At 59.3% G+C, this 54,450-nt stretch carries 67 protein-coding genes (2 of these 67 running past the window's edge); 49 read left to right on the top strand and 18 right to left on the bottom strand.

The annotated features are described in order from the left end of the window. The 12 genes from ffh to Q0955_RS15085 all read left to right on the top strand — a co-directional run. Positions 1-894: the 3' portion of a signal recognition particle protein gene (gene ffh / locus Q0955_RS15030; RefSeq protein WP_299425560.1), read on the top strand. 630 nt of this gene lie to the left of the window's left edge; the window shows 894 of its 1,524 coding nt (coding positions 631-1,524); its start codon lies beyond the left edge, outside the window; the stop codon is at positions 892-894. Continuing rightward, on the top strand, positions 894-1,229 hold the full coding sequence (locus Q0955_RS15035) for an NIPSNAP family protein (RefSeq protein ID WP_299425563.1): 336 nt from the start codon (positions 894-896) through the stop codon (positions 1,227-1,229). The genes ffh and Q0955_RS15035 overlap by 1 nt, the downstream gene beginning before the upstream one ends. Next, on the top strand, positions 1,229-1,816 hold the full coding sequence (locus Q0955_RS15040) for a GNAT family N-acetyltransferase (RefSeq protein ID WP_299425566.1): 588 nt from the start codon (positions 1,229-1,231) through the stop codon (positions 1,814-1,816). The genes Q0955_RS15035 and Q0955_RS15040 overlap by 1 nt, the downstream gene beginning before the upstream one ends. After that, the gene (locus tag Q0955_RS15045; RefSeq protein WP_299425569.1) at positions 1,816-2,361 is read left to right on the top strand and encodes a GNAT family N-acetyltransferase; all 546 of its coding nucleotides are present in this window, start codon (positions 1,816-1,818) and stop codon (positions 2,359-2,361) included. Before Q0955_RS15040 ends, Q0955_RS15045 begins: the two co-directional genes overlap by 1 nt. Further along, on the top strand, positions 2,358-2,879 hold the full coding sequence (locus tag Q0955_RS15050) for a GNAT family N-acetyltransferase (protein WP_299425572.1): 522 nt from the start codon (positions 2,358-2,360) through the stop codon (positions 2,877-2,879). Before Q0955_RS15045 ends, Q0955_RS15050 begins: the two co-directional genes overlap by 4 nt. Next, positions 2,879-3,484 carry a GNAT family N-acetyltransferase gene (locus Q0955_RS15055; RefSeq protein WP_299425575.1) on the top strand — a complete coding sequence of 202 codons (606 nt, stop codon included), beginning with the start codon at positions 2,879-2,881 and terminating at the stop codon, positions 3,482-3,484. Before Q0955_RS15050 ends, Q0955_RS15055 begins: the two co-directional genes overlap by 1 nt. Further along, on the top strand, positions 3,477-3,773 hold the full coding sequence (locus Q0955_RS15060; RefSeq protein ID WP_299425578.1) for a chorismate mutase: 297 nt from the start codon (positions 3,477-3,479) through the stop codon (positions 3,771-3,773). The genes Q0955_RS15055 and Q0955_RS15060 overlap by 8 nt, the downstream gene beginning before the upstream one ends. A gap of 104 nt (positions 3,774-3,877) precedes the next feature. Beyond that, positions 3,878-4,231, top strand: coding sequence for a 30S ribosomal protein S16 (gene rpsP / locus Q0955_RS15065; RefSeq protein ID WP_299425581.1), 354 nt, complete (start codon positions 3,878-3,880; stop codon positions 4,229-4,231). Positions 4,232-4,247: 16 nt separating this feature from the next. Next, complete coding sequence (gene bluB, locus Q0955_RS15070) at positions 4,248-4,877, top strand: 5,6-dimethylbenzimidazole synthase (protein WP_299425584.1); 630 nt, start codon at positions 4,248-4,250, stop codon at positions 4,875-4,877. Between the two features lie 148 nt (positions 4,878-5,025). Next, a complete protein-coding gene (rimM, locus tag Q0955_RS15075; RefSeq protein ID WP_299425586.1) occupies positions 5,026-5,544 on the top strand; it encodes a ribosome maturation factor RimM in 519 nt (172 codons plus the stop codon). Next, positions 5,544-6,347 (top strand): tRNA (guanosine(37)-N1)-methyltransferase TrmD, encoded by an 804-nt coding sequence (trmD, locus tag Q0955_RS15080; protein WP_299425588.1) that lies wholly within the window; start codon positions 5,544-5,546, stop codon positions 6,345-6,347. The genes rimM and trmD overlap by 1 nt, the downstream gene beginning before the upstream one ends. A 72-nt stretch (positions 6,348-6,419) precedes the next feature. Then, positions 6,420-6,755: a YegP family protein gene (locus tag Q0955_RS15085; RefSeq protein WP_299425590.1), complete on the top strand. Its 336-nt coding sequence runs from the start codon at positions 6,420-6,422 to the stop codon at positions 6,753-6,755. Positions 6,756-6,776: 21 nt separating this feature from the next. On the opposite strand, the gene Q0955_RS15090 is transcribed toward Q0955_RS15085, so the two are convergent. The 3 genes from Q0955_RS15090 to Q0955_RS15100 form a co-directional block, all read right to left on the bottom strand. Next, on the bottom strand, positions 6,777-7,604 hold the full coding sequence (locus Q0955_RS15090) for a GH25 family lysozyme (protein ID WP_299425593.1): 828 nt from the start codon (positions 7,602-7,604) through the stop codon (positions 6,777-6,779). A gap of 92 nt (positions 7,605-7,696) precedes the next feature. After that, entirely contained in the window at positions 7,697-8,086 is a 390-nt protein-coding gene (locus tag Q0955_RS15095; protein WP_299425596.1) for a hypothetical protein, read from the bottom strand. An 81-nt stretch (positions 8,087-8,167) separates the two neighbouring features. After that, a complete protein-coding gene (locus tag Q0955_RS15100; RefSeq protein ID WP_299425599.1) occupies positions 8,168-8,563 on the bottom strand; it encodes a MarR family transcriptional regulator in 396 nt (131 codons plus the stop codon). Between the two features lie 310 nt (positions 8,564-8,873). Between Q0955_RS15100 and rplS the strand changes: the two genes are divergently transcribed. From rplS to Q0955_RS15120, 4 genes are all read left to right on the top strand, one after another. Beyond that, on the top strand, positions 8,874-9,248 hold the full coding sequence (gene rplS, locus Q0955_RS15105) for a 50S ribosomal protein L19 (RefSeq protein WP_299425601.1): 375 nt from the start codon (positions 8,874-8,876) through the stop codon (positions 9,246-9,248). A gap of 11 nt (positions 9,249-9,259) precedes the next feature. Continuing rightward, positions 9,260-9,481: a 50S ribosomal protein L31 gene (rpmE, locus tag Q0955_RS15110; protein ID WP_093090590.1), complete on the top strand. Its 222-nt coding sequence runs from the start codon at positions 9,260-9,262 to the stop codon at positions 9,479-9,481. A gap of 267 nt (positions 9,482-9,748) precedes the next feature. Next, positions 9,749-10,612: a hypothetical protein gene (locus tag Q0955_RS15115; protein ID WP_299425604.1), complete on the top strand. Its 864-nt coding sequence runs from the start codon at positions 9,749-9,751 to the stop codon at positions 10,610-10,612. Between the two features lie 302 nt (positions 10,613-10,914). Further along, positions 10,915-12,192 carry a tetratricopeptide repeat protein gene (locus tag Q0955_RS15120; protein ID WP_299425607.1) on the top strand — a complete coding sequence of 426 codons (1,278 nt, stop codon included), beginning with the start codon at positions 10,915-10,917 and terminating at the stop codon, positions 12,190-12,192. Here Q0955_RS15120 and Q0955_RS15125 read toward each other — a convergent pair. After that, the gene (locus tag Q0955_RS15125; RefSeq protein ID WP_299425609.1) at positions 12,182-13,393 is read right to left on the bottom strand and encodes an MFS transporter; all 1,212 of its coding nucleotides are present in this window, start codon (positions 13,391-13,393) and stop codon (positions 12,182-12,184) included. The genes Q0955_RS15120 and Q0955_RS15125 overlap by 11 nt on opposite strands. 134 nt (positions 13,394-13,527) lie before the next feature. Between Q0955_RS15125 and Q0955_RS15130 the strand changes: the two genes are divergently transcribed. Then, complete coding sequence (locus Q0955_RS15130) at positions 13,528-13,902, top strand: DUF4345 domain-containing protein (RefSeq protein ID WP_299425612.1); 375 nt, start codon at positions 13,528-13,530, stop codon at positions 13,900-13,902. A gap of 5 nt (positions 13,903-13,907) precedes the next feature. On the opposite strand, the gene Q0955_RS15135 is transcribed toward Q0955_RS15130, so the two are convergent. The 5 genes from Q0955_RS15135 to Q0955_RS15155 form a co-directional block, all read right to left on the bottom strand. After that, positions 13,908-14,324, bottom strand: a complete 417-nt coding sequence (locus tag Q0955_RS15135; protein WP_299425615.1) for a VOC family protein — start codon at positions 14,322-14,324, stop codon at positions 13,908-13,910. A 56-nt stretch (positions 14,325-14,380) separates the two neighbouring features. Then, positions 14,381-14,989, bottom strand: coding sequence for a TetR/AcrR family transcriptional regulator (locus tag Q0955_RS15140; protein WP_299425618.1), 609 nt, complete (start codon positions 14,987-14,989; stop codon positions 14,381-14,383). Positions 14,990-15,022: 33 nt separating this feature from the next. Next, complete coding sequence (locus tag Q0955_RS15145; RefSeq protein WP_299425620.1) at positions 15,023-15,547, bottom strand: SRPBCC family protein; 525 nt, start codon at positions 15,545-15,547, stop codon at positions 15,023-15,025. Between the two features lie 174 nt (positions 15,548-15,721). Continuing rightward, positions 15,722-16,204 (bottom strand): hypothetical protein, encoded by a 483-nt coding sequence (locus Q0955_RS15150; protein WP_299425623.1) that lies wholly within the window; start codon positions 16,202-16,204, stop codon positions 15,722-15,724. A gap of 196 nt (positions 16,205-16,400) precedes the next feature. Further along, the gene (locus Q0955_RS15155) at positions 16,401-17,543 is read right to left on the bottom strand and encodes a PLP-dependent aspartate aminotransferase family protein (RefSeq protein WP_299425624.1); all 1,143 of its coding nucleotides are present in this window, start codon (positions 17,541-17,543) and stop codon (positions 16,401-16,403) included. A gap of 84 nt (positions 17,544-17,627) precedes the next feature. Here Q0955_RS15155 and Q0955_RS15160 point away from each other — a divergent pair, with 84 nt between their 5' ends. The 3 genes from Q0955_RS15160 (at position 17,628) to xrtE (ending at position 20,683) form a co-directional block, all read left to right on the top strand. Beyond that, the gene (locus Q0955_RS15160) at positions 17,628-18,176 is read left to right on the top strand and encodes a pseudouridine synthase (protein ID WP_299425627.1); all 549 of its coding nucleotides are present in this window, start codon (positions 17,628-17,630) and stop codon (positions 18,174-18,176) included. A gap of 103 nt (positions 18,177-18,279) precedes the next feature. Next, positions 18,280-19,089: a division plane positioning ATPase MipZ gene (locus tag Q0955_RS15165; protein WP_299425629.1), complete on the top strand. Its 810-nt coding sequence runs from the start codon at positions 18,280-18,282 to the stop codon at positions 19,087-19,089. A gap of 4 nt (positions 19,090-19,093) precedes the next feature. Further along, positions 19,094-20,683: an exosortase E/protease, VPEID-CTERM system gene (gene xrtE / locus Q0955_RS15170; RefSeq protein ID WP_299425632.1), complete on the top strand. Its 1,590-nt coding sequence runs from the start codon at positions 19,094-19,096 to the stop codon at positions 20,681-20,683. A 37-nt stretch (positions 20,684-20,720) separates the two neighbouring features. Here the strand turns inward: xrtE and Q0955_RS15175 are convergent, their stop codons facing one another. Both Q0955_RS15175 and Q0955_RS15180 read right to left on the bottom strand, forming a co-directional pair. Further along, positions 20,721-20,990, bottom strand: a complete 270-nt coding sequence (locus tag Q0955_RS15175; protein WP_299425634.1) for a VPEID-CTERM sorting domain-containing protein — start codon at positions 20,988-20,990, stop codon at positions 20,721-20,723. Between the two features lie 202 nt (positions 20,991-21,192). After that, positions 21,193-21,633, bottom strand: coding sequence for a MarR family transcriptional regulator (locus Q0955_RS15180; RefSeq protein WP_299425636.1), 441 nt, complete (start codon positions 21,631-21,633; stop codon positions 21,193-21,195). 79 nt (positions 21,634-21,712) lie between these two features. Here Q0955_RS15180 and hmgA point away from each other — a divergent pair, with 79 nt between their 5' ends. From hmgA to maiA, 9 genes are all read left to right on the top strand, one after another. Next, positions 21,713-23,068, top strand: a complete 1,356-nt coding sequence (gene hmgA, locus Q0955_RS15185) for a homogentisate 1,2-dioxygenase (protein WP_299425639.1) — start codon at positions 21,713-21,715, stop codon at positions 23,066-23,068. Positions 23,069-23,177: 109 nt separating this feature from the next. Beyond that, complete coding sequence (locus tag Q0955_RS15190; RefSeq protein ID WP_299425641.1) at positions 23,178-24,035, top strand: MBL fold metallo-hydrolase; 858 nt, start codon at positions 23,178-23,180, stop codon at positions 24,033-24,035. 22 nt (positions 24,036-24,057) lie between these two features. After that, complete coding sequence (fahA, locus tag Q0955_RS15195; protein ID WP_299425644.1) at positions 24,058-25,323, top strand: fumarylacetoacetase; 1,266 nt, start codon at positions 24,058-24,060, stop codon at positions 25,321-25,323. Between the two features lie 5 nt (positions 25,324-25,328). Beyond that, positions 25,329-25,880 (top strand): dihydrofolate reductase family protein, encoded by a 552-nt coding sequence (locus Q0955_RS15200; protein WP_299425646.1) that lies wholly within the window; start codon positions 25,329-25,331, stop codon positions 25,878-25,880. Between the two features lie 49 nt (positions 25,881-25,929). Next, positions 25,930-26,415, top strand: coding sequence for a hypothetical protein (locus Q0955_RS15205; protein ID WP_299425649.1), 486 nt, complete (start codon positions 25,930-25,932; stop codon positions 26,413-26,415). A gap of 2 nt (positions 26,416-26,417) precedes the next feature. Continuing rightward, complete coding sequence (locus Q0955_RS15210) at positions 26,418-27,368, top strand: MBL fold metallo-hydrolase (protein ID WP_299425652.1); 951 nt, start codon at positions 26,418-26,420, stop codon at positions 27,366-27,368. 99 nt (positions 27,369-27,467) lie between these two features. Continuing rightward, positions 27,468-29,078 (top strand): FAD-dependent oxidoreductase, encoded by a 1,611-nt coding sequence (locus tag Q0955_RS15215; RefSeq protein ID WP_299425655.1) that lies wholly within the window; start codon positions 27,468-27,470, stop codon positions 29,076-29,078. 4 nt (positions 29,079-29,082) lie between these two features. Continuing rightward, positions 29,083-29,289, top strand: a complete 207-nt coding sequence (locus tag Q0955_RS15220; protein WP_299425657.1) for a DUF2783 domain-containing protein — start codon at positions 29,083-29,085, stop codon at positions 29,287-29,289. 10 nt (positions 29,290-29,299) lie between these two features. Further along, a complete protein-coding gene (gene maiA / locus Q0955_RS15225; RefSeq protein ID WP_299425660.1) occupies positions 29,300-29,935 on the top strand; it encodes a maleylacetoacetate isomerase in 636 nt (211 codons plus the stop codon). Positions 29,936-29,938: 3 nt separating this feature from the next. Here the strand turns inward: maiA and hpaR are convergent, their stop codons facing one another. Continuing rightward, on the bottom strand, positions 29,939-30,379 hold the full coding sequence (gene hpaR, locus Q0955_RS15230) for a homoprotocatechuate degradation operon regulator HpaR (protein WP_299425662.1): 441 nt from the start codon (positions 30,377-30,379) through the stop codon (positions 29,939-29,941). A 9-nt stretch (positions 30,380-30,388) separates the two neighbouring features. Between hpaR and Q0955_RS15235 the strand changes: the two genes are divergently transcribed. From Q0955_RS15235 to speB, 13 genes are all read left to right on the top strand, one after another. Then, the gene (locus Q0955_RS15235; protein WP_299425664.1) at positions 30,389-30,595 is read left to right on the top strand and encodes a hypothetical protein; all 207 of its coding nucleotides are present in this window, start codon (positions 30,389-30,391) and stop codon (positions 30,593-30,595) included. An 18-nt stretch (positions 30,596-30,613) separates the two neighbouring features. Next, a complete protein-coding gene (locus Q0955_RS15240; protein ID WP_299425667.1) occupies positions 30,614-31,786 on the top strand; it encodes a substrate-binding domain-containing protein in 1,173 nt (390 codons plus the stop codon). Positions 31,787-31,865: 79 nt separating this feature from the next. Further along, a complete protein-coding gene (locus Q0955_RS15245; RefSeq protein WP_299425669.1) occupies positions 31,866-32,642 on the top strand; it encodes an ABC transporter ATP-binding protein in 777 nt (258 codons plus the stop codon). Continuing rightward, complete coding sequence (locus tag Q0955_RS15250) at positions 32,635-33,357, top strand: ABC transporter ATP-binding protein (RefSeq protein ID WP_299425672.1); 723 nt, start codon at positions 32,635-32,637, stop codon at positions 33,355-33,357. The genes Q0955_RS15245 and Q0955_RS15250 overlap by 8 nt, the downstream gene beginning before the upstream one ends. Before the next feature lie 34 nt (positions 33,358-33,391). After that, positions 33,392-34,423, top strand: a complete 1,032-nt coding sequence (locus Q0955_RS15255; RefSeq protein ID WP_299425675.1) for a branched-chain amino acid ABC transporter permease — start codon at positions 33,392-33,394, stop codon at positions 34,421-34,423. Between the two features lie 2 nt (positions 34,424-34,425). Beyond that, a complete protein-coding gene (locus Q0955_RS15260; RefSeq protein WP_299425678.1) occupies positions 34,426-35,481 on the top strand; it encodes a branched-chain amino acid ABC transporter permease in 1,056 nt (351 codons plus the stop codon). A gap of 66 nt (positions 35,482-35,547) precedes the next feature. Next, positions 35,548-36,720, top strand: a complete 1,173-nt coding sequence (locus Q0955_RS15265; RefSeq protein WP_299425681.1) for an MFS transporter — start codon at positions 35,548-35,550, stop codon at positions 36,718-36,720. 131 nt (positions 36,721-36,851) lie between these two features. Continuing rightward, complete coding sequence (locus tag Q0955_RS15270) at positions 36,852-37,874, top strand: aspartate-semialdehyde dehydrogenase (RefSeq protein ID WP_299425684.1); 1,023 nt, start codon at positions 36,852-36,854, stop codon at positions 37,872-37,874. 208 nt (positions 37,875-38,082) lie between these two features. Then, on the top strand, positions 38,083-39,681 hold the full coding sequence (locus Q0955_RS15275; protein ID WP_299425686.1) for a DUF4139 domain-containing protein: 1,599 nt from the start codon (positions 38,083-38,085) through the stop codon (positions 39,679-39,681). 349 nt (positions 39,682-40,030) lie between these two features. Then, on the top strand, positions 40,031-40,387 hold the full coding sequence (locus Q0955_RS15280; RefSeq protein ID WP_299425689.1) for a hypothetical protein: 357 nt from the start codon (positions 40,031-40,033) through the stop codon (positions 40,385-40,387). Positions 40,388-40,471: 84 nt separating this feature from the next. Then, complete coding sequence (locus Q0955_RS15285) at positions 40,472-41,863, top strand: M17 family metallopeptidase (RefSeq protein ID WP_299425691.1); 1,392 nt, start codon at positions 40,472-40,474, stop codon at positions 41,861-41,863. Further along, positions 41,863-42,726: an NlpC/P60 family protein gene (locus Q0955_RS15290; RefSeq protein WP_299425693.1), complete on the top strand. Its 864-nt coding sequence runs from the start codon at positions 41,863-41,865 to the stop codon at positions 42,724-42,726. The genes Q0955_RS15285 and Q0955_RS15290 overlap by 1 nt, the downstream gene beginning before the upstream one ends. Continuing rightward, the gene (gene speB / locus Q0955_RS15295) at positions 42,723-43,688 is read left to right on the top strand and encodes an agmatinase (RefSeq protein WP_299425696.1); all 966 of its coding nucleotides are present in this window, start codon (positions 42,723-42,725) and stop codon (positions 43,686-43,688) included. Before Q0955_RS15290 ends, speB begins: the two co-directional genes overlap by 4 nt. Positions 43,689-43,769: 81 nt before the next feature. Here speB and Q0955_RS15300 read toward each other — a convergent pair whose 3' ends face one another. The 3 genes from Q0955_RS15300 to Q0955_RS15310 all read right to left on the bottom strand — a co-directional run bounded on the left by Q0955_RS15300 (position 43,770) and on the right by Q0955_RS15310 (position 46,933). Beyond that, positions 43,770-44,621, bottom strand: a complete 852-nt coding sequence (locus Q0955_RS15300; RefSeq protein ID WP_299425699.1) for a GNAT family N-acetyltransferase — start codon at positions 44,619-44,621, stop codon at positions 43,770-43,772. Between the two features lie 4 nt (positions 44,622-44,625). After that, positions 44,626-44,973, bottom strand: coding sequence for a DUF2794 domain-containing protein (locus Q0955_RS15305; RefSeq protein WP_168591579.1), 348 nt, complete (start codon positions 44,971-44,973; stop codon positions 44,626-44,628). A gap of 286 nt (positions 44,974-45,259) precedes the next feature. Beyond that, complete coding sequence (locus Q0955_RS15310; protein WP_299425702.1) at positions 45,260-46,933, bottom strand: DUF6504 family protein; 1,674 nt, start codon at positions 46,931-46,933, stop codon at positions 45,260-45,262. A gap of 114 nt (positions 46,934-47,047) precedes the next feature. Here Q0955_RS15310 and Q0955_RS15315 point away from each other — a divergent pair, with 114 nt between their 5' ends. Then, positions 47,048-47,485: a cytochrome c gene (locus Q0955_RS15315; RefSeq protein ID WP_299425705.1), complete on the top strand. Its 438-nt coding sequence runs from the start codon at positions 47,048-47,050 to the stop codon at positions 47,483-47,485. Between the two features lie 42 nt (positions 47,486-47,527). On the opposite strand, the gene Q0955_RS15320 is transcribed toward Q0955_RS15315, so the two are convergent. Beyond that, complete coding sequence (locus tag Q0955_RS15320) at positions 47,528-47,809, bottom strand: I78 family peptidase inhibitor (protein WP_299425707.1); 282 nt, start codon at positions 47,807-47,809, stop codon at positions 47,528-47,530. Between the two features lie 145 nt (positions 47,810-47,954). Between Q0955_RS15320 and Q0955_RS15325 the strand changes: the two genes are divergently transcribed. From Q0955_RS15325 to Q0955_RS15335, 3 genes are all read left to right on the top strand, one after another. Then, positions 47,955-49,088: an S-(hydroxymethyl)glutathione dehydrogenase/class III alcohol dehydrogenase gene (locus Q0955_RS15325; protein WP_299425795.1), complete on the top strand. Its 1,134-nt coding sequence runs from the start codon at positions 47,955-47,957 to the stop codon at positions 49,086-49,088. An 80-nt stretch (positions 49,089-49,168) separates the two neighbouring features. Continuing rightward, on the top strand, positions 49,169-49,897 hold the full coding sequence (locus Q0955_RS15330) for an NYN domain-containing protein (RefSeq protein ID WP_299425710.1): 729 nt from the start codon (positions 49,169-49,171) through the stop codon (positions 49,895-49,897). 87 nt (positions 49,898-49,984) lie between these two features. After that, on the top strand, positions 49,985-51,097 hold the full coding sequence (locus Q0955_RS15335; protein ID WP_299425713.1) for a hypothetical protein: 1,113 nt from the start codon (positions 49,985-49,987) through the stop codon (positions 51,095-51,097). A 6-nt stretch (positions 51,098-51,103) separates the two neighbouring features. Here the strand turns inward: Q0955_RS15335 and Q0955_RS15340 are convergent, their stop codons facing one another. After that, complete coding sequence (locus tag Q0955_RS15340) at positions 51,104-51,520, bottom strand: helix-turn-helix domain-containing protein (protein WP_299425715.1); 417 nt, start codon at positions 51,518-51,520, stop codon at positions 51,104-51,106. An 82-nt stretch (positions 51,521-51,602) separates the two neighbouring features. On the opposite strand from Q0955_RS15340, the gene Q0955_RS15345 reads away from it, so the two are divergent. Beyond that, positions 51,603-52,358 (top strand): transglutaminase family protein, encoded by a 756-nt coding sequence (locus Q0955_RS15345; RefSeq protein WP_299425718.1) that lies wholly within the window; start codon positions 51,603-51,605, stop codon positions 52,356-52,358. 13 nt (positions 52,359-52,371) lie between these two features. Here the strand turns inward: Q0955_RS15345 and Q0955_RS15350 are convergent, their stop codons facing one another. After that, a complete protein-coding gene (locus Q0955_RS15350) occupies positions 52,372-52,995 on the bottom strand; it encodes a TetR/AcrR family transcriptional regulator (RefSeq protein WP_299425721.1) in 624 nt (207 codons plus the stop codon). 134 nt (positions 52,996-53,129) lie between these two features. On the opposite strand from Q0955_RS15350, the gene mbfA reads away from it, so the two are divergent. Together mbfA and Q0955_RS15360 are read left to right on the top strand one after the other, a co-directional pair. After that, complete coding sequence (gene mbfA, locus Q0955_RS15355; RefSeq protein WP_299425724.1) at positions 53,130-54,104, top strand: iron exporter MbfA; 975 nt, start codon at positions 53,130-53,132, stop codon at positions 54,102-54,104. A 120-nt stretch (positions 54,105-54,224) separates the two neighbouring features. Then, positions 54,225-54,450 carry the beginning of an AEC family transporter gene (locus Q0955_RS15360; protein WP_299425727.1) on the top strand. Its footprint extends 704 nt past the window's final position, so the window shows 226 of its 930 coding nt (coding positions 1-226); the start codon lies at positions 54,225-54,227; its stop codon lies off the right edge, out of view.

Here is a 54,450-nt window from a genome sequence, read left to right on the forward strand (position 1 = left end):
GTGCGCGACGTGGTCAACCCACGCGAAACACTCCTCGTGGTCGATGGCCTCACCGGTCAGGTCGCCGTGGAAGTGGCCGAAGAGTTTGACGGCAAAATTGGCATCTCCGGTGTGGTCCTCACCCGGATGGACGGTGATGGCCGTGGCGGCGCAGCGCTCTCGATGCGCGCAGTGACCGGCAAACCGATCAAATTTGTCGGCCTCGGCGAAAAGATGGACGCGCTCGAAACCTTCGAGGCGGACCGGATCGCAGGCCGTATTCTGGGCATGGGCGACATCGTTGCCCTTGTTGAGAAAGCCCAGGAAACCATCGAGGCTGAGCAAGCCGAAAAAATGATGAAGCGCTTCCAAAAAGGTCGCTTCAACATGAACGACATGAAAATGCAGCTTGAGCAGATGCAGAAAATGGGCGGCATGGAAGGCATGATGGGCATGCTTCCCGGCATGGCCAAAATGGCCAAAGGCGTTCAGGACGCCGGCTTTGACGACAAGATGATCCTGCGCCAGATCGCCATGATCCAGTCCATGACCAAAATGGAACGCGCCAACCCGCAGCTGCTGCAAGCCTCGCGCAAAAAGCGAATTGCCAAGGGCTCCGGCATGGAGGTTTCTGACCTCAACAAACTTCTGAAGATGCAGCGCCAGATGGGCGACATGATGAAGAAGATGGGCAAAATGGGCAAAGGCGGCATGCTGAAGCAGGCCATGAAAGGCATGGTTGGCAAAGGTGGCGCGGACATGGCCAACATGGACCCGTCCCAGATGGACCCGAAACAACTTGAAGCCGCCGCCAAAGCGCTTGGTGGCAAAGGCGGCCTGCCAGGCGGTCTTGGTGGATTGGGTGGCGGCATGGGCCTGCCCCCTGGCCTGTCGGGCTTCGGGAAGAAAAAGTAATGATCACCTGCACCCTCACATATGAGATCGACCCAAATCAGGTCGCGGCCTTTGAGGCCTACGCCAAGGTTTGGATTGGTCTGGTCAACCGGATGGGCGGCACCCATCACGGCTATTGGCTGCCATCTGAGGGGGCCAATGACGTGGCCTATGCGATGTTCTCTTATCCGTCTCTGGCGGCCTATGAAGCGTATCGCGCCGCGTCGATGGAAGACGAAGAGTGCCAGAAAGCCTTTGCTTTCGCACAGAAAACCGGCTGCATCCGCCGCTACGACCGCACATTCACACGCCCGGTGCTCGACGCTGCGCCAATCGAGGCTTTGGACGCGTTCTGATGACCTTGCACACCACATACCCTTGGGAGGCTCCCGCCTCCGGAGCTGCCGCCGCACTGGCGACGCAGGTGGAAATGTGTGTGCCCACGCTTGAGACTCCACGTCTGTCTTTGCGCCCGATGCGCCTGACAGATTTCTCCACCTTTCACGCCATTCTCTCCAGCGACCGTACGGTCTTTATGGACGGCCCGTTTGACCGAGACGAAGCCTGGGCCGAGTTCACCCAATGTGTAAGCGGCTGGATGCTGCGCGGCGTCGGCTATTTTACCATCCTGAAACGCGACACCGGAGCCATTTTGGGCTTTGTTGGTTTGGGCATGGAATTTGGCGACCAGGAACATGAGCTGGGCTACTTCCTCACCAAGGACGCCGAGGGTTTTGGCTATGCCACCGAAGCCGCCGAAGCCGTGCGCGACTTTGGTTTGGGCCAGATGGAACTGCCGTCTTTGGTCAGCTACATCGACCTGCCCAACACGCAATCTGCCGCCGTCGCATCGCGCCTCGGTGCCAAACGCGATGCGCAGGCCGAGGCGATGTTTTCCGAGCCGGTTCAGGTCTGGCGTCACCAGCTGGAGGCCTACGCGTGATGCGCATTGAGATCCCCCAGCTTGAAACCGACCGTCTGATCCTGCGCGGCCCGCAGTTGTCTGACTTTGACGCTATTGCGGCGTTCTTTGCCTCTGACCGCTCCAAATTTGTCGGCGGCCCAATGTCGGCCGAACAAGCCTGGCGCACCTTGGCATTGGAAGCCGGCCATTGGACCCTGCGCGGCTACGGCCGCTGGATTGTAGCGGAGCGCGACACCAACGCGCCGGTCGGCAATATTGGCCTGTGGTTCCCGCACGGCTGGCCAGAGCCAGAAATCGGTTGGGACCTGTTTGAAGGGTTCGAAGGCAAAGGCTACGCCACCGAGGCCGCCACAGCAGCCCGCAGCTACGCCTACGACGTACTCGGCTGGGACACAGCCATCAGTTTGGTGGACCCCAAAAACACCGCCTCTCGCAAGCTGGCGCAACGCATGGGCGCACGTCACGACGGCGACTTCACGCATGAGCGCTTCGGCACCGTGCAAATCTGGCGTCACTTGCCTCCGGGCGAACTCGTCAATGGTGGAATGGAGGCCTACGCATGAGCCTCAACATAAACATCCCCGTGATCGAAACTGAGCGTCTGCGCCTGCGCGCGCCACAGCTTTCCGATCTCGAAGCCATGACCAAGTTCTTCGCGTCTGACCGCAGCCAATTTGTCGGCGGCCCGCGTGACGAAGCCACAACCTTCATGAGCCTGACCAGCCGCATTGGCCACTGGGTTGTGCGCGGACATGGCCTTTGGCATTTCGAAGAAAAAGAAACCGGCACCTTTATGGGCTGGACCGGCGTGATCAACGCCCCCGGCTGGCATGAGCCTGAACTGGGCTGGAGCGTGATGGAAGCTGGCGAAGGCAAAGGCTACGCCTCCGAGGCGGCGATTGCTGCGCGCACTTACGCGGCCACACACTTCGGCATGCCCCAGCTGATGAGCTACTTGGCGCCAGCCAACGCCCGATCCATCGCCATGGCCAAACGGCTTGGCGCCACCTATGAGCGCGAACATCAGCTGCATGGCAAACTTTGCCATGTGTACCGCCACCCCAAAGTGGAGGCCGCATGATGCCCACCAAGACCATACCAATCCTTGAAACCAAACGTCTGGTCCTGCGCGGTCCGGAACCTGAGGATTACCCAAACTTCAAGGCCACTTTCGCGTCCTATCGCTCCCGCTTCATGGGCGGACCTTTGAACGCCTACGAAACCTGGATGCTCTATGCGGCTGAAATCGGTCACTGGAATATCCGTGGCTATGGCATGTGGATGATCCACGACAAAGAGACCGACGAAACGCTGGGCATGGCTGGTGGCTGGTTCCCCGCCAAATGGCCGGAGCGCGAAATCGCCTGGATCATCTGGCCCGACAAAGCTGGTCACGGCTACGCGCTGGAATCCACCCACGCCGTGCGCCGCTATTTCTACAACGAGCTGGGCTGGGACGGGGCTGTGTCCTATATCGACCCGAAAAACCTCGACTCGATCCGCCTCGCAGAGCGCCTTGGCGCCGTGAAAGACAAATCCGCCCCGTCGGTGGATGGCCACGACGTGGTGTACCGCCACCCCTCGCCTGACGCGCTGGCCTCCTCTCAGATTGGCGACGCCATCGAGATGGAAATCAGCCACTACGCCGACCCGATGTTCAAACCGAAAGGCTACGCACTTGACTGACGACACCCAACGCGCCGCCGAATTGCTGAAAGGCTACCGCGACAGCATCGACCGCCTCGACGCGATCCTCGTCTACACTTTGGGCGAGCGGTTCAAGGCCACGCAGGCTGTTGGCAAGCTCAAAGCCGAACACGACCTTCCCCCGTCCGATCCGGATCGCGAAGCGAACCAGATCGCACGTCTTGAAGATCTTGCGAAGAAGGCCGATCTGGACCCTGAATTCGCCAAGAATTTCCTGAATTTCATCATCGCTGAGGTCATTCAGCACCACAAGAAACATCAGGAATAACAAACCGTTGAGCAGGGCTGCCTCTGTTCTTCGACACCAACCCGCACCGCACTGGTGCAACACTCATGCACCCCGGTGCACACGCCATTATAGGAGATACACCCATGGCTATGAAAATTCGTCTCGCCCGCGGCGGTTCCAAAAAGCGCCCATTCTACCGTGTTGTAGCAGCGGACTCCCGCATGCCACGTGACGGCCGCTTCATCGAGAAGCTCGGCACCTACAACCCACTGCTGCCAAAAGACAGCGAAGAGCGCGTTAAGCTGGACATGGAGCGTGTTCAGTACTGGTTGAACGAAGGCGCACAGCCAACTGACCGTGTGTCCCGCTTCCTGGAAGCTGCCGGTGTTGTTGCCAAAAAAGAGCGCTCCAACCCTAAGAAAGCTGAGCCTGGCCAGAAAGCCAAGGACCGCGCGGAAGAGAAAGCTGCAAAAGCAGCTGATGCTTCTGAAGAGTAAGACGGACTGTCCCGGGATGACCGAATTCACTTCTGCCTTCCGGGACGATCTGCAACGGCTCATGCGGTGGCGGCGCGACGTGCGCCGCTTCCGTACCGATCCGGTGGACGAGGCACTTCTTCGGGAGTGCCTCGACACGTTTCTGCTGGCACCGTCTGTGGGCCTGTCAGAGCCCTGGCGCGTGATCCGCGTGGACAGCGACCAAGCCCGCGCCGCTGCGCTCAAGAATTATGAAGCCGCCAACGCTGAAGCCCTCACAGGCTATGACGGCGACCGCGCAGCGCTTTATGCAAATCTCAAACTCTCCGGCATGCGGGAATCGCCTGTGCAACTGGCGATCTACTGCGATGACGCCACCGCCAAAGGCCAAGGCCTTGGCGCCGCCACCATGCCCGAAATGCGCCGCTACTCCGTTGTTGGCGCGATCACCCAATTCTGGCTCACCGCCCGCAGCTTTGGCCTGGGGGTTGGCTGGGTGTCCATTCTGGACCCGGATCAACTCAACCGCGACCTGGATGTGCCTACCGATTGGTCACTTGTCGCCTACCTCTGTGTCGGTTGGCCAGAAGAGCTGTCTGACACACCCGAGCTGGCCAAGGTTGGCTGGGAAGACCGCGACAAAACGCTCCCCATCCAGTCTCGCTGATTTTGGACTGGCCCACGCCCGACCCTCCCCATAGGAGGGCACTTTCAGCACCCATCCAGGGTCAGTTGCGGCCCTCGCCAAGTTCCACTCCCTTGCACCTCAGCCCGCAATCGGAGAAAACAGGCGCAAGCAAAGCAAAGGCCGTCCCATGAGCGACACCCCATCTGATCTCATCTGCGTTGGTGCCATTGGCGGCGCTTACGGCGTACACGGCGACGTCCGCCTCAAAAGCTTCACCGCCGAAGCGGACGCGCTGGAGGACTACGCGCCTCTGCTGACCGAAGACGGCGCCTTTGAGTTTGACATCGCCATTACCCGATCCATCAAAAACGGCCTCGCCGCGCGGCTCTCTGGCATCGAAACCAAAGAGCAAGCTGACGCGCTCAAGGGCGTGAAGCTCTTTGTTCCACGGGACCGCCTGCCGGAAACCGAGGACGATGAGTATTACTACACCGACCTTGTGGGCCTTGAAGTGCGCGACACCGGCGGCAACGTGCTTGGCAAAGTCAAAAACGTCCTCAACCACGGCGCCGCTGACCTGTTGGAAGTCCTGCCGCCAAAATCTTCCGAAACCGTATTTCTGCCTTTCACCATGGTCAATGTCCCCACCGTGGACATGGCTGCCGGCCGCATCATCGCCGATCCCCCTGAAGGCTTGTTTGACTGATGACTGACGCCTCCAAACCCAAATCCCATGGCCGCCTGTCCATCTCTGCCTCGCTCAAACCGCGCGAGCTGGTCACCCACAATCCGCGCCTGGCCAAAGTCTGGTCCGCTCGGATCATCACTTTGTTCCCCGATGCCTTCCCCGGTGTTTTGGGCGAAAGCCTCACTGGCAAGGCGCTCAAAGATGGAAAGTGGCAAATCGAAACCACCAACCTGCGCGACTTCGGCCTGACCAAACACCGCAACGTGGATGACACCCCCGCCGGCGGTGGCGCCGGCATGGTGCTGCGTCCTGACGTTCTTGGCCCCGCGATCGAGCACACCATGCGCGGCGCCCGTGGCAACTGGCCGCTGGTCTATCTCTCCCCCCGTGGCCGCCGCTTTGATCAAAAAATGGCCCGCGCCTGGTCTCAGGCAGACGGCGTGACCATGCTCTGCGGTCGTTTTGAAGGCGTGGATCAACGCGTTTTGGATCACTACAACATCCAAGAAGTCAGCCTTGGCGACTTTGTCCTCACTGGCGGAGAAATCGCCGCCCAAGCGATGATCGACGCCACCGTACGCCTGCTGCCGTCTGTGCTGGGCAACGCTGACAGTATTGAGGACGAAAGCCACTCCAACGGCTTGCTGGAGCACCCGCAATACACCAAGCCCGCCGAGTGGAACGGGCACAAAATTCCCGACATTCTGATGTCCGGCCACCACGCCAACATCGAGAAATGGCGTCATCAAATGGCCGAAGACATCACCAAGACCCGCCGCCCGGACATGTGGGCCGCCTATGAGGCCGACGAGGACAGTTAACCAAGTCCTTGCGCCTGCGCCCCTGTCCATGTTTTTGTTCCCGCATCACAATTCTGAACAGGGACCACAGACATGGCCGCCAAATTCGAGCTCTACACCGACAAAGCTGGTGAATTCCGTTTCCGCCTGAAAGCAGGCAACGGCGAGAACATCCTTGCCTCCGAAGGCTACAAGCAGAAAGCTAGCTGCGAAAACGGCATCGCGTCGGTGCAGAAAAACGCCGCGGATGACGCGCGTTACGAGCGCAAAGAAACCGCGTCCGGCAAATTCATGTTCAACCTGAAAGCCACCAACGGTCAGGTCATCGGCACCTCGCAGAGCTACACCAGTGCCTCCGGCCGCGACAATGGCATCGAAAGTGTCATGCGCAACGCACCAGAAGCCTCTGTGGTCGAACTCGACGACTAAGCTAAAATGACGGCGAGCGGGTCAACGGCCCTCTCGCCACCGCACCCAGGCTTCCGGACTGCCGCGAAACACGTTGATGTCCACCTTGCCTGCAATGCCGGGCACCAGCCCCGTCCCCGTATATTGCCAGAACGTCCAGCGCGCGCCGGGGTATATCTGTTGCGGGTGTCCCGCCACCGTACGCAGCCAGAACTCCGTGCCGCCCAAGGTGCCTATGCCTGTGTCGTGGAAGAAATCAACCGTGGTATAGACAATTGGCCGCCGCCCGTAATGCGCTTCCAAAATCGACAGGAACTTGCGCGCCTCACTGCGCACCTTGCTGCCGCTGGGCCGCAATCGGCATGTGCGTGATTGCGGTGTCCATTCCATGTCCAACACATGTGGCAACGGCGCCCCGCGCGGCACGTTCTTGATGAACCAGGCCGCCTGCTCCTCAGCCGGACGACAGAAATAGTAGTAATGATAGCCGCCCCAAGGAATGCCCGCGTTCGCCGCCCCGGCCCTATGAGTATCAAACAGCGGGTCCGCGAGATCCCCGCCCTCGGTGGCTTTGAGAAATGCAAAACTGACCCCAGACCGCCGCGCTTCCTGCCAATTGATGCTGGTCTGCCAGCGCGACACATCGATACCATGCACCGGATAACTCTCAGGCGGCCTACGGTCCCACTCATGTGGATCTGCATCGCCATATTTGGGATAGGTCACTATTTGTGATGCCAGGCTCTGCACCCGCGCCGCCTCAACCGCCGCAGCCTGCTGCGCTGCCTGAGCCGCCGGATCATCCGGCACCGAACGGCCGCAACTCGCCACCACGAGTAGAGCCAACAGACTTATCTTCAATACTCGCATATCACACCTAAACCAAACCGTTGCGCCCCCTCAGTAAACCGAGAGAGCGCATCTCTATGCAAGCAAAGCTTTTTTGAATGGCAAAGCCTCGCCTAAGCGGCTTTCTTCGCCGCCAAAAACGCTTCTTTGGCCTGATGGCCTTTCAAGGCTGGCAAGCCAATCGCATGTACGGTCAACACACCCAGCTTGTTCAGCGCCGCAAACACCAGCGCATCCATGAACCATGCCAGAGGCGTGCCCAGACTGCCCCAGAACGCGGGCAAGTCTGCAAAACCCGCAAACAGATATGTCCCAGTGGCCGCATGCACCGCCAATCCAATCCAGAACCCCGCGCAATACGGGCAGCGCCACTGCTCGTACAGCGACTGCACCGACTGCGGCAGCAACTTAAGTCCCCGCGTGAACCACGTGCCCCAGTGCGGCAGATGCTCCCAAAACAGCTGGTGGATTGCGATCCCCAACAAAAGATTTTCTATCGCCATGACAGTTTCCTTTCCTCATTTACTTAGTTAGACTAACTTACTAAATGACTCAAATTTCCAACCAACAACCACCACACACAGCTACAGGCTTGCCACGTCCCCAAGATCCTTTTCGAACTGGGTCGCAATCTGCTCATAAACTCGTGCGCCACGGGCCAGCTTCATCTGCCCTTCCGGTGTCAGCACAATGTGCTGCGCCCGCGCATCCATCATACATTGAAAGCGCGACACCAAATTCCGCGCCTCAAGCTTGGAGATCATCGTGCTGGCACTGGCCTTGGTCACGCCCAAAGCCTCCACAATATCCTGCAAATGCTGGCCGTGTTTGTCTTCATAGCGCTGCAAATCCGCCTGTTCTTGCACCGCGCTCAAATACTCAAACTCGCTGAAACTCAAATCGAGGTCCTGCCCCGCTTTGGTCCAGGCCCGATGGCAAGACTGATGCACTTTCTGCAGTTTTTTGGCGAGGTCAGACATGTAAGGCCTTTATAGTTCGCCAAACTAACTACTTGAGTCGCGATACACTGTCAAACCCCTTGCACGTATGGCCCATCTGCCCTAAACACCGGCTGTCCGCGTCTCGCATGAGTCGTTCGGGCCTGCTGTGCATTGCAATGATCTCCGGTTTCTTCGTCGGAGTTGGCAAAAAAAGCAGCAGAGGAAGACAAGAAAAGACGACCTGACCCTCTGGCGGGCGCTCAACGCGGACCCGGAAGAAGACCAAGAGTTCTGAGGTGCATCAAACCTTTGTGGATATAACCACAAGCAACATTTAGGAGATGATCCAATGGATCTGATCGCACAGCTCGAAGCGGAGCAGATTGCTGCGCTGGGGAAAGACATCCCCGATTTCAAAGCCGGTGACACCATCCGTGTTGGCTTTAAAGTGACCGAAGGTTCGCGCACCCGTGTGCAGAACTACGAAGGTGTTTGCATCAGCCGTAAAAACGGCCACGGCATCGCTGGCTCGTTCACTGTTCGCAAGATTTCCTTTGGCGAAGGTGTGGAGCGTGTGTTCCCACTGTTCTCGACCAACATCGACAGCATCACTGTTGTGCGTCGTGGTCGTGTACGTCGCGCCAAACTGTACTATCTGCGCTCCCGTCGTGGTAAATCCGCGCGTATCGCAGAAGACACCACCTACAAAGCCAAAAAAGCGTAAGGAGCGGTATCATGAAAAAAGACACTCATCCCGACTACCACTTCATCGACGTGAAAATGACCGACGGCACCATCATCAAGATGCGTTCCACCTACGGCAACGAAGGCGACACTCTGGCGCTCGACGTGGACCCATCCGTGCACCCAGCATGGAACGGTGGCTCCACCCGCCTGATGGACGCCGGTGGCCGCGTGTCCAAGTTCAAAAAGAAATACGAAGGCCTGGGCTTCTAAGAACCCCTCCCTTTGTTACAGAAACGCCGCCTCCCTCGGGGCGGCGTTTTTTTTGTTGGGGAAGACTATTTTTGCGCCTCCGGCGCTCAACCCGCCCCCATCGAGCTCAAAAGGCGCGGAAACATAGTGTTTCCGACCCCGAAATAGCTTTTTCTCGAAAACTCCGCCCATTTATGACACCTTCCCTCCAATTCCTAAAGTGCAACAGAAAACGCCACTGCCGTTTTGGGGTCGTGGTCAGTTCAATAATTAGGGGGAGGCATTGCCATGCCAATTGCAACCAAAGTGTTTACTTACGAGTTGGACGGATTGGCTTACACCGTCATGGTTTACGAAGAAGACGGGTCCATTTTTGCCGACATTACTGTCGATGAAGGCGCTATGGACGTAAATGCCGTCTACTTTGGCGATGACGATTATTCCGGTGACAGCGAATCCCTCTCTGGTCCCCTCAACATGAACGGCGTGCGCTTGGATGGCGAACGCGTTCAATGGGACGAGGCAGCTCAACTCAGCGATCCAGGTCTGGGTCCCGAAGGTGAAGACAAAGAAACATATCTGACCGAAGGCGACTCGCTCACAATTGAGCTAAACGCCGACAGCCTGGACGACATCGACATCTTTGGCATTCGGGCCACCTCAACAACCACTGACTCTGGATCAATCAAGGCTGTTTCTGATGATCCGGAAGAACCGGAAGAACCAGAAGAGCCCCTCATCGAAAAGGTCGGCTTTGGATATGAACTCAACGAAGATGGCGTCATCACTGACGGATACTACTTCGGTGCAGATGACTTGCCCGAGGGCAGCGAGCCAACCTTCGCAAACTACCTCAGTCACTTTGAGAACGGTGTCGGCGGTGATATCACGTCGCTAGAAGCCGTAGCGTTTTTTGAATTCCATGAAGATGGGTATCCGGTCGAACTGTTCCGTATCGAAGCTCCAGAAGGCGGCTTCACGGATTCCGATGAAATTCTGACCGCTTATGACGAGGCCGTCGAAAACGGTGCATTTGGCGATGCTGGCACAGAGGATGACCCCTTGGCACTGCTGGCCACTCTGGAACCTGAAGACCTGGAACCCGAAGGCACCGAAGAGGCCGACGACGACGTGGAAGATGTTTTGGCCTAGTGATCATTGCCGAATTTGGACACCGGGCGGAGCGAAAGCTTCGCCCTTAAAGCTTCTCACTTTAGACCGCCACCTCCCTGGGGTGCTTTTTGTCAGCAGCGCTGAGGTCCCGGACTTCCGCGCTCACCGGCCAACTCGCAGCCCCCAGCACCGCAAACCAATCAATATCGAACCGGACGCAAATCCCCGGCGTTTATTCTGCACCCACCGTGCACGCGAAGCATCACCTGCAATGCTTGCTTTGTGTTTCTGCCATCACGTGCCAAACTGTGATCTTTCAGAGCGTACCGCCGGAGGCCCGCATGCTCAAAGATCATTACGGAAACCCAATTTCGACATCCTCTCCAAAAGCGCAATCCAACTATGACCGCGCCGTACACCTTTTCCTGGGGGGCAACTACGGTGCTGTTGATGCCTTCTCCGACGCCGCCATGGAGGACCCGGACTTTGCCCTTGCCCACGCAGGGAAAGCCCGCGCGCTGATGATGACCGGCGATATGCCAGCCGCCAAAGCTGCCCTAACACAGGCCCAATCTCGGGCAAGCCAATCCTCACACCGTGAAAAAGCGCACATCAATCTGTTTGCCTTGATGCTATCTGGCAAAGCCGTCGAAGCCCGTAGCGCTGTCTGGGAGCACGTTCGAGACTACCCGCGCGACGCTCTGGCGGCACAGCTGTGTTCCAACGTCTTTGGCCTCATCGGGTTTTCAGGCAAGGTTGGACGCGAAGCTGAATTGCTGGCCTACACGACATCTCTGTTGCCTCATTACGGCGACGATTGGTGGATGATGTCGATGCATGCGCTGTCGCTTTGCGAAACGGGTCAAACAGATGCGTCTCTCACACTGATGGAAGCCTCCCTCACGCTCAATAGCCGCAATGCCAACGCCTCCCACTTCAAAGCCCATGCGCAATATGAAGCGGGCGCAACCAAAGAGGGTCGGGCCTACCTCTCCACCTGGCTCAAAGATTACGACGCCCGTGGCGTTCTGCACGGACATCTCAGTTGGCATGTCGCACTTTGGGCACTGCATCAGGGAGACGAAGCCGCGATGTGGGGGGCTGTGGAATCGCGCGTTGGCCCAGGCGGTGCCAAAGGCTTGCCGATCAATGTGCTGACCGACACTGCCGCAATTCTGTATCGCGCCGAACTGGCCGGAGTTGAAGTCGCCGCAACACGTTGGAAATCCCTCAGCGACTACGCGTCACAACGTTTCCCTGAAACCGGTCAAAGCTTTGCCGATCTCCATGCCGCCCTCAGCCACGCCATGGCTGGCGAAGGCGATCGCCTCGCCTACCTTACAGACACCGCCAAAGGCTATGCTGCGGATCTGATCAAACCCATGGCCGCCGCTTGGGGGCAAATTGCCCGATCCGATTGGACAGGGGCATTACACAATCTTTTGCCTGTCATGGCCCAAACAGAGCGCCTCGGCGGCAGCCGTGCGCAGCGCGACCTGCTGGAGCTCACTTACGCCAACGTGCTGATGAAACTGGGCAAGACCGACGAGGCTCTGCGCAGCCTCTCAACCCGCCGTCCGGTTCTGGCGGAAGCCCCGCCTCTAGTTCTCACGCCGTGACCGATTTGCGTCCCCGCGTGCGCAGCAAGATCACGCCCATGATGGCAATATTCAACGCATTCCACGCAATGCCATTCACAAAGGCCAGCTCATAACTGCCGCTCACGTCGTAAATCCAGCCCGACATCCAGCCGCCAATTGCCATGCCCAGAATAGTCGCCATCATCACAAAGCCCACCCGGCTTCCGGCTTCCTTGGAAGGCATGTATTCCCGCACGACCAGCGCATAAGCAGGCACAATTCCGCCCTGCGCCAAGCCAAAGGCCAGGCTGACCAGATAGAGCGGCACCAACCCATCAAACGGCAGAAACAGGAACAACGCCCCCATCTGCAAAATTGACCCAATCAACAGCGTCAGCACACCGCCCAGCTTGTCCGCCACAAGCCCACTGATCAGCCGACTGACCACGCCGCCCATCAACATCAACGCCAGCATCTCTGCCCCGACGGCCGCCCCATAGCCAAGATCGACGCAGAAGCTCACGATATGCACCTGTGGCATGCTCATCGCCACACAACAGCCAATCCCCGCCAGACCCAAAATCCACATCAACGGCGCAGGCTTGAACGGCGCACCAGCTTGCCGCGCCTGCGCCGCGCTGTCCTGCGCGGCCAACGCCTCCGCTGGTACCTTGGGGCGCAACAAGAACGCCAAAGGCACCACCGCCACCACGGTCATCACCGCCAGCACCACAAACACCGCGCGCCAACCATACGTGCTTAACACGCCACTCAACAGCACCGGCCAGATCGCACCGGACAGGTAATTGCCACTGGCGGCAACCGCCACTGCAATCCCGCGCCGCTTCTGAAACCACAGCGACACATCCGCAATCAGCGGTCCAAACCCCACCGCCGTGCCAAAGCCCAAAAACAGATGCACAAACGACAGCATCAGCACCGACCCACTCAGCGCCGCCGCACCATAGCTCACCGCGCTCAAAACCGCCGCGCCAATCAGCGCCTTGGTCACCCCCCAACGGTCCACCGCCTGCCCAATGACAAAGTTGCCCAGCGCAAAGCCAACCATGGTCAGCACATAGGGCAACGAAGCATCCGCCCGATCGATGCCAAACTCCTCCTGCACAGCAGGCATCACCACAATCACCGCCCACATGCCCACATTGGCAAACACGCCAATCAAAAGCGTGATGGCGAGGCGGATCCAACTGTAGCGGCTATCAAGAATGGGATGTGTCATGGCGTCACGCTAGGGCTGTCGCGCACAGGTGTATAGGGCCAGAGTGCAGCTTTCACGCCACGTCTGGCATACCTGACTGTCAAACCCGATCCGGGGTGCGTAAACTCGCGACAACTACAGCACAAGAGCCTCTCATGTCTGCCCGTCTGGTTTTGCTACTTGCCGCCTTTGGCCTCGTCCCAATTGCGCTGTCCTACGGCGTCGCTCCCACAAAGTCGGTGCCCTACCTGCTCGACTTTCCGGTCGAGGGCACCAATCAAAGCCACGTTTTCCGCGCCATTATGGGCCTCTACCTGGCCAACGTGCTCTTCTGGATCGCAGGCGCACTACGCCAATCACTTCGGCGCGCGGCCCTCTGGTCGCTGTTTCTGTTTATGGCAGGCCTCGCCGCTGGTCGTGTGCTGAGCCTGCTGCTCGACGGCCTGCCAAACTTTGTTCTGCTGTTCTATCTTGCCGCGGAGCTTTTGTTTGCCGCACTCGCCTTCCAAGCGCTGCGCAACACCAACTAGCGCCGTCAGCCCACCTGCTGGTGCACCTCGATCACATTGCCCTCGGGATCCTGAAAAAACACCTGATGCCACTCTTTGGCAAAGGCCGTGCCGTAATCCGAATAGGGCACACCGTTCTCCTCCAGCACTTTCAGAAACGCCGGCAGATCATCGGTGCGAAACGCAATATGCCCACGGTCCACCGGATTGATCACCTGCCCGTTCACAAAGGCCACATCCAGCCGCCGCTCCGCCAAATGCATCTGCATATCCCCGTCGGTGGCAAAGCGGATCTGCCCGTCATACCCGCGTGCATCATCCGCCTCTGTGCGTGGAAACTCCTCTTGCGGAACATCGTCCAGCCCCAACACTTTGGTGTAGAACTCATGCAGCCGATCCACATCCTTGGAGACAAAATTTATGTGGTGAAATTCGAGTTTCATGGGAGGGCTCCTGCGCAAAATATCTTTGCGCTCATAGAGCCCAGAACTCCATGAGTTTACAAGCGGCTAGACCGAGCCTGCCCCGCCAGTCCAAACAGCAACACCCGTGTGTTGGCGGCCAACCATTCCTCTGCATACGCCTCGTCATTGAGCACGGTCTTGCCGTCCCCCTTCATCGTAGCCGCATACATGATCTGATTGCCGAGCCGGTCGAGCACCATCCCGGTGATCAGCTCGACTTCAAGATCTGCATCGACAAACCCCGCGTTCTGCGCCTCTTTCAGGTATCCGGCGAACCCCTCATGATATCGCGCACCGCCCACAAAACCCCGATTCTCCCGCACCAGAATGCGAAACACCGGCGCCTGCGCAATCAACGCCCGAAACGTCTCGGAAATAAACATCTCCAACCGCAGCCGCATTTCCTCTGCCGTCTTGGGCGGCTTGGAAATCAACCGCAGCGGCACGTCAAACGTCGCTGCGGTGAATTCATCGATGATGGCGTTGAACAACCCTTCTTTGGTGCCAAAGTAGTGGTGGATCATTGTCGAACTGGCGTCCGCCGCCTTACAGATTTCACGCACCGAGGCCCCGGCATAGCCCCGGTCCGCAAACAGCGTTTTGCCAGCGTCAATCAAGCGCGCTTTGATGGATGTGTCCTGCATGTGACCTCCCATTCCCGCGCCCTTTCGCGCAGATCAGGCCGCGAGCGCCGCCGCCTCTGATTTGATTTTTTCTACCTTTCTGGGGTGCGGTTGACCAGTCTCTACAAAGTGCTGAATTTCCTCAAGACTGCGGATGAACCCGGCATCCAGACCTTTGGTCAACATCCCGCGCATCGGTTTGGCAAACCATTTTGGCGTGGCCTCCCCGATCCAGGTCACTTCACAGGTCGCGTCGTTGATCGCCCGCACAATCACCGTGGAGGTGTAGCCCTTCATTGGCATGGCTTTGGACCCCTTGTGAAGGGTCACATCCACACTGAGAGTCATCGCCTCCGGGTCAAACTGGGTCAGCACCTCTTCTTGGTACATTGGCGCAAACTTGTGGAACAGGTAGGAATAGCGCCCTTTTGCTGGCGCGCCGGGCAACGCTGGGCCCTCGATGGCCTCGGCACGCGGGATCGCCGCCATCCAGCGGTTCACTGCAACAAAGTCGTCCCCAATCAACTTCCAGGCGGCGGAAGCGGGGGCTTTCACGGTGATTGAATTCTTTGAGGTCATTGCACGGCCTTTCGATTGCACAGCATTATCTAACAATCGTAAGATAGGGTTCAACGGTCGATCCGTCAACTGAGTCGCTAAAAACGCACAGCGCAGGGTCACGCCCCACGGCGTCCCTGCACAGCTTAGATATTGAGAAGTAACGTCGTGCGTGGTGAACGCCCGCCAGCTGTTTTAACCTTTGGAGGCCTCGGCAGTCTGTACCACCTGCTGCTGAAACGGCGGCTCGCCAAAGCTGCGGAACTCGCCATTGTCCGCGTTAAACGCCCACCGGGCGACCAAAAGTTGATACTCTTTGGTGTAGAGATCCGGCTCGTGTTCATCTTCGGCAACGCGCATACGCCAAGAGCCTTGCACCCGCGTTGGCAACCGCACGTCCTTGCGTTTGGGCGCCTTGGTCACGCGGTAATTGGCATTTTCCCACTTTCGCTTCAAAAGCGTCACCAACTCTGCCGCCTCACGTTTCCGACGACCTGCAAAGATCACGTCAATTTCCACGTCGTTCTGCACCAAGCCTTTGATAATCACATCATCACGAGAGTTTTTGGAAAACTTGGGAATCAAATTCACCACCAACTCTGTTGGCGGCTTTTTGAATAGCCCGCCATCTTCATAAGCAGGTGTGATCTTGGCTGAGTTTTCGATGCGTTTCTTCAAGGTCCTGGTCCGCTGCTGCGTGGGGCTGTGCCCGTTCGTGCTGCGCCAATAGTCCTGCAAACGCCTTAACAATTGATTGGCATTCGAGGCAGATCGACGCAGTTTTCAGTGCGCCGATGCACAACTTCAAGCACCACCCTCTCCAAATCGCCACCGTCGCAAAACAGACGTGAAACCGACGTGCAAATCGGGGTGTTTACTGCCCCAACGCCTGCCCCAGATCCGCAATCAAATCCTCGGCATTTTCCGCCCCAACCGAAATCCGCAACAGCGTTTCAGGAATGCCGGTGTGCGGCTCAATGGTGTGGCGATGCTCAACCAGACTCTCCACCCCACCAAGTGAGGTGGCCCTATGGAAAAGCTTCATCTTTCCAGCCGCTTGCAGAGCCGTTTCCTTGTCCCCCTTCACAAGCAATGACATTAAGAACCCTGCCCCGCCCGGCATCTGGACCTTGGCCAGTTGATGCTGCGGATGGCTCTCTAGGCCAGGAAACAGCACACTGTCCACCTTGGGGTGGTCCTCCAGAAAACGCGCTATTTTCATAGCGTTATCCACCATGCGCTCGACCCGCAATGCCATCGTGCGCATGCCGCGCAACAGCAACCAAGCCTCAAACGGCCCCATCACCGCGCCCGCACTGGCACGATCCACTTCGATCTCTTCCCAAACCGGCGTGATCTCCTTGGTGACCAACACACCACCCAGCACATCCGAATGCCCGTTGATCACTTTGGTCGTGGAGTGCATCACAATATCTGCGCCCAATTTCAAAGGGTTGGTCAGAATCGGTGAAGCCGCCGTACTGTCCACCGCCAAGAGCGCACCGCAGCTCTCTGCCGCCTGCTTGGCAACTGCCACGTCTGTGATTTTCAACCACGGGTTAGACGGCGTCTCCACCCAAACCACATTGGCTGGTCCCTTGGCGCAAACGTCGGCCAACGCGTCCGTGTCACTCGCGTCCACCTCATCAATAACAATCTGACGACGCTCGCAAAATTCGCGAATCCACTTGGTGGTGTTCCAATAGATTCCGCTTTGCACAATCACCCGCCCACCAGTTGGCACGGTGCGAAACAGCGCCGCAATCGCCGCCATGCCCGACGGGAACAACAACGCCGCCGCGCCGCCTTCCAACTGCGCCAAAACCGTCTCCGCCTGCCGCGCCACATCATTGTGCGGTCGGGCGTAAATGTTGTTTTCGTTCAGAGGGTTGTAATTCTCGTCCCGCGCGAAGGTGGTTGCCGGCTGGATTGGCGGCACCACGCCACCGCTTTGCTGGTCAATCGCCCCGCCAGCCTGCGCCAACAGTGTTTCCGGCAACATATCTTTAAAATCCATGATCTTCCCTCGCGTCTTTGCGCGCACAAAATCGCAGCGACAGTAAACTTGCAACCCCAACGCACGCCCGTGTAGGAGGTCATCATGACCCGCGTGATACTCTTCAACAAACCCTTCGATGTGCTGTCTCAATTCACCGACAAAGGTCTTGAGGGCAGCACCCGCCGCACTTTGTCGGATTTCATTGACGTGCCCAAAGTCTATCCGGCTGGCCGGCTGGACCGCGACAGCGAAGGTTTGATGGTGCTCACCGACGACGGGAAATTACAGGCCCGCATAGCCGACCCGCGCCACAAGATGGCCAAAACCTATTGGGTGCAGATCGAAGGCGCGCCTGACGACGCAGCCTTGGAAGCTTTACGAAAAGGCGTGAAACTGAAAGACGGCCTGACGAAGCCCGCCAAGGTGCAAGTCATTGACGAACCAGTTAAACTCTGGCCGCGCACCCCGCCGATCCGTGTGCGAAAATCCATTCCAGACACCTGGATTTCCCTCACCATCCGCGAGGGTCGGAACCGCCAAGTGCGCCGCATGACCGCCGCAGTTGGTCACCCCACTTTGCGACTTATTCGGGCACAGATTGGTGACTGGCGCTTGGGTGGATTGGAAAGTGGCACTTGGCGGGACGCCTAGCGCATCAATCACTTTTCCTGTGGATAATCACAACATATAGTAGACAGCAACAAACCCGCGCCGTAAGTGCCGCGGGACTGAAACACGAGCAGGGACAACGGGCATGGCACATATCATTGTGGTCGGAAACGAGAAGGGCGGCGCAGGCAAATCCACCCTATCGATGCACATCGCGACAGCGCTTGCACGCATGGGCCACAAAGTGGGCGGCATTGACCTCGACCTGCGGCAGAAAAGCTTCGGAAGCTATGTCGCCAACCGTCGGAAATTCCTGCAAAAAGCAGGCCTCGACCTACCGAGCCCAGACTATCACGATTTGCCAGAAGTCGACCAAGCCGCGCTGCAACCCGGCGAAAATGTCTACGACCATCGCCTGTCCGCTGCAGTCTCGATGCTGGAGCCAAACAACGATTTTATCCTGATCGACTGCCCCGGCTCCCACACCCGGTTGAGCCAGGTTGCGCACTCCTTAGCGGATACGCTGGTGACCCCGCTGAACGACAGCTTTGTCGACTTTGACCTGCTTGCCAAGATCGACGCAGACGGCGAGAAAATCCTCGGCCCATCGGTCTATTCCGAAATGGTCTGGAACGCCCGGCAACTGCGGGCGCAAGCAGGGTTGAAACCCATCGACTGGATTGTCATGCGCAACCGGATGGGTGCACAACAGATGGTCAACAAAGAGAAAATGGGCAAAGCGCTCGACCGATTGGCCAAACGCATCGGCTTCCGCGTCGCCCCCGGTTTCAACGAGCGGGTTGTGTTCCGTGAGCTGTTTCCGCGCGGCCTTACGCTGCTGGACCTACGCGACACCGGCGTGAAGCAACTCAACATCTCCAACGTGGCCGCCCGTCAGGAATTGCGTGAGCTGATCAAAGCGCTGAACCTGCCTGGGGTGTCGGCTGACTTCTAAGACCATGACCGCGCGCGACCAAGCTCCTCAGCCCGCCGCGCGGCCCACGCGCCTGATGGCCATGGCCGCTTTGGTGGTGGCAGAACTGCTCTTGGTGATCCTCACCTATCAGGTCATGGCCTCCATCGAGTGTCGCCAAACCGAAATCGAAGCCGCCTGTCGCGCCCTGCGGTCGATGACCGCACGCGGCTTGGCTGTCATGACCGTGATGGCACTCTATTTCTGGCTGCGCCCCGCCGCCTACCGTGCCTTGGCGGACCGCACTCTTGCGCAACCGGGCCATCGGGTCTGGATGCTGCTCCACCTTGCAGGGCTTGCGCTGATCTTCCTGCCGCTGCCGCTTTTTGGCGCCGCCGAAATCTCCCGCGCCTTCACGCCCACCCTTGTTTTGTTGACCGCTGGTGGCCTGCTGACGGCCCTCGGCGCGGTGTTTTGGGTCACACCGCTCGCCGCCTGCCGCGACTGGATGCGCAACGACAGCTACCTGTTGCCTCTGGCTCTGTTCGTTGGTTTTCTGGTCCCCGACCTCGCTGACCTCATGCGCCCGCTCTGGGAGTGGAGCACACTCAGCAGCCTGACCTTCTTCCTGGTTTTCCTGGTGTTGACCCTCCTTGGCTTTGACGTTGGCGTGCACCCACCTACCTATGAAATTGGCGTCGATGGGTTCTGGGTGCAGATCGCCAGCCAATGCTCCGGTGTAGAGGGAATTGCGCTCATCTCAATCTTCATGGGGTTCTACGCCACCCTTATGCGCCCGGACCTGCGCCAGAAACGCTTCTGGCTGATCCTGTTCCCACTGGCGGTCCTGGCCAGCTGGCTTTTCAACATCCTGCGCATCGCCATTCTGATTGTGATCGGAGCCCGTGTCTCGCCGGAACACGCCCTCAACGGCTTTCACTCCTATGCAGGTTGGCTGATGTTCACAGCTCTGGCCTTGCTGATTGTGCTGGTTGCACATCGTGCCCAATGGTTGCACCGCACACCGCTAGCCCAACACCCAACCGCTGCCATCCGGCACGACGCGCTCGCGGCCAAGATTGTCCCCTTCATTGTGATGATGTTGTCCGGTGTGTTTGTGTCTGCCTTCTGGCCAGACCCGGAAGCGGGCTATCCGGTGCGTGCTGCCTTAATGGCACTCCCACTGATTTTTTTCTTTCCAGCGCTGCACACCCTCTGGCGCAAACCATCGCTGGAGGCCGTCGCCGTGGGCCTCATCATCGGCGTTCTCTGGATTGTCACCGCCCCTTCTGAAGACCCGCCAACAACAAACACGCCCAGCCTGTTTTGGATCGCCACACGTATGATTGGCACCATTCTTCTGGTGCCGGTCATCGAAGAGCTGTTTTTCCGCGGCTACCTGTTACGCCGCCTGCACCAGAACACGATGCTCTGGACCTTTGTCGCCGTTGGTGTCTCCAGCCTGCTCTTTGGCCTGATGCACGATCGCGTTTTTACGGGCACACTCGCAGGCGTCGCCTTTGGCCTGCTTTATCTGCGCCGGTCTGAAACGTCGGACGCCGTTGTTGCGCATATCGTGGCCAACGCCACCATAGCACTTGCCGCCCTGCTGACGGCAAAATGGGCGCTCATCTGAGCGCCCATCTGGTTTTCCTCAACCTGTTGAGACTGGCTTAGCTTTGTTTTTGACGACGGCGCAGTTCCCAAACCAGCGCCAAAGTTGCAAGCACGGCAGCCACGGCCAACAGCCCAGCCCCTGCGTCAATTTCCGGAACAGCGTTGGAACCACCACCTGTGTCACCGCTACCGGTGTCACCACCGCCCCACCAGCGCCACCACCAACCGTACCAACCGCCATAGTCTTGTGCGAAGGCAGCTGGCGCACTTAGCATCAGAGCAGATAGTGCAAAAACCGCAGCTTTAGATTTGTTCAAAAGACCCATAGAAAACTCCCGGACCTATGCCTGTGTATTGAAACTAGGGTGCCATAGCGGCCAACGACGTTTCAAGCAGATTGCTGCAAATGCACAATAACTTGTCATTTCGCACCCAGACTGTCCGCATTTGAAAAACAATCCGCCTTGGAGGTCAAAACTGTCGCCAAGCCATCACACCGAAAGCGAATCGAACCCCAAAATGATTCGCTCAATTTGTGCGCCCCGCCAACTTCAGCAACATCCCCTTCAAGGTCTGCATCTCAGCCTCACTCAACTGCGCCAAAAGACTGCCCTCATACCCCTGCGCCACCTCGCGCAGGTCGCGGTACACTTTCTCCCCCGCAGGTGTGAGCTCCAACCACTCCACCCGCCGGTCCTCTTCGCTGCGGGCGCGCTTGACCAAGCGTCGATCCGCCAACCGCTGCACCGCACGGCTGACCTTGGTCTTATGCACCTTACCTTGGGCCCCAATCTCGGTGGCGGTCAGCCGTCCAAATATCCCAAGATGGAACAGCACCCGCCACTCGCTGCGCAACAGCCCGTAGCGGTCCTTATAGACCTTCTGAAACCCCAGACTGGCTTCCTCAGCCGCCTGGTTCAGCAAGTAAGGCAAAAACGCCTGTAAATCGAAGTCATCAGGTTTTGTCATAGGCTGCGCATCCTCCTGCTTGTTAGTTACAAAAACAACTATTACCACCGCAACCAAATTCGAACTCAGGAGCGACCCGATGACCAAGCACACTGTTCCGACCCGCATGCAGAAGGCCCCTTCGATGGCGGGCCCGCATGAGGGCTACATGCCCGGTTTTGGCAACGACTATGAAACCGAGGCCCTGCCAGGTGCCCTGCCGCAAGGCATGAACAGCCCGCAGAAATGCAATTACGGCCTTTATGGCGAGCAGCTCTCCGGCACCGCCTTCACCGCCGAAAATGTCGAACGCACATGGTGTTACCGCATCCGCCCTTCGGTGAAGCACAACAACCGGTATGAGAAAATCGGCGTACCTTACTGGCAATCCGCCCCCAATGTCGATCCGGATCTGGGCAGCTTGGGCCAATACCGCTGGAACCCGGTGCCCCACACCGAAGAGGCGCTGACCTGGATCACCGGCATGCGCACCATGACCTCGGCGGGCGACGTGAACACACAGGTGGGCATGGCCACGCACATCTACCTGGTGAACACCTCAATGGAGGATGACTATTTCTTCTCCGCCGATTCCGAGCTGCTGGTAGTGCCACAAGAAGGCGTGCTGCGCTTCTCTACTGAACTGGGTATCATCGATGTAGAACCCAAAGAGATTGCCATCCTGCCCCGTGGGCTGGTGTACCGCGTCGAAGTGCTTGAAGGTCCGGCCCGTGGTTTTGTCTGCGAAAACTACGGCCAAAAGTTTGAACTGCCTGGTCGTGGCCCGATTGGGGCCAACTGCATGGCCAATCCGCGCGACTTCAAAGCACCTGTGGCCGCCTATGAGGACCGCGAAGTGCCCTCTACGGTTACTGTAAAATGGTGTGGCCAGTTCCACCGCGCCAACATCGACCAGTCGCCGCTCGATGTGGTCGCATGGCACGGCAACTACGCGCCTGTAAAATACGACCTGCGCACCTACTGCCCGGTTGGCGCGATCCTGTTTGACCACCCTGACCCCTCAATCTTCACCGTGCTGACCGCGCCGTCTGGCCAGCCCGGCACTGCCAACATCGACTTTGTTCTGTTCCGCGAGCGCTGGATGGTGGCCGAAAACACTTTCCGTCCGCCGTGGTACCACAAGAACATCATGTCCGAGCTGATGGGCAACATCTACGGCCAATATGACGCCAAACCGGAGGGCTTTGTCCCCGGTGGCATGAGCCTGCACAATATGATGATGCCACACGGGCCGGACAAAAACGCCTTTGAAGGCGCGTCCAACGCCAATCTCGGCCCGGACAAGCTCGACAACACCATGTCGTTTATGTTTGAGACCCGCTTCCCGCAGCACATCACCAAATTTGCCGCCAACGAAGCGCCGGTCCAGGACGATTACATAGATTGTTGGACCGACATCGAAAAGAAATTCGACGGCACCCCGGGCAAGAAGTAAGCTCCCATGATTGGGGGCTTTGCCCCCGTCACAGCACACTGTGACTCCCCCAGGATACTTCTGGAATGAGAAATGCTTGGGGGCGTCAAACGAAGTAGCAGGAAGACCAATGCACGCGAACAAAGTCACCCTTCTAGGCACCAAGGGCGGCCCGGCCATCCGGCCCGGTACCCGAATGCCAACCTCTATTCTTGTTGAGATGGATGGGCTGACCATCCTTGTGGACGCAGGTCTTGGCGTCAGTCGTGGGCTGTGTGATGCTGGCGTGGCCCTGACCGATCTGGACGCGATCCTGATCACGCACCTGCATTCCGATCACTATCTGGAACTTGGCCCGCTGTTGCACACCGCCTGGACCGCAGGATTGAACAAATCCATCCCGATTTACGGCCCGGAAGGGCTGGACCACTATTGGAAGGGGTTCCTCAACGCCATGTCGTTTGACGTGGAACTGCGCCTGCGCGACGAAGGCCGCCCGGCGCTGGAACCACTGGCGGAAATCCACGTATTGGAACCCGGCCAAATGGACCTCGGTCCACTGAACGTCACCACCCTGCGCAACGAACACCCGCCCATCACAGACAGCTACGCCCTGCGCTTTGATGGCGCAAAACACAGCGTGGTGCTTTCCGGCGACACCGCGCCAATTGCCGAAATGGTCGACCTCGCCAAAGGCGCCGACCTGCTGGTGCATGAGGCGATGTTGTCTGCTGGCATCGACGCGCTTTGCGCCCGTGTGGGCAACGGCGACGACCGTCTGCGCATCCATCTGGAGCGCAGCCACACCCCCGCCGCCGAAGCAGGCCGGGTCGCCACCGAGGCTGGCGTCAAACAGCTGGCTCTCAACCACCTCGTCCCCTGTGACGACCCGACCTTCACCGAGACCCACTGGCAGGAGGAAACCTCCCGCACCTGGTCCGGCCCTCTCTTCATCGGCACCGACGGGATGTCTCTCCCGCTCGATTGACCGCTTTAAAAAGGAAACGCGCATGTCTTTGTTAAAATCCTGGGTCACAAGCGCCAACGACGCTGCCTGCCCTTTCCCTCTCAACAACCTACCCTACGGCGTCTTCTCTGTGGACGATGGCGAGTTGCGTTGCGGTACCGCCATTGGCGACCGGATCATCGACCTCACGGGGCTGGAAGAAATCAGCACCCTGCGCGCTGACCCGGACGCAGATGTTCTGGATGCCCCCTATTGGAACGACTTCATGGAGTTGGGTCCAGAGGCTTGGGCCGCGTACCGCGCCAAGCTTCAGAAGATGCTCGCAGCAGATGCCACCGAAGACGTCCAGGAGGCTCTGACCTATTTCTCGCTGCCCTTGGCCGATGCCACGCTGCACATGCCGATGGCTGTCAGCGAATACACCGACTTTTACGCCGGTCGGCACCACGCGACCAATGTGGGCACCATGTTCCGCGGCGCAGAAAACGCGCTGCCACCTAACTGGTTACACATCCCCATTGGCTACAATGGCCGCGCGTCTTCGGTGGTGGTGTCAGGCACCGATGTCCGCCGCCCATGGGGTCAACTTAAATCCCCGGATCACGACACACCTGCCTTCCTGCCCTGCCGCCGGTTTGACATCGAACTGGAAATGGGCGCGATTGTGGGCCAGTTCTCCGACCACCCGGTGACCGTGCAAGAAGCGGACGACATGATCTTTGGCTACGTGTTGCTCAACGACTGGTCCGCGCGTGACATTCAGGCCTGGGAATACCAGCCACTTGGCCCGTTCCAAGCCAAAGCCACCGCCACCTCGATTTCCCCTTGGATCGTGACAAAGGCGGCGCTGGAACCTTTCCGCACTGATACACCCGAGCGTGAGTTTGAGCTGCTCGATCACCTCAAAGACGTTGGTCCGATGCTCTATGACATCGACCTGTCGGTGACACTGGCGCCTGAAGGCAAAGACGCCACCGAAATTGCCCGCACCAACTACAATCAGATGTACTACTCGGCCGCGCAACAACTGGCCCATCACAGCACCTCTGGCTGCCCAATGAACGCAGGCGATTTGTTGGGCTCCGGCACCATTTCCGGCCCAACAAAGCCGGAACGTGGCAGCCTTTTGGAGCTCAGCTGGGGCGGAAAAGAGCCGCTGACCCTTGATAGTGGTGAGACCCGTACCTTCATTGAAGATGGAGACACGCTCACCCTCCATGGCGCCGCCAAAGGGGACGGGTACACAATCGGATTTGGTGACTGTACCGGCACACTTTTGCCTGCGCTTTCGGACCCTTTCGAAAGGTAACACCTATGCCTGCTCACCCTCGTTACGTTGGATATATCGCACAAAGTCTGGATGGCTATATCGCCACGCCGGATGGCGGGGTGAGCTGGCTCGATCCCTTCAATGCGGCGCTCGCGGAATGCAGCTGCGAGGACGCAGGCGGCTACAATGCCTTCATCGAAGAGGTGGACGCGGTTTTGATGGGCCGCGCCACCTATCGACAGGTGATGGGCTGGGGCTGGCCTTATGGCGACCGGGCTGGCTACGTGCTGACACACCGCCACGACTACAAAGGCGACCACATCACCGCCGCCGGTCCGATCGATGGTCTGCGTACTGCCATTGAGGCCAACGGCCACCAAAAGGTCTGGATCATGGGCGGCGGCGAAACCCAACGCGCCGCGCTGGATGTGGGCATGTTCGACGAGATTTCGGTTTTTGTCATGCCCACCATCCTCGGCGACGGCTTGCCCTGTTTTGCCAAGGGGGCACAGCAAAACCTGACCCTCAAGGCCTCCAATCAGAAGCCCGGTGGTATTCTGCAATTGGATTACACTTTCAAGGATCTCACGGCATGAGCACCCCGCATGGTGACGGTGACGCTCCACAACATGGCCAGAAAACGCCATGACCGAGTTTCTGACCGGCTGCACCCATTTTGGACACACCCAAGTGCTGCGCAAAGGCAATCGGCCGTATTCTTCCGTTGAAGAGATGGACGCGACGTTGATCGCCAACTGGAACGCTGTGGTTGGCAAAGACGACACGGTCTATCACCTAGGTGACTTCGCCTGGCCAAGAGACCGCCCCCGAGAACCCTATCTCGCACAGCTCAACGGCAAAATCATCTGCCTCAACGGCAACCGCGACGAGCCCGATTGGGGCCGCGACCTAATCACGCTCAAGCGCAATGACCGCGAGATCGTACTGTTTCACTACCCCATTGAGGAATGGAACGGCTGGTGGCGCGGCACGTTGCACTTCCACTGTCACACCCACGACACCGCATTCCACAGCGCCCCGCGCCGCGGCAATGTCGGCGTCGAAGCTCACAATTACACGCCCATCCGTCTCGACTGGGCGGTTGACCAACTTCTGCAAAAGGACCGCTGACCATGGCCAAAGCCTTCGCCTCCCAAGGGGACATGACCGAGAAAGAGACCTCTTTCACTGAAATTGGGGAGGGCCTCTACGCATTCACCGCCGAGGGCGACCCGAACTCCGGCGTGATCATCGGCGATGACAGCGTGATGATTGTCGAAGCCCAGGCCACGCCGCGCTTGGCCAACAAGGTCATTGAATGTGTGCGCTCTGTCACCGACAAGCCGATCTCCCATGTGGTGCTGACCCACTACCACGCCGTGCGCGTGCTGGGCGCGTCCGCCTATGGTGCGGACCAAATCATCATGGGCGACGCCGCCCGGGCCATGGTGGTGGAACGTGGACAAGAAGACTGGGACAGCGAGTTCCAACGTTTCCCCCGCCTGTTTGAGGGCCACGAAAGCATCCCCGGCCTGACCTACCCCACCACCACCTTTTCTGACGACATGACCGTCTACCTCGGCAACCGCCGCATTGACCTCATGCACCTCGGCCGCGCCCACACCGCAGGCGACATCGTCATCCACGTGCCAGACCAGAACGTCATGTTCACCGGCGACATCGTAGAATACCACTCCGCCTGCTACTGCGGTGACGGGCATTTCTCCGACTGGGGTGACACGCTCGACAACATTGCATCGTTTGACGTGGACGCCATTGCCCCCGGCCGTGGTGACGCGCTTGTGGGCAAAGAGATGGTCAACGCCGCCATCGAAAACACCCGCGACTTTGTCGAAAGCACCTACCGTCCCGCCGCCAAGGTTGCGGCCCGCGGCGGCACCCTGAAAGAAGCCTGGAACGCGGTGCGCGCCGAATGTGACCCGAAGTTCGCAGACTACGCAATTTACGAGCACTGCCTGCCCTTCAACGTCGCCCGTGCCTATGACGAAGCGCGTGGCATCGACACCCCCCGCATCTGGACCGCCCAGCGCGATCTGGAAATGTGGGAGGCACTGCAGGGTTGAGACAAATCCCCGCGTCCTTGATCTATGTCGTGGCGCGCGGCCCCTTCGCGCGCCACGCTACCCCCAACAAACGCGCCTGTCCTTGGGAGGAGGAGCCCTATGAGCAAGATTTTTGACGTCCCGCTCTACGCCTACACGCGCAGTCCGGATCAAGACGAAGGCATGCCTGTCCGCCATCCGGTGGTGATCATTGGCGCAGGTCCCGTAGGCCTCGCCACCGCCATCGATCTGGCGCAGCAAGGCATCAAAACCGTCATTCTGGACGACAACGACCGCGTGTCTTTTGGCTCACGGGCCATTTGCTTTGCCAAACGCCCATTGGAAATTCTCGACCGCCTTGGCTGTGGAGAAGCCATGGTCGAACGCGGCGTGCAATGGGACACCGGCAAGGTCTTCTTTGACACCCGCCAAGTCTATGAATTCAGCCTGACCGAAGAAGAGGGCCATAAAAATCCGGCCTTCATCAACTTACAGCAATACACTTTTGAGCAGGTCTTGGTCGAACGTATCCGCGAGATGCAGGCCGTGGGTGCCCCCATCGAAATCCGTGGCCGCAACAAGGTCGAGGCCATTGGTCAACACGATGATCACGTCAAACTCGAGGTGGAGACCCCCGAAGGCAGCTACACGATTGAGGCAGACTGGCTTGTCGCCTGTGACGGCGCCAACTCTCCCACCCGCCGTATGCTGGGGCTGGATTTTGACGGACAGGTTTTTGAAGACAACTTCCTGATCGCCGACGTGGTGATGAAAGCCGACTTCCCGTCCGAACGGTGGTTCTGGTTTGATCCACCCTTCAACCGCGGCCAATCTGCCCTGCTGCACAAACAACCCGACAATGTCTGGCGCATTGATCTGCAACTGGGCCGTGACATCGACAAAGAACGCGAGAAACGCCCCGAAAACGTGATGGTGCGCCTCAAAGCCATGCTGGGGGATGACGCGGAATTCGACCTCGAATGGGTTTCCATCTACACCTTCCAATGTTGCCGCATGGAGCGCTTCCGCCACGGCCGCACGCTCTTTGCTGGTGACTCTGCCCACCAAGTTTCCCCATTTGGTGCCCGTGGTGCCAATTCCGGCCTGCAAGACGCCGACAACATCGCATGGAAATTAAAACTGGTGCTGAAGGGCAAAGCGCCCGAAACCCTGATGGACAGCTACAACACCGAGCGGGCCTATGGTGCGGATGAAAACATCCTCAACTCCACCCGTTCTACCGAGTTCATCACCCCCAAATCCGAGATGAGCCGCATCCTGCGTGACGCCGTGCTGGACCTCTCCGCCCATCACGAATTTGCGCAACCGCTGGTGAACTCGGGCCGCTTGTCCGTGCCCTGCACCTATGATGGCAGCATGCTCAACTCCGCTGATGCGCTCGCCGCACCAGACGTCACGCGGCCCGGCAGCCCCTGCCCCGACGCCCCGCTAGGGGATGACCACCTGCTCGGCAAACTCGGCAATGAGTTCATCCTGCTGACCATCGACGCCGACGCGCCCGACAGCTTTGAGGAAGATGGCGTCACTGCCACCCGTCTTGCGCTGTCGGTCCGTGACGATCCAACGCTCACGCTGAAACGGCAGTACCTCGGCGATGCCCCCTCCGGCGTTTACCTGATTCGCCCGGACCAACACGTTGCCGCCCGCCGCGAAGCTTTTGATGAACCTCATTTCCGTGCTGCCCTGCGCCGCGCCACAGGCAAGGAGTGATCTGATGTCGGACAAACTGATCCTAAGCCCAAATCTGGACAACGCGGACGGCTTCTTTGACGCCCTCGCCCGCGCCCACGACGGCCTTGAGAAATCCACCAGCGACGCGCTCAATGCCCGGCTGATCTTCTTGCTCGCCAATCACATTGGGGACAACAAAGTGTTGGATCAGGCCCTGAAAGCGGCGCAAAACAGCGGCCACAAGCGATGAGCTGCCCAGTATGAGCACGGTGCTTTACGACTACTGGCGGTCCTCCGCCAGCTACCGTGTGCGCATCGCGCTGCTTCTCGCGGGGGAGCCGTTTGACACTGTGCCTGTGGATCTCCTTGCAGGAACCCACCGCGCGCCAGATCATCTGGCGCGCAATCCGCAAGGCTTGGTGCCGGTGTTGGAAATAGATGGGCAGCAATTCACCCAATCGCTTGCCATTCTCGAATACCTCAACGACACCCGCGGCCTTGGCATGTTGCCAGACGATCCAGCTCAGCGCGCAAAGGCCCGCGCTTTGGCACATAGCATCGCCGTGGACATTCACCCCGTGTGTAATCTGTCCGTCGTGCGCCATGCAGCTCACGAGGCTGAAGACAAACCCGCAGCCACCCGCGACTGGATGCAGCATTTCATTCGCCCCGGTCTGGTGGCCTTCGATACGCTTTTGAATGGGTTTGAGCAGGCGCCTTATTGCTGCGGAGACAGGCCGTCGCTCGCCGACCTTTGCCTGATGCCACAGCTCTACAATGCCCATCGTTGGGGGGCGGACATCTCAGACCTGCCCCGCCTACATGCGATTGAAACAGCCTGCGCCACACACCCGGCCTTCGCCGCCGCGCATCCTGATCAGGTCCGCCAAGCCTAGGTTTTAGAGCTCAATTTCGTTGAGATCGTTGAGCAACTCCAAAAGCTGCTCATAGCGCTCCGCGCCAAGATGATCACGCAGTTTACCCGCGTAACTCTTCGCTGCCGGAATGTTGTCTGCAATCAAGCGACAGCCCTCAGAGGTGGCTTTGATCACTTGCCGCCGGCCATCCTGTTCATCTCGCGCTCGCGTGATGTAGCCCTTTTCTTCCAGTTTCTGCAAAATCCGCGTCAAACTGGGCAACAACAGCACCGCACGATCCGCAATTGTGGTTGGATCCATCGGACCTTCTTCGACCAGAACCCGCACCACACGCCACTGCTGTTCGGTCACACCTGCATTCGCAAGTAATAATCGCGCGGGTTTCATCACTTTCTCTCTGGCGCGCAACAACGCGATTGGAAGCGATTGAGATGTATCGGGAATATTGGTCTTGCCTGTCATGTTACATACATGCACTGGAATGTTTCAAAAGGCAATTTGTTTGGGCGTGACATCCTTGCCTTGCAACGCTCATCAGCGGAATTTTGCATTTGTTACATCATTACAAATTGGTCTGGTTTTTCCCACGCCACCCACCTACGTAATTTCCCCGAATTGACCCTTTTTGCCGCCGCCACCTACCATGAGCACAATCGCCGCAATCCAATTTGCGGTTGAGTTCAGGGAGGAAAACTCATGAAGAAATGGCTCATCTCGGGCGCGATTTCTGCTTTGGCGCTGACCAGCGCCGCATCCGCAGACATCAAGATCGCCCACGTATACGGCAAAACCGGCCCTTTTGAGGCCTACGCCAAGCAATCCCACGACGGCCTGATGCTCGGTCTGGAGTACGCCACTGGCGGCACGATGGAGATCAACGGCGAGAAGATCGTCGTGATCGAGAAAGACACCCAGCTCAAGCCCGACAACGGCAAAGCCCTGCTCGAAGAGGCCTATGGCGACGATGAAGTTGACCTCGCTGTTGGCCCGGTCAGCTCCGGCGTAGCACTCGCCATGCTGCCAGTGGCCGAAGAATATGAAAAGCTGCTGATCGTTGAACCCGCCGTGGCCGACAGCATCACAGGCGCCAACTACAACCGCTACATCTTCCGCACCGGCCGCAACAGCTCACAAGACGCCGTGGCCAACGCCATCGCGCTCGCCGGCGAAGACGTGCACATTGCCACATTGGCACAAGACTACGCTTTTGGTCGTGATGGCATCTCCGCTTTCCGCGAAGCACTCGAAGGTCAGGGCCAAGGCATCGCACACGAGGAATACGTACCAACCGACACCACCGACTTCACCGCGGCGGCAGAGCGTATCTTCACCGCGATGAAAGACCTCGAAGGCGACAAAAAGCTCTTCATTATCTGGGCCGGCGGCGGCAACCCAATGGGCAAAATTCAGGCCATGGACCCATCCCGCTTTGGCGTTGAAATTGCCACAGGCGGCAACATCCTAGCGGCGATGAAAGCCTATAAGGATTTCCCGGGCCTCGAAGGTGCAACCTACTACTACTATGACATCCCAAAAAATGACGTAAACGACTGGCTGGTGAAAACCCACCAGGACCGTTTTGGCACCCCGCCTGATTTCTTCACCGCAGGTGGCATGTCCGCAGGCATCGCCGTGGTTGAGGCCATCAAAAAGGCTGGCAGCACCGACACCGAAGAGCTGATCACCGCGATGGAAGGCATGGAGTGGGAAACCCCCAAAGGCACCATGAAATTCCGCGCAGAGGATCACCAGGCGATGCAGACCATGTATCACTTCAAGATCAAAGTGGACGATAATGTCGAATGGGCCATCCCGGAGCTGGTGCGCGAGCTGAAGCTCGAAGACCTGCCCATCCCGGTCCGTAACTAAGACCGCCCTATTACCTCCATGGCTGGTTCCGGATCCCGTGCCGGGGCCAGCCTCCTTTCCCTCTCAGGGACCGCAAAAAATGCCCCACCCCATTCTGGAAACCACCGACCTGACCGTGCGCTTTGGCGGTCACGTGGCGGTCGACCACATCACCTGCAATTTCAACGCTGGCGAGCTGACCGCGATTGTTGGCCCTAACGGCGCAGGCAAAACCACCTATTTCAATCTGATCTCCGGTCAGATTCCCGTCTCCGAAGGCCGCGTGAAACTCAACGGCAGCGACATCACCCGCATGTCCGTTGCCCAGCGCACCCACCGCGGTATTGGCCGCGCCTTCCAGCTCACCAACCTGTTCCCTAACCTCTCGGTGTTGGAAAACATCCGGCTTGTGGTGCAATCCAAGGCCGGTCGCGGTTTCAACATCCTGTCGATGGCAGACAGCCACGCGGAACTCACCGGCCCAGCTTATGAGATCCTCGAACGCATCCGCATGACCGATCAGGCCGATCAGGTTGTCTCTGAACTGTCCCATGGTGACCAACGCAAACTGGAGGTCGCGCTGCTCATTGCCCTGGACCCGCTGGTCTATATGTTTGACGAACCCACCGCTGGCATGAGCGTGGACGAAGCCCCCGTAGTGCTTGATCTGATTGCCGAACTCAAAACCCGCAAAGACCGCGCCATCCTGCTAGTGGAGCATAAGATGGACGTCATCCGCACGCTGGCGGACCGCATCATCGTGTTGCACAATGGCGCGCTGGCTGCTGACGGCGACCCCGCCGAAGTCATGGCGTCGGATGTGGTGCAAGAAGCCTATATGGGCCGCGATCTTGAGGAGGCCCTCGCCAATGTCTGATCCCATCCTGAAACTTGAGGGCGTGTTCACCAACATCGCCCAATATCACATCCTGCAAGGTGTCGAGCTGACCGTGCCGCGCGGCGAAGTCACCATGCTTCTGGGCCGCAACGGCGTCGGAAAAACCACCACATTGCGCACCATCATTGGCCATTGGCGCGCCCATCAAGGCAGTGTGATGTTTGACGGCCAAGACATCACCAAACTGCCCACCCCAGCAATTGCCCGCGCGGGCATCGGCTTTGTGCCTGAAGACATGGGCATTTTTGCTGACCTGACGGTTGAGGAAAACATGATCCTCGCTGCTGTCTCCGGCGCTATTGATGAAACCCGCCTGCAATGGCTTTTCACCGTGTTTCCAGCGTTGGAAACCTTCTGGAAAAAAGACGCCGGTACATTGTCCGGCGGCCAAAAACAAATGCTGTCCATCGCCCGTGCCATGATCGAAGAGCGCGCGCTCTATCTGATTGACGAGCCCACCAAAGGCCTTGCGCCCGCGATCATCACCACCATGGCCCGCGCCATCAAAGAGCTGAAACAACAAGGGGCCTCGATCCTGTTGGTGGAGCAAAACTTTGCCGTGGCCAAAGCCTTGGGCGACAGCGCCAATGTGATGGACGACGGCCGCATGACCTGGTCCGGTCAAATGGCCGAACTGACCCAAGACGCCGAGCTCCAAGAGCGGCTCATGGGCCTCAGCATGGAGACCCACTGATGCCAATGAACGCAATTCAACTGGAGGTCCGCCCATGAGCGCCGCCCCCAAACACGCCCCCACCATGGCGCAAATGTCCCTCGCAGAGCGGCTTGCGCCCTATGCACCAATCCTTTTGGTCATTGGCCTTGTGATTGCCGGTTTCGTCGCCATCCCCGCGACTTCGAGCTGGCTCACATTGACCGTTTCTGGCCTCGCCATGGGCATGATGATCTTCATCATGGCCTCAGGCCTGACATTGGTCTTTGGCCTGATGGACGTGATCAACTTTGGCCACGGTGCGTTTGTTTCCGTCGGGGCCTTTGTCGGCGTTTCCTTATTGCTCCTGCTGGAACACATGACCGGCGCGCCCAACCTGCTCTGGAACCTGACCGCACTGATGGTGGCCATTGTTGGCGCCATGGCCGCAACCGGTCTTATGGGCTACGCCTTTGAGCGGGTCATTGTGAAGCCGGTGTATGGCCACCACCTCAAACAAATCTTGGTCACCATGGGCGGCCTGATCGTGGTCGAGCAACTGATCATCGTGCTCTGGGGCCCGGAAGAGATTTACATCACCCGCCCCGAAAGCCTGAAAGGCGCCATCACCTTCGCCGGGGCGGCGCTTGAGAAATACCGCCTCGTGGCCGTTGCCATTGGCCTCGTGGTGTTTCTTGCCATGCGCTACACCCTGCGCCGCACCAAAATCGGCTTGATCGTGCGCGCCGGTGTGGAAAACGGTGAGATGGTGCAGGCGCTTGGCTACAATCTCCGCATGGTCTTCATTGGCGTCTTTGTCGCGGGCTCAGCGCTGGCCGGTCTCGGCGGCGTGCTCTGGGGGCTCTATCAAGAGGTCATCACCGCCCACATGGGCAACCAGACCATGATCCTTGTGTTCATCGTGGTGATCATCGGCGGGCTTGGCTCTGTCGAAGGCTGCTTCATCGGCGCGCTGATGGTGGGCCTGATGCAAAACTACGTGGCTTTCCTGGAGCCCAAAGCTGCCCTGATTTCCAACATCGCCCTGATGGTGGCGATCCTGATGTGGCGCCCAATGGGCATGATCCCCGTGGTAAAGGCGAAATAGACATGCTGAAGACCCTTGTTTCCGGCGACACCCCACGCTCGCCCTTTCTTCTCGCGATCCTGATTGTGATCCTGATCTGCCTCGCCTTCGCGCCCTTCCTGTTCCCCGGCGTGCGCTCGGTCGACACCGCCGCCCGCATCTGCATCTTCATTGTGCTGGTGGCGTCTTATGACCTGCTGCTGGGCTACGGCGGCATTGTCAGCTTCGCCCACACCATGTTCTTCGGCCTTGGCGCCTATGGCGTCGCCTTGGCCAATACACACATGGGCCGCGGTTTTGACGCCCTGCTGGTTGGTTCGGTGGCCGGTGCCGGTTTGGCTGCGCTCCTCGCGCTGGTCATCGGCCTGTTTTCCCTGCGCGTCCGCGCCATTTTCTTTGCCATGATCACGCTCGCGGTGGCTTCCGCCGTGGCCGTGTTGGTCAGCCAACTTTCCACCCTAACGGGCGGCGAAGACGGCCTGTCCTTCAAAATCCCCCGCGCGCTCGGCCCTGCGTTCAAATTCATGGACGGCGAACTCTTTGGCGTGAAAGCCAACGGCAAACTGCTGAAGTACTACCTCGTCTTCATCTCCTGCTTTGTGCTCTTCCTTCTGATGCTGCGTGTGGTGAACTCGCCCTTTGGCCGCGTGCTGCAAGCCATTCGTGAAAACGACTTCCGCGCAGAGGCCATTGGCTACCGCGTGGTGCACTACCGCGTCGCCGCCACCTGCCTCTCCGCCGCCATCGCCGCCCTCGCAGGTGCGCTCTACGCGGTCTGGCTGCGCTACGTCGGCCCGGACACCACCCTTTCCATGGAGATCATGATCGACATCTTGCTGATGGTGGTGATTGGCGGCATGGGCACCATGTACGGGGCGGTGATTGGCGCAACCCTGTTTGTGCTGGCGCAAAACTACCTACAAAACGTGCTGTCACTGGCTGGTGAGAGTGTCTCCTCTCTGCCGCTCCTACCTGACCTGCTCAACGCAGACCGCTGGCTCTTGTGGCTGGGTGTACTCTTCATCCTATCGGTCTACTTCTTCCCCACCGGGATCGTCGGCCGCCTGCGCGGCAAGTAACCATCAGCCCTTGCAATTCCCCGTCGCTTGCGGTCCTGTCACCGCTGCGATGGGGAGATAATTAACATGCGCATAGATTTGATCCTGCTGTGTCTGGCTTATGTGCTCAGCCAGTTTTTCCGCGCCTTCCTTGCCGTTCTCACCCAAGTGCTTGAGACCGATATCGGTGCCACCCCCGCCGACCTCGCCTTTGCCAGCGGCCTCTGGTTCCTTGTTTTTGCCGCCATGCAAATCCCTGTTGGGGCAGCTTTAGACAGCGTTGGCCCCCGCCGAACCTCCGCTATTCTGTTGCTGATCGGCGGCGGAGGCGGTTCCGCCCTCTTTGCCTTGGCCACGCAACCTCTGCACATCACCATCGCCATGGGCCTCATTGGCGTGGGGTGCTCCCCGGTGCTGATGGCGAGTTACTTCATCTTTGCCCGCATGTACCCACCCGCCCGCTTTGCCACGCTGGCCGCGCTCATGCTCGGCGTCGGTTCCGTGGGCAACCTGATCGCGGCCTACCCCACCGCATGGGCCGCTGAAACCATCGGCTGGCGCGCCACGCTCTGGGTTCTGGCCGCAATCAGTTCCACAATCGCAGTGGGTCTCTGGGCCTTGGTGCAAGACCCACCTAAAGCAGAAACCGCAGAAAAAGGCTCGGTACTGGACCTGCTCAAAATCCCAGCGCTCTGGCTGCTCTTCCCCCTGATGTTTGTAAACTACATGCCCGCCGCGGGCATTCGGGGCCTCTGGATTGGCCCCTACCTGTCAGATGTCTTCACCCTCACAACCAGCGAGATTGGCCACGCCACGCTGGTGATGGGCCTTGCCATGATCATTGGCACCTTTGCCTATGGGCCAGCCGATCGTGTTTTTGGCAGCCGCAAATGGGTGATCATCGGCGGCAATCTGATTGGGGCCGTCGGCCTGATTGGATTGACAGTCTTTGCCGATGTCAGCCCGCTCCGCTCGGTCCTGCTGATGTCCATTGTTGGTTTTGCCGGGGCCAGCTTCCCTGTGCTCATCGCCCATGCCCGCAGTTTCTTCCCCGCGCACCTCACCGGCCGAGGCGTGACCCTGATGAACCTCTTTGGCATCGGCGGCGTGGGTGTGATGCAGTTTGGCTCCGGCAAATTGCACGCCGCCATCGCCCCCAACGATTCCCTTCTGGCCTACCAAAGCCTGTTTGGCCTGATGGCCGGTTTGATCCTCCTGGGCGCGCTGATCTACTGCTTCTCCGAAGACCGCATGGATTGATCAAAAAAGAGGCATCTTGCGCATTCATCGCAAACTGGAATGACCCGCTTCAGCAATTTCCGGCCTCTCACCCCTTTTTTCTCGGGCCAAACAGGGCTAAGAGGGCGCGTCGTTAGAAATGGAGACCTCAGATGGGTTATCGCATCGTCGTCGCTGGCGCCACGGGCAACGTGGGCCGCGAAATGCTGAACATTCTGGAGGAACGTCAGTTCCCAGTGGATGAGATTGCTGTTTTGGCAAGCCGCCGCAGCCAGGGCACCGAGGTCACCTTCGCCGACAAAACCCTGAAGATTCAGGACATTGATCAATTTGACTTTGCGGGTTGGGACATGGCGCTGTTTGCCATCGGCTCTGACGCGACAAAGAAATACGCCCCCATCGCAGCAGCGGCCAACTGTGTCGTAATCGACAACAGCTCGCTCTACCGCTACGACCCCGACGTGCCGCTGATCGTGCCAGAGTGCAACGCCGACGCGATCCACGGCTACTCCAAGAAAAACATCATCGCCAACCCGAACTGCTCCACCGCACAGATGGTTGTCGCGCTGAAGCCTTTGCATGACCGCGCCAAAATCAAGCGCGTTGTGGTCTCCACCTACCAGTCCGTGTCCGGCTCCGGCAAAGACGCGATGGACGAACTCTGGGATCAGACCAAAGCGGTCTACAACCCAACCTCCGACGTGCCGCCAAAGGTTTACACCAAAGAGATCGCCTTCAACGTGATCCCGCACATCGACGTGTTCATGGAAGACGGTTCCACCAAAGAAGAGTGGAAGATGGTTGCCGAGACCAAGAAGATCGTCGACACAAACATCAAAGTCACCGCCACCTGCGTGCGCGTGCCTGTGTTTGTAGGCCACTCCGAGTCGATCAACATCGAATTCGAAGAGTTCCTGGACGAAGACGAAGCCCGTGACATCCTGCGCGAAAGCCCCGGCATCATGGTGATCGATAAGCGCGAAGACGGCGGCTACGTAACCCCAAAAGAATGTGTCGGCGACTTCGCCACCTTCATCTCCCGCATTCGTCAAGACAGCACATTGGACAACGGCCTGAACCTGTGGTGCGTGTCTGACAACCTGCGCAAAGGCGCGGCATTGAACGCGGTGCAAATTGCCGAGACCCTGGGCCGCGAAGTGCTCAAGAAGGGCTAAGCACCTTCCAAATCAGATTTCAAAGGACGCTCTTCGGGGCGTCCTTTTTATTTGGGCAATGATCTGCTTGCCCCAAGCGGCTCCCCGCCCAACCGCCAAACACACGCAAAGCTGACTTGCCTCCCCGCGCGCCGCGTGTTCGTCTCTCCTAAAACAAAACCACAGGTGATTGATGAAACACGCGATTTTAGCCACAGCTCTTTTTCCATTGGCCACACCGCTTTGGGCCGACGACATCCGCCTCAACGCCCCGGTCACCGCGGCCACGCTCTATTCCGAAGGCGCCACCCTCACCCGCGCCGTGCCGTTTTCTGCCCCCGCAGGCCGCCACGATCTGCTGATCACCAACCTGCCCGAAAGCCTCGACCCGATGTCGGTCCGCGTGGCCCTTGATGGCGCCCAGCTTGGCGCCGTGACCGTCCGCCACGAACGGGTGTACCCCCATCAGCAAGAAGACAGCCCCGAGCTCGCGGCGGCCAAATCCGAGCTCGAGTTCCTCGAAAACGACTGGCAGGAAGCCAATGACAACCGCGCCGATGTTCTGATGACCGCAGAGGTCGCCCGCGCACGCCTCACCTACCTGTCAACGCTGCAAGGCCCGTCCGACACCGCCGCCTCTCCGGATGTGCTCAAAGAAACCATGGCGTTGATTGGCCGCGAAACCCTCGCTGCACACCGTGACATTGCCACGGCAGAACGCGAAGCCCGGCAGTATGAAAAACAACTCGAAGAGCTGCGCCAACCACTGGAAGACGCGCGCCAGCTGGTCGAGGCACTGACCCCAACCGAGAGCGACAACGCCATGTTGGCGATCTCGATCTCGACCAAGGCCGCCACCGAAGGCACCCTCACGCTCACCCATCTCACCCAATTCGCGCGCTGGGTGCCTGCCTATGACGTACACCTCAACAACGCCGACACGCCGCAACTGAGCATCGAACGCGGCGCCTTTGTGAGCCAATTCACCGACGAGGACTGGACCGACGTTGCCATCACCCTCTCCACCAGCCGCCCGGATGAGCAATCCGAACCCAGCGGTCTATATCCATGGCGCCGCCACATCGAAAAAGAGCAACCGGTTACCTTGCAAAAGAACGCTGGACGACTGGCTGAAATGGAAATGCACGCGCCGGCCCCTGCTGCAGAGTTCGCCATGGCCGACGAAACGGCCGCCTACAGCTTTGGCGACGGCATCAACGCTACCTACGCCTACCCAGCTCCGGTCTCTGTATCTTCCGCCTCCGACGCACTGCACCTTGCCCTTGGTACGCTCGACCTGAAGCCCGAAACCTACGCATTTGCCAACCCGATGCGGGACGAGACCGCCTTCCTCATGGCCGAAGCCACCAACGACAGTGGCGAATTGATCCTGCCCAGCTTTGAGACCAACTTCTTCCTCAACGGCACCTACATTGGCCAACAGGAGATGCCGCTAATTGCGGAAGGCGACGACATCGACTTCTCCTTTGGCCCGATTAATGGCTTGCGCCTGACCAACATTGTCACCAACAAGGTCACCGGCGACAAAGGTGTGCTGACCACCCGCAACGAACAAAGCGAAACCCGTGTGCTGACCGCCGAGAACCTCACCGGCCGCGCTTGGGACCTGCGCCTGTTGGGCCGCGTGCCCTATAGCGAGCAACAGGACCTGGAAATCACCCATCAGGCCACCCCGGCGCCGACAGAAACCAACTACAAAGACCAACGCGGCATTCTGATGTGGCAACGTGAGTTGGCCGCAGGTGAAAGCTTTGATGTGAAGCTGTCCCACACCCTGCAATGGCCCTCGGAAATGATCCTGCGCTAATTTTTTCAGGAACCACCGGAAGTCTCTAAACATCAAACCAATGCGTCGCTGCGGCCTTTCCGCTGCGGCGCTTTTGGTTTCAAAACAACAGTTCCCAAGCGAAACAAGCGACAAAACCCCTTCAAAACAACGCCTATTTGGTACATCCGCCTCTGGAAAAACAGGGGACCTCGCGTGGCCCGGACCACTCTAACCACCCGCAATTGAACGCTATTTAGCTGTAATTCTAAGGATTTTGGATCGCCCCAGAAACCATTTGAGAAGGTTTGCCCGCCAATGATGTGACCAACCGTTTGGGTGAAACGGACAAAACTTAGGGTGAGACATGTCACAAGTGGCAAAGCTAATAATGAGCGAACAGGCCGTCGTCGATCAGGACGAATTGGCCCGCGTCTTTATACGAATGAATCCGGATGAGGCCGAAGAGACCTTTCTGGGATTGGTCAAATCATTGACCGACCATCTCGCGATGGGCGAGCACCATCTGAACGCAAACAACCTGTCGGAACTGGCGGACACCATGTCCCTGGTCGAGCTAATCGCCGGTCGGCTCTGCATGACCGCGCTGTCACAAGTTGCCGGTGATGTGGTGTCGTGCTGCGATCGCGGCGACCACGTGGCCCTGTCGGCCACACATGCCCGCTTGATCCGCGTTGGCGAAGGCGCACTACGTGAAATCTGGGATTTGAAGCGCACCTACATCTGATCGGTGCGCCAATCCGCTTGCAGGGGGCGCACCAACCGTTAGGCTGGAGATCAAACAGCTTACGACCGGTCAGAAAGGTGCGCCATGTCCCTCACATTTGCTTCCGCCGAAGGCGGCCCGTCCATCCCTCTGCATGTGGTGGACAGCGACAGCTATGAGGCCTGGCGTGACGCCCAAACCCAATCTGCCCGCACCTATCTGATCGCCACGGGTTTCAAACCCACTATTGGTAAATCCATCCTGATCCCGGACGCTTCCGGCGCGCCGGTGATGGCTGTCGCAGGCTTTGGCACGCCGCAAACCCGCGCCCGGGGTCGTTTTGCTCTGGCCGCAGCCGCCGCCACTTTGCCCGCAGGCACCTATGCGCTGGTTGGCACCCTGCCCGCTGGTGATCTGGAAACCGAAGCCCTCGGCTGGCTGCTCGCGCAATATGCCTTTGACCGATACGCCAAATCTTCTGGTGCCACCGCCCAACTGATCTGCCCGCCCGGCGTGGACGCCGCCAAGGTGGAGGCCATGGCCGCTGGCGAGGCGCTCACCCGCGATCTGATCAACACGCCCGCCTCCGACATGGGCCCGCAAGAACTCGAAGACGCCACCCGTGCGCTCGCGCTGAACTACGGCGCAATCTGCACGGTGACCAAAGGCGCCGCGCTGCTGGAGCAGAACTTTCCAATGATCCACGCCGTGGGCCGTGCCGCAGCAGAGCATCGCGCACCGCGCCTGATCGACATGCGCTGGGGCAGCGAAGGCCCCACGCTGACACTTGTCGGCAAAGGCGTCTGCTTTGACACTGGCGGGCTCAACCTCAAACCCGGCGGCTCCATGGCACTGATGAAGAAAGACATGGGCGGTTCCGCAACTGTGTTGGGCCTCGCCCAAATGATCATGGCGCTGAACCTGCCGCTGCAATTGCGCGTCTTGATCCCGGCAGTTGAAAACGCCGTCTCCGGCGACAGCTTCCGCCCCGGGGACATCCTCACCGCCCGCAATGGCCTCACCGTGGAAATCAACAACACCGACGCCGAAGGCCGCCTTGTGCTGGCCGACGCACTTGCTTTTGGGTCAGAGGACAACCCCGACATGATCCTGTCCATGGCCACCCTCACCGGCGCCGCCCGCGTGGCTGTTGGCCCGGACCTCTCGCCCTACTACACCGACGACGCTGGCTTTGTCTCCGCGCTGGAAACCGCCGCCACCTCTGTTGCGGACCCGGTCTGGCGCATGCCGTTCTGGGAACCCTATGAAAAGATGATCGAACCGGGCATTGCCGATCTGGACAACGCCCCCTCCGGTGGTTTTGCCGGTTCCATCACCGCCGCGCTTTTCCTGCGCCGCTTTGCCAAAGACCAACGCTACGCGCATTTTGACATCTACGGCTGGAACCCAACCCCATCCCCCGCCCGTCCCAAAGGCGGTGTTGGCATGGGCGCCCGCGCCATTCTCGCCGCCCTACCGGAGGTGCTCTCGCTCTGATGGATAAGCGTCTGACCCCCAGCACCGGCAAAGTCGCCGCCGCCTTCCTGCGTGGCCAAGTCACCGCAGACCGCTTTGTTGAGCCCACGCCCTACCGCGTCGCCATGGTGGTCACCGACCTTCTGTCTGGCCCGCAAGGCACCCGCGAACGCCAACTCCTGCGCGGTGAAGTTGTGCATGTGGTGCACACCGAAAACGGCATGGCCTTTGGGTATACGGAGAAAGACGGCTATGTGGGCTGGGTCGACATCGGCGACCTGCTCAGCCACCCGAAACAAACGCCCACCCACAGCATCGCCGCCGCCCGCAGCTACGCCAAAACCTCACCGGGCCTGAAGACCATGGGCCATGTGACCCCGCTCTCCTTTGGCACCCGCCTTGTGGTGCTCTCGGAAGACGACAACTGGGCCCGCATCGCCTGGGACGGCGGCCAGGTCACCCGCGATCTCTATGTGCCCAGCCAACACCTCGCCCCCATAGATCACGTCGAAAGCGACGCCGCCACTGTGGCCGAACGCCTGATCGGATCGCCCTATCTCTGGGGGGGCAACTCCTCCTTTGGCATCGATTGTTCCGGCCTTGTGCAAGCGGCCCTCCTCGCCTGTGACATCCCCTGCCCCGGCGACAGCGACCAACAAGAGGCCGCCTTTCCCGAGGCAACCGGTCCGTACCAACGCGGCGACCTGCTGTTCTGGAAAGGCCACGTCGCCATGGTCACAGACGCTGACACAATGATCCACGCCAACGCACATCACATGGCCGTCGCGTATGAACCCATCGCTGAGGCCATCGCCCGCATTCAGGCGCAGGGCGACGGTCCGGTCGCCTCCCACAAGCGCCCCATCCTAGGAGCCTCCACATGAGCAGCGGTTTCTTCCAACCTGTCTCCGGCATGGACCTGCCCCGCTTTGCCGGCGTGCCCTCTTTCATGCGCCTGCCCGTCATGGATCTCGACCATGACCGCATCGCCGATGTGGATGTTGGCCTAATCGGCGTGCCTTGGGACAGCGGCACCACCAACCGTCCCGGCCCGCGTCATGGCCCCCGTCAACTGCGCGACGCCTCCACCATGATCCGCGCCCAAAACGGCGCCACACGCGTGCGCCCCTTTGACCTGATCAATTGTGCTGATCTTGGTGACGTTGGCCCCAACCCAGCCGACATTCACGACAGCATGGAACGCATCACGTCCTTCTATGACGACGTGCTGACCCAAAATATCACGCCCCTCACCGCAGGCGGCGACCACCTCACTTCCCTGCCAATCCTGCGCTCTCTTGCCAAAGAAAGCCCCGTCGGCATGGTGCATTTTGACAGCCACACAGACCTCTATCACAGCTATTTTGGCGGCACGATGTACACTCACGGTACACCTTTCCGCCGCGCGGTGGAGGAAGGCCTGCTGGATCCCAAACGTGTGGTGCAGATTGGCATCCGCGGCTCCACCTACGATGACGAGGACACGGATTTTGCCAAATCCGTCGGCATCCGCGTGATCCGCATCGAAGAGTTCTTCAAACGCGGTCTTGAGGATGTCATGGCCGAGGCCCGTGACATCGTCGGCACAGAGCCGACCTATGTCAGCTACGACATCGACTTTGTGGATCCCACCTTTGCCCCCGGCACCGGCACGCCCGAAGTCGGCGGTCCCAACAGCTTCCAAGCCCTTGAAGTCGTGCGCCACCTAAACGGCCTCAACATCATCGGCGCGGATATGGTCGAGGTCTCCCCCCCGTTTGACAGCTCCGGCGGCACCGCGTTTCTCGGCGTCTCGGTGATGTTTGAGCTGCTCTGCGTGATGGCCAACCACCTCTCACCTGATTGAGCCCCGCATTCTCAATCCCCAAATATCCCGGGGATGAATTGGCTCTGCTAAGAAGGGGCTGGCCCCTTTTCTTGCGCGGCGTCAGCCCAGCTCCAATGTGCTCACGGCAAAATACCCGCCTGACGCGTCGCCAACCGGCACCGGCGTGCCCCGATACATCCGCGCGGTGGCAAAGCCCGGCGTCAGGCCCAACGCCTGACACAGGCCCTTCAACGGCGCCGAGGTGTCCGGCACATCCAATGTCACCGGCCCACCCATCTGCGCCGCCACATGCGCAATCAACGCCAAAGCGTCCTCTTCGCTCTGCGCCCAAAGCGGGCCGATCTTGACGCCCACACGACAGCGCCGCGCGGTGCAAAATCCTGCGACACCATCCGTGCCCTGCATGACCCAGGTCTGTCGGCTCTCCGCTGGCGCAAACCACGCACCAAGATACGCAGGCTTGCGCACACCGGATGCTGCCCCTTCCAGGTCAATCAATGCGGCAACATCCTCGGACACCGCCAATTGGACTCCGTCGCTTTCTCGCGCGACCACCTCGCCCGTAAACCGCGTCGTGGCGCTGAACAGCTCAAACCCCGAAGCGGCATAATTATCCTGCTGATCCGGCACGCCGTCCAACCCCACCACGCGCGCACCAGCGTGCTTGAGCGCATGTTGCCACAGCCCATAACCAATGCCCTGCCCGCGAAACGCAGGCCGCGCGATATACAATCCAAGAAAGGCAAAATCCTCGGTATGGTTCACCACCGAAATCGCTGCCGCCAGTTCCCCATCCACAGTGGCAACAAAGAACCCTTCCGGATCCGCCTGCCAAAACGCAGCTGCATCCTCCAACCCAGGGTTCCAGCCTTCCTCGGCGGCCCACTCCAGAATGACGGACACCTCATCCAAGGTGGCGTTGCGAAACTCTGTGTTCTGGCGCAATCCCACCCGGTCACTCCACCGCGCGGATCAGCTTGCGTTCCAGCACCCGCAGCACGGTTTTCAGGTCATGCCCGCGCTTTAGCACCTGACCGTCCATGCCAATCACCGCATAAAGCCCCTGTTTGTTGCGCAGCTTGGGCCGCTTCTCGATGCGATACAGCGGGTTTTCCGCCGCCCGGCGAAACACCGAAAACACCGCCACCTCGCGCAAAGATGAAATCCCATAGTCGCGCCATTCACCAGCCGCCACCATACGACCATAGAGCCCCAAAATGACCGACAGTTCGGTGCGATGAAACGCCACCTGCTCGGGCGGCTTCTGGGGCGGGTGCAATCTGCTGGGAGGTTGGGCATTCATACTCTCAGCCTTGCGCCAATTGCCTGCAAAATCAAGCCCCACACATCGCGTCCTGCCGTTAACCACGCCCCATTTTGGTCACAGAATTTTCTGCAAAAGGCCGCGGTGCCTTCCTTTTGTCGCCGCAACTGGCCTGCATCTTACCCTCATAGCGAAAACGAAACGCTACCTTCGGCGGCGCGGCACTATTGCCCCCACCCAGTCTGCGCCGCCGAGGGGCACTTTTCAAAATACCCGCTAGAGCCGCCCCTTTTGGGGCGGTTTTCTTTTGCGGGATACATAGAGCTCACGCAAAGCTGCCCTGACAGAACCACCCCGCCGACATCTGTCCGCCATGGGCAAAATAGAGCCACAGCCGCTCGCCATTCTTGCAGGTCACCCGCCAGTAATCGCGCACCCCGCTGCGCCACTCCGGCTCATCCAGCCACCACTCCGGCGCAATCCGCTCCGGCCCGCGCGCGTCTGCCACCGCCAAATCCCGCCCCCGCCAGCGAAAGACCTCAGGCAGGCGCGGCACCTCCGGCGCATGCACTGGCTCCGGCCGCCACAACAACAATGGCCGCTTCAACACGCTCTCCGGCCAGGCTTGTTCCCAAGGCTCAGACCAGGCCGCGTGTAACACCTGCGCCGTTTTCTCAGGAATATGGCTCGACGCCGGATGCCGCCGGGTGATTTGCTCCAGACCAACCCGCGCGCCAATCCGGCCAATCAGATCCTCCAACGCTTGGCCCTGATTGAGCCGTTTGTCCGCCGCCTGCCGCGCTTCCAGATGCCCGGCCGTGTGGCGCGCATGCAGCGTTTCCACCCGCACCGCCTCCAGCCGCAGCATATCAATGCCAAAGCCCGCATCGATGTCGGTCAGCTTCATCCGCAACAACGGCCGCACCCGCTCCGGATCATCAGTGGCGCGCGCGAGCCCCACCTCGACACTCTGCATGGTCTGATCGGTGCGAAACACCTGCAACCGCACCACGCGGAGGCCTTTGGACTTTTTCTTGAGCCGCTCACACAACGGCCCCAGCACCTTATCCACCGCCGCCGCCACATCCTCTTCCAGCCCAATCGGGTCCGGCAGGCTCATGCGCACCGCGTAAAACGTCTCCGGCGGCGCAGGGTTCACCGGCTCCGGCACCGCGCCCAGCGCCTGATCCAGCCGCAGCACCAACCCTTTGCCAAAGCGCCGCGCAAGCCCCGCCCGCGGCTGTCCCGTCAAATCGCCAATCCGCCGCAACCCCAGCCGCGCCAGCTCCGCCTGCGTGTCGCCATCCAGCCGCAACGCCGCCACCGGCAGCGCCGCCAGCGCCCCGCGCGTCTGCCCCGGCGGCGCAATCCGCCCCACGTCCACCTTGCCGCGCGCGGCAGGCGGCGCTGCCCCGCCCCGGGTCCAATGCCGCCGCTTCACCGCCCGCGACCGCGTCGCGGGAGCCTCTTGGTCAATGTCATCGCCACTGCGATGCGTCCCACTGGCAAACTGCGGCCCCGGTTGCGCGCCAAACCGCGCCAAGGCCCAGGCCGCCCCCAGCGTATCCGCCAGCCCGGCCCGCACCGTCAGCTGCAAATCAACACAGTCCTCCCCGACCCTCTCCAGCACCCCCTCTTCGCCGCCAAACAGATGTGTGCTGCCGGTCACATCCAACACCAGCGCATCTTCTTCTGTGGCCGCAACCCAAGGCGAATACTTCCCCGCCCAGCGCGTCAGCACCTTCATAAAGCCTTGCTCTGCCTGCACATTCCGCAGCCGCGTAATCAAATGTGGGCACATCGCCTGCGCGTCCCGCAAGGGTTGCCCCAGCGCAAGCCCCTCCCGCTCCGCCTGCTCTGATAATGAGCAAATCACCTGCATCTGCCCCGTGTCCCTGAGCACCGCCAATGGCGCATCAAAGGTGCCCCGCTCCATCCGGATCAGGCGCTCGGCCCCCAAACGCGGGAACCACAGGGAAAGAATGCGACGGTTCGGCATAGGCAGCAGACAGAACAGAATCGTGATGTTTGTTCACTTTATGTTCCCATACTTTCCGCTTGATTCCCACCCCCGCCATGGGCTGCATAGGGGCAGCCAACCAAAGGAGCCAGAATGCGCCGTCCCATCCTGATCGCCGCCGCTTTGTTGATCACCACTTCGGCCCACGCCCACAACGGCGTGAAAGACCCCGAAGTCATGGCCCGCATGATGGCGATGGAAAAAATTGGCGCCGCCTTTAAAACGCTGGTCAGCATGGCAAAGCAGGAAGTCCCCCTGCATCAGGCCAAAGCCCGCATGGCGCGCGACACCATTGTGACGCACTCCGGCAAAATCAATGCGCTGTTTGAAAATCCGGCCACCGATCCCAAGACCGAAGCCCTGCCCGCCATCTGGGAGAACTGGGCGGATTTTTCGACCAAGTCTGACGATCTCACCAAAGCCGCCAAAGCGCTGGAGTTTAAAGACCGCGCAGCACTGGCCAGCACCCTTGGCGGAGTTGGCCTGGCGTGCAAGGCCTGCCACAAAAGCTACCGCGTGAAAAAGGACTAAGCACGCAGGCAGCCCACAATAAAGGGCTGCCCCTGCCGCTGCTTACCCGCAGCTGACTTTCAAAATCTTGCCATCCGCATCGTGGATCACATTCAATCGGTTCTCGTGATAATCCGTTGTTGCAGGCGATGTCTCCGCCAGCACCCGCACCATCTCCGGCACGGTCACGCCCTCAAGCGCGCTTTTGTCCTGCCCGACGAGAAACTCAAACGTCGCCGGATCACAGGTGGTGCTGCCTTTTGCCTCTGCCACGTCTTCTCCTTTGCACGCCGTCAAAGCCGCCAGCCCTACAAAACCAGCTGCTGCCAAAACCACAAACCGCATAATCTTACTCCTTGTCGCAAATATACAAATTTGCTTCGTCCCCGCCGTGCGATCCACGAGAGGATTTCGCTATGTTCCCAATAAGGTTGCAATGATAGAGCGTTTCAACCACGCTCCAACACAAACTGGGAGGATAGGCAAAATGATGCGCACGAAAGCCGCCGTCGCTTTGGAAGCCGGCAAGCCATTGGAAATCATGGAAGTGAACCTGCAAGGCCCCAAGGCCGGCGAAGTTCTCATTGAAATCAAGGCCACTGGCCTCTGTCACACCGACGAATTCACCCGCTCCGGCGCCGACCCCGAGGGTCTGTTCCCGTCAATCTTGGGCCACGAAGGTGCGGGCGTTGTGGTAGAATGCGGCGAAGGCGTCACCACGCTGAAGCCCGGCGATCACGTGATCCCGCTCTACACCCCGGAATGCCGCGAATGCCATTCCTGTCTGTCCGGCAAAACCAATCTCTGCACCGCCATCCGTGGCACCCAAGGTCAGGGCCTCATGCCAGACGGCACCACCCGCTTTTCCATGCTCGATGGCACGCCAATCTACCACTACATGGGCTGTTCCACCTTTGCGAACCACACGGTAATGCCAGAAATCGCGCTCGCAAAAGTCCGCGAAGACGCGCCCTTTGACAAAATCTGCTACATCGGCTGCGGCGTCACCACCGGCATCGGCGCGGTGATCAACACCGCAGGTGTCGAGATCGGCTCCTCTGCGGCGGTGTTTGGTCTCGGCGGCATTGGCCTCAACGTGATCCAGGGCCTACGCATGGCGGGCGCGGACACCATCATCGGCGTCGACCTGAACGACGACAAAGCCGAGATGGCCAAGAAGTTTGGCATGACCCACTTTGTGAACCCCTCAAAACTGGGTGACCAATCCGTCGTGGATGCGATTGCCGAAATCACCAAAACCGAAAAAGACCAATTTGGCGGCGTAGACTATTCCTTTGACGCCACCGGCAACGTGCAAGTCATGCGCGACGCGCTGGAATGCTCCCACCGTGGTTGGGGGGTCAGCGTCATCATCGGCGTGGCGCCTGCCGGTGCGGAAATCTCAACCCGCCCGTTCCAGCTTGTGACCGGCCGCGTCTGGAAAGGCACCGCCTTTGGCGGCGCCAAAGGCCGCACCGACGTGCCCAAGTTTGTCGATTGGTACATGGACGGCAAGATCGAAATCGACCCGATGATCACCCACAAGCTCAGCTTGGATGAGATCAACCACGGCTTTGATCTGATGCACGAAGGCAAATCCATTCGCGCCGTGGTTGAATTCTAGTCACCTAAGCCCCATCTAAACACCAGCCAGGCGCGCCCCCGTGGCGCGCCTATTTTTGTTTATTGATAGATATTTGCCTTATGCCCAACCGCACCCGCCCTTTGCTGGCCGTCCTGATTGATGCTGACAACATCCCCGCCAAACACGCCGCCGCCATCCTGAAGGAAATCACCGCCTTTGGAGAACCCGCCCTGCGCCGGGTATATGGCGACTGGGCGTCCCCCTCATTGCAAAGCTGGCTTGAGCCAGTGCGCACCCTTGGTCTTATTGCGCACCAGGAGTCCGCCAACACCAAAGGCAAAAACGCTTCAGACATTGGCCTTGTAATCGACGCCATGGACATCCTGCATTCCAGTCGTTTTGACGGTTTTGTCCTGGTCAGCTCCGACAGCGACTTCACCGCGCTCGCAAGTCGTATCCGCGAACAGGGGCTCAGCGTCTTTGGCATCGGAGAACAGAAAACCCCAGAAAGCCTGCGCAACGTCTGCAACCGCTTCATTCTGGTTGAAAACATCGTGGAGCCGGAACCCAAGCCAACCACAGATTCCGCAACCTCTGGAAAACGCCCCACCAAAGAAGCCGCTCCGCTGATACGTGCTGCCATGGACAAAATTGATCAAGATGGCGAATGGTTCTCGCTGGGCCAGATCGGCCAAAAGATTGCCGAAATGCAATCAGACTTCGACAGCCGCACCTACGGCCACGCCAAGCTCAGCGACCTTGTAAAAAGCCTTACGCAATTCAAAACCCGAAAAACCAGCGGCAACGGAAACCAAATCGAAGTCGCCTTGAACGCCAAGAATAAATAACGGCGCCGTCAATGGCGCATCAAAGGGTATTCCAAAGTACTCCACATTAGATTACCCTACCGCCACGCCAATTACCGCAGGATACCCATGTCCACTGATCACCACATCCCGCGCCCCTTTGAGGCAGAACAAGTCGCCAGCCTGCTGAACCCCGATCCCTTGGTGGGCGAAAGCGCTGGGCTGTTCCTTGCCGCCCCGCGTCGCACGGGCAAAAGCACTTTCCTGCGCCGCGACCTCGCCCCGCTTCTGGAACAGCAAGGCAAATGCGTGCTTTATGTGGACCTCTGGGCCGACCGCAGCTCGGATCCGGCCAAGTTGATCACCGCCTGCCTGGCCACTGCGCTCAAAGACAACGACAGCCTGATCGCCAAGCTGCACCGCAACGTGCCGTTTACATCCGTCGGCGCGCTGGGCTTTAGCGTGAACCTGAAATCGGCAGGTCAATGGCAAGGCACCATCCCCGACGCGCTCCTGCTGCTGTGTGAGGCCACCCAAAAAGACGTGGTGCTGATCATCGACGAAGCCCAGCAAAGCCTCGCCACCGAGGCGGGCAAAAACGCCATGTTTGCCCTCAAAGCCGCCCGCGACGCAGTGAACCAATCCGGCCTGGCCAACCGGCTCTATCTGGTGATGACAGGTTCCCACCGTGACAAGCTCGCCGCACTCATCCACGACCAACAAGCCCCGTTCTTTGGTGCCCGCGTGCGTGACTTCCCCACATTGGGCAGCAGCTACAGCACCGCCCTGACCCACCGCATCAACACCCGCCTCGCGCCGGATGCCCAACTCACCGCCGCCACCGTCGACGCGGTGTTTGACGACCTCGGCCGCCGCCCGGAAATCCTCACCGATTGCCTGCGCGATCTGATCCTGGAACCCACCGCTGGCGACGAAGCATTGCGCATCATCGCGTTGCGCAAGAAGCACCAGATGCGCGAAGCCCTGCTGGCCGAAATCAGCACGCTCACCAAGCTGCAGCAGGCGCTTTTGCGCAAAATGGCCACCGAAGGCATCCAGTTCTCCCCCTACACCGACGCCACCCGCCAGGCCCTCGCCGGTCCGGACCGGAAAGCCTACTCCAAGGGCGGCGTGCAAAAGGCACTGGACGTTCTGCGCGACCGCGGCCTTGTTTGGCGGCCAAGTTTTGGCAACTACGTGCTGGAAAACGCCGACTTGGCGCAGGCCCTGCGGGGCGAATAATCCGCCTTAATGCTCATCCAGGCACAGATCGTGATCCGCCAGCGAGGCCATCACATAACATTCCCCGGTCGTGCCATCGCCATGACAGCCAGCGACCAAGCGCTGTAGCTCCGCCTGCAACCGGTTCAGGCGTGCAATTTTGCTTTGCACCGCCAGCAACTGCGCCTGCGCCAGGTCTCCCGCCTCCGCACAAGTGCAATCCGGATGGTCCTGCAATTCCAGTAACTTGGTAATGGCCTCTATCGAAAACCCAAGATCGCGGGCATGTTTGACAAATCCCAATCGCTGCAGACCTTCCACCCCATAGCGCCGCTGGTTCCCGCCGGTACGCTCCGGCGCGGGCAACAGGCCAATCTCTTCGTAGTAACGAATGGTCGGCACTTTCACGCCCGTCCGTGTCGACAGCTGGCCAATGGAAAACATCCCTAAACCCCCCTAAACCCCCTTGAACCTCTAGTCACTAGAGGTCGTATATCGAGTGGGACCCGAACGAAAGCGATTCGACATGTTCCACTCTGATGACCTGCAACCGACCCCAATGCTGGACTTCAACACCCCGGCCATTCAGACTTTGATACGGGCACGCAACTGGCGTGACCTGCCGCCGAGCGAGCGCATCGGCGCGGCTTATGATTTTGTGCGCAATGAGATCAAATTTGGCTACAACACCCGCGACACGCTGCCCGCCTCCGCCGTGCTGCAAGACGGCTATGGCCAGTGCAACACCAAAGCGACCCTGCTGATGGCGCTGCTACGTGCGCTGGATGTGCCCTGCCGCCTGCACGGCTTCACCATCGACAAAAGCCTGCAACGCGGCGTGGTGCCAGAAGCCGTATATTGGATGGCGCCACAAAACATCCTGCACAGCTGGGTCGAGGTGCAATTTGACGGCCAATGGCTCAACCTCGAAGGTTTCATTCTGGATCAACAGGTGCTCGCCGCCCTGCAAGCCGCCTTCCCGGGCCGCAGTTCTCTCTGCGCCTACGGCGCTGGCACCGACTGCCTGCAAGCCCCGGATGTGGAATGGCAGGAAACAGACACCTACATCCAGAAAACCGGCATCAATAACGACTTCGGAGTCTTTGCCAGCCCGGATGCCTTCTACGCCGCCCACCAACAAGACCTGAATGGTCTACGCGGACTGCTCTACCGCAGCTTTATCCGGCACTGGATGAACCGACGGGTGCAAAACCTGCGCCAAGGCGTCGTGCCATCGATCCCCGGAGGTCAGGACATTCTGAAACCGGACTTTGCCGGATGACACCTTAGGCCCCTTATTGGCGCGCGCCGTAGCGCGCCATAAACGTCTCCACAGCGCCATCAATCACATAATCGATCTCGTGTTGAGAAAACTTGGTCTGTACCCCGGTCACTTGCCGCAAAAACAGCCCCGCCTTGCACAGCTCGGCAAATTGATCCGCCGCCAGGGCAAAATCATCCACCTCCAGCTCGCCACGCTCCTCAGCCATGACAAAAAACTCAATCAACCGGGTCTTCAGGATTCCCGGCCCGGTCTCATAAAACTGCCGTCCGATATCAGGGAACCGATCGCCTTCAGACACACAGACGCGAAACATATTGCGCCCAAATTCCGACAGGATGATATCCATCAACCCCCGCCCGACGATGCCCAAGACCTCCGGCACAGGGCGCTCTAAATCCACCGATGCTTCCAAACTCTCAGCTTGCAGCGTACATTCCCGCCTTGCCACTTCGGCAAACAGCATCCGCTTGTCCGGGAAGTAATTGTACAGCGTCGCCTTGGAAACGCCGGCCTTCTGCGCAATCACATCCATGCTCACGCTTTCAAAGCCGTGCGACATGAACAACGCCCGCGCGCTGTCCACCACCTGTGCAAACTTGCGCCCCTTTTTCAGGATGGCCACAGTGTCGGTCATAAATCTCTCATAGGCTGTTCCGGCCTCCCGGGGAGTGTGATGGGTACAATACACCGCCCCATTCCATTGCGGCAAGCGCTTGCACCTCACAAAAGGGTATGCAAATTTAGAATTATTCTAAACTGGAGTTGATTATGCGCTTTCTGCCGTCCCGCAAACGCCTCAGAGATCTCAGCGAACAGGAAATCCTCGCGCTGGCCATTGCCTCGGAAGAAGACGACGCCCGCATCTACCGCAGCTTTGCCCAACACCTGCGCACCGATTACCCGGCCTCCGCCGCCGTGTTTGAGGATATGGCCGCAGAGGAAGACAGCCACCGGCAGTCCCTGATTGATCAACATCGCGCCCGCTTTGGTGACACCATTCCCTTGATCCGCCGCGAACATGTCGCCGGATTTCACAGCCGCGCCCCTCTGTGGCTGACAGCCAACCTGTCGCTGGAAGCCATCCGTGCCCAGGCCGCTGGCATGGAGCAAGACGCGGAACACTTCTACCTCAATGCCATGAAACAGGTCAGCCACGCGGACACCCGCAAGCTGCTGGGCGATCTGGCCGCTGCCGAAGCGGGCCACCAAAACACCGCAGTTGAGATGGCGGAAAAGCACCTCGACGCCGCCGCACGCGATGAAGAAAACGACAAAGCCAACCGTCAGTTCCTACTGACATGGGTGCAACCCGGCCTTGCGGGGCTGATGGACGGATCAGTCTCCACCCTCGCGCCAATCTTTGCCACCGCCTTTGCCACGCAAGACACGTACACCACATTCCTCGTGGGCCTTGCCGCCTCTGTCGGCGCGGGCATCTCCATGGGCTTTACCGAGGCCGCCAGTGACGACGGAGAACTCTCCGGACGTGGCTCCCCGGTCAAACGCGGCTTTGCCTCCGGCATCATGACAACTTTGGGCGGCTTGGGCCACGCGCTGCCCTATCTGATCACCGATTTCTGGACCGCCACCATCATCGCTTTCATCGTGGTGTTCATCGAACTTTGGGCCATCGTGTGGATTCAGAACCGCTTTATGAAAACCCCCTTTGGCCGCGCCACGTTCCAGGTTGTGCTTGGCGGCGCTTTGGTCTTTGCCGCAGGCGCTCTGATTGGCGGCGGCTAACCCTCTCAACAGCGCTTCATTTGACCTAAAATATCCCGGGGAGACATGCGCCTGCGCATGTCAGGGGCAGCGCCCCTCTCCGCCATTTGCCAACATGCCCAAACCTGCTAAGGCTGGCGCATGTTGGCAATCTTTCTGAAAACACTGCCGTTTTTTGCGATCATCGGCCTGGGCTACTGGGCCGGGCGCACCCGCTTCTTTTCTGCGGAAGCCACAGCCTATCTCACCAAGTTTGTCTTCTACTTTGCCCTTTCGGCAATGCTTTTCCGGTTTTCCGCCAATCTCAGCCTTGCCGAAGTGCTCAACTGGCGCCTCATTGGCGGCTACCTCATGGGCTGTCTCGCCG

Origin of the sequence: uncultured Shimia sp., from assembly GCF_947493595.1 — a bacterium.
Classification (GTDB): Bacteria; Pseudomonadota; Alphaproteobacteria; order Rhodobacterales; family Rhodobacteraceae; genus Shimia.

Coding starts and splice junctions, on each gene's coding strand:
- Q0955_RS15035 (WP_299425563.1), top strand. CDS start 894: ATGATCACCTGCACCCTCACATATGAGATCGACCCAAATCAGGTCGCG.
- Q0955_RS15040 (WP_299425566.1), top strand. CDS start 1,229: ATGACCTTGCACACCACATACCCTTGGGAGGCTCCCGCCTCCGGAGCT.
- Q0955_RS15045 (WP_299425569.1), top strand. CDS start 1,816: ATGCGCATTGAGATCCCCCAGCTTGAAACCGACCGTCTGATCCTGCGC.
- Q0955_RS15050 (WP_299425572.1), top strand. CDS start 2,358: ATGAGCCTCAACATAAACATCCCCGTGATCGAAACTGAGCGTCTGCGC.
- Q0955_RS15055 (WP_299425575.1), top strand. CDS start 2,879: ATGCCCACCAAGACCATACCAATCCTTGAAACCAAACGTCTGGTCCTG.
- rpsP (WP_299425581.1), top strand. CDS start 3,878: ATGGCTATGAAAATTCGTCTCGCCCGCGGCGGTTCCAAAAAGCGCCCA.
- bluB (WP_299425584.1), top strand. CDS start 4,248: ATGACCGAATTCACTTCTGCCTTCCGGGACGATCTGCAACGGCTCATG.
- rimM (WP_299425586.1), top strand. CDS start 5,026: ATGAGCGACACCCCATCTGATCTCATCTGCGTTGGTGCCATTGGCGGC.
- trmD (WP_299425588.1), top strand. CDS start 5,544: ATGACTGACGCCTCCAAACCCAAATCCCATGGCCGCCTGTCCATCTCT.
- Q0955_RS15085 (WP_299425590.1), top strand. CDS start 6,420: ATGGCCGCCAAATTCGAGCTCTACACCGACAAAGCTGGTGAATTCCGT.
- Q0955_RS15090 (WP_299425593.1), bottom strand. CDS start 7,604: ATGCGAGTATTGAAGATAAGTCTGTTGGCTCTACTCGTGGTGGCGAGT.
- Q0955_RS15095 (WP_299425596.1), bottom strand. CDS start 8,086: ATGGCGATAGAAAATCTTTTGTTGGGGATCGCAATCCACCAGCTGTTT.
- Q0955_RS15100 (WP_299425599.1), bottom strand. CDS start 8,563: ATGTCTGACCTCGCCAAAAAACTGCAGAAAGTGCATCAGTCTTGCCAT.
- rplS (WP_299425601.1), top strand. CDS start 8,874: ATGGATCTGATCGCACAGCTCGAAGCGGAGCAGATTGCTGCGCTGGGG.
- rpmE (WP_093090590.1), top strand. CDS start 9,260: ATGAAAAAAGACACTCATCCCGACTACCACTTCATCGACGTGAAAATG.
- Q0955_RS15115 (WP_299425604.1), top strand. CDS start 9,749: ATGCCAATTGCAACCAAAGTGTTTACTTACGAGTTGGACGGATTGGCT.
- Q0955_RS15120 (WP_299425607.1), top strand. CDS start 10,915: ATGCTCAAAGATCATTACGGAAACCCAATTTCGACATCCTCTCCAAAA.
- Q0955_RS15125 (WP_299425609.1), bottom strand. CDS start 13,393: ATGACACATCCCATTCTTGATAGCCGCTACAGTTGGATCCGCCTCGCC.
- Q0955_RS15130 (WP_299425612.1), top strand. CDS start 13,528: ATGTCTGCCCGTCTGGTTTTGCTACTTGCCGCCTTTGGCCTCGTCCCA.
- Q0955_RS15135 (WP_299425615.1), bottom strand. CDS start 14,324: ATGAAACTCGAATTTCACCACATAAATTTTGTCTCCAAGGATGTGGAT.
- Q0955_RS15140 (WP_299425618.1), bottom strand. CDS start 14,989: ATGCAGGACACATCCATCAAAGCGCGCTTGATTGACGCTGGCAAAACG.
- Q0955_RS15145 (WP_299425620.1), bottom strand. CDS start 15,547: ATGACCTCAAAGAATTCAATCACCGTGAAAGCCCCCGCTTCCGCCGCC.
- Q0955_RS15155 (WP_299425624.1), bottom strand. CDS start 17,543: ATGGATTTTAAAGATATGTTGCCGGAAACACTGTTGGCGCAGGCTGGC.
- Q0955_RS15160 (WP_299425627.1), top strand. CDS start 17,628: ATGACCCGCGTGATACTCTTCAACAAACCCTTCGATGTGCTGTCTCAA.
- Q0955_RS15165 (WP_299425629.1), top strand. CDS start 18,280: ATGGCACATATCATTGTGGTCGGAAACGAGAAGGGCGGCGCAGGCAAA.
- xrtE (WP_299425632.1), top strand. CDS start 19,094: ATGACCGCGCGCGACCAAGCTCCTCAGCCCGCCGCGCGGCCCACGCGC.
- Q0955_RS15175 (WP_299425634.1), bottom strand. CDS start 20,990: ATGGGTCTTTTGAACAAATCTAAAGCTGCGGTTTTTGCACTATCTGCT.
- Q0955_RS15180 (WP_299425636.1), bottom strand. CDS start 21,633: ATGACAAAACCTGATGACTTCGATTTACAGGCGTTTTTGCCTTACTTG.
- hmgA (WP_299425639.1), top strand. CDS start 21,713: ATGACCAAGCACACTGTTCCGACCCGCATGCAGAAGGCCCCTTCGATG.
- Q0955_RS15190 (WP_299425641.1), top strand. CDS start 23,178: ATGCACGCGAACAAAGTCACCCTTCTAGGCACCAAGGGCGGCCCGGCC.
- fahA (WP_299425644.1), top strand. CDS start 24,058: ATGTCTTTGTTAAAATCCTGGGTCACAAGCGCCAACGACGCTGCCTGC.
- Q0955_RS15200 (WP_299425646.1), top strand. CDS start 25,329: ATGCCTGCTCACCCTCGTTACGTTGGATATATCGCACAAAGTCTGGAT.
- Q0955_RS15205 (WP_299425649.1), top strand. CDS start 25,930: ATGACCGAGTTTCTGACCGGCTGCACCCATTTTGGACACACCCAAGTG.
- Q0955_RS15210 (WP_299425652.1), top strand. CDS start 26,418: ATGGCCAAAGCCTTCGCCTCCCAAGGGGACATGACCGAGAAAGAGACC.
- Q0955_RS15215 (WP_299425655.1), top strand. CDS start 27,468: ATGAGCAAGATTTTTGACGTCCCGCTCTACGCCTACACGCGCAGTCCG.
- Q0955_RS15220 (WP_299425657.1), top strand. CDS start 29,083: ATGTCGGACAAACTGATCCTAAGCCCAAATCTGGACAACGCGGACGGC.
- maiA (WP_299425660.1), top strand. CDS start 29,300: ATGAGCACGGTGCTTTACGACTACTGGCGGTCCTCCGCCAGCTACCGT.
- hpaR (WP_299425662.1), bottom strand. CDS start 30,379: ATGACAGGCAAGACCAATATTCCCGATACATCTCAATCGCTTCCAATC.
- Q0955_RS15235 (WP_299425664.1), top strand. CDS start 30,389: ATGCACTGGAATGTTTCAAAAGGCAATTTGTTTGGGCGTGACATCCTT.
- Q0955_RS15240 (WP_299425667.1), top strand. CDS start 30,614: ATGAAGAAATGGCTCATCTCGGGCGCGATTTCTGCTTTGGCGCTGACC.
- Q0955_RS15245 (WP_299425669.1), top strand. CDS start 31,866: ATGCCCCACCCCATTCTGGAAACCACCGACCTGACCGTGCGCTTTGGC.
- Q0955_RS15250 (WP_299425672.1), top strand. CDS start 32,635: ATGTCTGATCCCATCCTGAAACTTGAGGGCGTGTTCACCAACATCGCC.
- Q0955_RS15255 (WP_299425675.1), top strand. CDS start 33,392: ATGAGCGCCGCCCCCAAACACGCCCCCACCATGGCGCAAATGTCCCTC.
- Q0955_RS15260 (WP_299425678.1), top strand. CDS start 34,426: ATGCTGAAGACCCTTGTTTCCGGCGACACCCCACGCTCGCCCTTTCTT.
- Q0955_RS15265 (WP_299425681.1), top strand. CDS start 35,548: ATGCGCATAGATTTGATCCTGCTGTGTCTGGCTTATGTGCTCAGCCAG.
- Q0955_RS15270 (WP_299425684.1), top strand. CDS start 36,852: ATGGGTTATCGCATCGTCGTCGCTGGCGCCACGGGCAACGTGGGCCGC.
- Q0955_RS15280 (WP_299425689.1), top strand. CDS start 40,031: ATGAGCGAACAGGCCGTCGTCGATCAGGACGAATTGGCCCGCGTCTTT.
- Q0955_RS15285 (WP_299425691.1), top strand. CDS start 40,472: ATGTCCCTCACATTTGCTTCCGCCGAAGGCGGCCCGTCCATCCCTCTG.
- Q0955_RS15290 (WP_299425693.1), top strand. CDS start 41,863: ATGGATAAGCGTCTGACCCCCAGCACCGGCAAAGTCGCCGCCGCCTTC.
- speB (WP_299425696.1), top strand. CDS start 42,723: ATGAGCAGCGGTTTCTTCCAACCTGTCTCCGGCATGGACCTGCCCCGC.
- Q0955_RS15305 (WP_168591579.1), bottom strand. CDS start 44,973: ATGAATGCCCAACCTCCCAGCAGATTGCACCCGCCCCAGAAGCCGCCC.
- Q0955_RS15310 (WP_299425702.1), bottom strand. CDS start 46,933: ATGCCGAACCGTCGCATTCTTTCCCTGTGGTTCCCGCGTTTGGGGGCC.
- Q0955_RS15315 (WP_299425705.1), top strand. CDS start 47,048: ATGCGCCGTCCCATCCTGATCGCCGCCGCTTTGTTGATCACCACTTCG.
- Q0955_RS15320 (WP_299425707.1), bottom strand. CDS start 47,809: ATGCGGTTTGTGGTTTTGGCAGCAGCTGGTTTTGTAGGGCTGGCGGCT.
- Q0955_RS15325 (WP_299425795.1), top strand. CDS start 47,955: ATGCGCACGAAAGCCGCCGTCGCTTTGGAAGCCGGCAAGCCATTGGAA.
- Q0955_RS15330 (WP_299425710.1), top strand. CDS start 49,169: ATGCCCAACCGCACCCGCCCTTTGCTGGCCGTCCTGATTGATGCTGAC.
- Q0955_RS15335 (WP_299425713.1), top strand. CDS start 49,985: ATGTCCACTGATCACCACATCCCGCGCCCCTTTGAGGCAGAACAAGTC.
- Q0955_RS15340 (WP_299425715.1), bottom strand. CDS start 51,520: ATGTTTTCCATTGGCCAGCTGTCGACACGGACGGGCGTGAAAGTGCCG.
- Q0955_RS15345 (WP_299425718.1), top strand. CDS start 51,603: ATGTTCCACTCTGATGACCTGCAACCGACCCCAATGCTGGACTTCAAC.
- Q0955_RS15350 (WP_299425721.1), bottom strand. CDS start 52,995: ATGACCGACACTGTGGCCATCCTGAAAAAGGGGCGCAAGTTTGCACAG.
- mbfA (WP_299425724.1), top strand. CDS start 53,130: ATGCGCTTTCTGCCGTCCCGCAAACGCCTCAGAGATCTCAGCGAACAG.